At 64.1% G+C, this 57,428-nt stretch carries 52 protein-coding genes and 2 pseudogenes (1 of these 54 running past the window's edge); 15 read left to right on the plus strand and 39 right to left on the minus strand.

What is annotated here, in order from left to right; translation table 11 throughout:
• The 21 genes from JHD73_RS00795 to JHD73_RS00895 all read right to left on the minus strand — a co-directional run.
• On the minus strand, positions 1-575 hold a 575-nt coding region (locus tag JHD73_RS00795), incomplete at its 3' end, for a CoA-transferase (protein ID WP_306663008.1).
• Positions 576-626: 51 nt separating this feature from the next.
• On the minus strand, positions 627-1,895 hold the full coding sequence (clsB, locus tag JHD73_RS00800) for a cardiolipin synthase ClsB (RefSeq protein WP_199026706.1): 1,269 nt from the start codon (positions 1,893-1,895) through the stop codon (positions 627-629).
• Positions 1,892-2,638 (minus strand): endonuclease/exonuclease/phosphatase family protein, encoded by a 747-nt coding sequence (locus JHD73_RS00805; RefSeq protein ID WP_199026707.1) that lies wholly within the window; start codon positions 2,636-2,638, stop codon positions 1,892-1,894. Before JHD73_RS00805 ends, clsB begins: the two co-directional genes overlap by 4 nt.
• A 1-nt stretch (position 2,639) precedes the next feature.
• Positions 2,640-3,125, minus strand: coding sequence for a dihydroneopterin triphosphate diphosphatase (gene nudB / locus JHD73_RS00810; protein ID WP_199026708.1), 486 nt, complete (start codon positions 3,123-3,125; stop codon positions 2,640-2,642).
• A gap of 123 nt (positions 3,126-3,248) precedes the next feature.
• Entirely contained in the window at positions 3,249-4,127 is an 879-nt protein-coding gene (locus JHD73_RS00815; RefSeq protein ID WP_199026709.1) for a hypothetical protein, read from the minus strand.
• A 148-nt stretch (positions 4,128-4,275) separates the two neighbouring features.
• Positions 4,276-6,102: an aspartate--tRNA ligase gene (gene aspS, locus JHD73_RS00820; protein ID WP_199026710.1), complete on the minus strand. Its 1,827-nt coding sequence runs from the start codon at positions 6,100-6,102 to the stop codon at positions 4,276-4,278.
• Positions 6,103-6,202: 100 nt separating this feature from the next.
• On the minus strand, positions 6,203-6,940 hold the full coding sequence (locus tag JHD73_RS00825) for a DUF502 domain-containing protein (protein WP_199026711.1): 738 nt from the start codon (positions 6,938-6,940) through the stop codon (positions 6,203-6,205).
• A 31-nt stretch (positions 6,941-6,971) separates the two neighbouring features.
• Positions 6,972-7,313 carry an FmdB family zinc ribbon protein gene (locus JHD73_RS00830; protein ID WP_199026712.1) on the minus strand — a complete coding sequence of 114 codons (342 nt, stop codon included), beginning with the start codon at positions 7,311-7,313 and terminating at the stop codon, positions 6,972-6,974.
• 271 nt (positions 7,314-7,584) lie between these two features.
• On the minus strand, positions 7,585-9,024 hold the full coding sequence (locus JHD73_RS00835; protein ID WP_199026713.1) for a sodium:solute symporter family protein: 1,440 nt from the start codon (positions 9,022-9,024) through the stop codon (positions 7,585-7,587).
• A 221-nt stretch (positions 9,025-9,245) separates the two neighbouring features.
• Positions 9,246-9,875, minus strand: coding sequence for a methyltransferase domain-containing protein (locus JHD73_RS00840; RefSeq protein ID WP_199026831.1), 630 nt, complete (start codon positions 9,873-9,875; stop codon positions 9,246-9,248).
• Between the two features lie 23 nt (positions 9,876-9,898).
• On the minus strand, positions 9,899-11,476 hold the full coding sequence (gene ubiB / locus JHD73_RS00845; RefSeq protein ID WP_048933986.1) for a ubiquinone biosynthesis regulatory protein kinase UbiB: 1,578 nt from the start codon (positions 11,474-11,476) through the stop codon (positions 9,899-9,901).
• Complete coding sequence (locus JHD73_RS00850) at positions 11,473-12,129, minus strand: SCP2 domain-containing protein (RefSeq protein WP_199026714.1); 657 nt, start codon at positions 12,127-12,129, stop codon at positions 11,473-11,475. The genes ubiB and JHD73_RS00850 overlap by 4 nt, the downstream gene beginning before the upstream one ends.
• 135 nt (positions 12,130-12,264) lie before the next feature.
• Complete coding sequence (locus JHD73_RS00855; RefSeq protein ID WP_199026715.1) at positions 12,265-13,311, minus strand: Tim44 domain-containing protein; 1,047 nt, start codon at positions 13,309-13,311, stop codon at positions 12,265-12,267.
• A 130-nt stretch (positions 13,312-13,441) separates the two neighbouring features.
• A complete protein-coding gene (gene ubiE, locus JHD73_RS00860; RefSeq protein ID WP_039599093.1) occupies positions 13,442-14,173 on the minus strand; it encodes a bifunctional demethylmenaquinone methyltransferase/2-methoxy-6-polyprenyl-1,4-benzoquinol methylase UbiE in 732 nt (243 codons plus the stop codon).
• A gap of 63 nt (positions 14,174-14,236) precedes the next feature.
• On the minus strand, positions 14,237-14,653 hold the full coding sequence (locus JHD73_RS00865) for a gamma-butyrobetaine hydroxylase-like domain-containing protein (RefSeq protein ID WP_199026716.1): 417 nt from the start codon (positions 14,651-14,653) through the stop codon (positions 14,237-14,239).
• Positions 14,654-14,677: 24 nt separating this feature from the next.
• Positions 14,678-16,522: an ABC transporter ATP-binding protein/permease gene (locus JHD73_RS00870; RefSeq protein ID WP_199026717.1), complete on the minus strand. Its 1,845-nt coding sequence runs from the start codon at positions 16,520-16,522 to the stop codon at positions 14,678-14,680.
• Positions 16,523-16,624: 102 nt separating this feature from the next.
• Positions 16,625-17,077, minus strand: coding sequence for an HIT family protein (locus JHD73_RS00875; protein ID WP_199026718.1), 453 nt, complete (start codon positions 17,075-17,077; stop codon positions 16,625-16,627).
• The gene (locus JHD73_RS00880) at positions 17,074-21,102 is read right to left on the minus strand and encodes an FAD/FMN-binding oxidoreductase (RefSeq protein ID WP_199026719.1); all 4,029 of its coding nucleotides are present in this window, start codon (positions 21,100-21,102) and stop codon (positions 17,074-17,076) included. The genes JHD73_RS00875 and JHD73_RS00880 overlap by 4 nt, the downstream gene beginning before the upstream one ends.
• 200 nt (positions 21,103-21,302) lie before the next feature.
• Positions 21,303-21,884: a YqaA family protein gene (locus tag JHD73_RS00885; RefSeq protein ID WP_199026720.1), complete on the minus strand. Its 582-nt coding sequence runs from the start codon at positions 21,882-21,884 to the stop codon at positions 21,303-21,305.
• Positions 21,885-21,915: 31 nt separating this feature from the next.
• The gene (locus tag JHD73_RS00890) at positions 21,916-23,163 is read right to left on the minus strand and encodes a nucleoside recognition domain-containing protein (RefSeq protein WP_199026721.1); all 1,248 of its coding nucleotides are present in this window, start codon (positions 23,161-23,163) and stop codon (positions 21,916-21,918) included.
• A gap of 31 nt (positions 23,164-23,194) precedes the next feature.
• Positions 23,195-24,127, minus strand: a complete 933-nt coding sequence (locus JHD73_RS00895) for an ion channel (protein WP_199026722.1) — start codon at positions 24,125-24,127, stop codon at positions 23,195-23,197.
• Positions 24,128-24,269: 142 nt separating this feature from the next.
• Here JHD73_RS00895 and ilvA point away from each other — a divergent pair, with 142 nt between their 5' ends.
• From ilvA to JHD73_RS00910, 3 genes are all read left to right on the plus strand, one after another.
• The gene (gene ilvA / locus JHD73_RS00900; protein ID WP_199026723.1) at positions 24,270-25,790 is read left to right on the plus strand and encodes a threonine ammonia-lyase, biosynthetic; all 1,521 of its coding nucleotides are present in this window, start codon (positions 24,270-24,272) and stop codon (positions 25,788-25,790) included.
• A gap of 20 nt (positions 25,791-25,810) precedes the next feature.
• Positions 25,811-26,647: an NADPH-dependent 7-cyano-7-deazaguanine reductase QueF gene (queF, locus tag JHD73_RS00905; protein ID WP_199026724.1), complete on the plus strand. Its 837-nt coding sequence runs from the start codon at positions 25,811-25,813 to the stop codon at positions 26,645-26,647.
• Positions 26,648-26,877: 230 nt separating this feature from the next.
• Positions 26,878-28,215 carry an acetate kinase gene (locus JHD73_RS00910; RefSeq protein WP_199026725.1) on the plus strand — a complete coding sequence of 446 codons (1,338 nt, stop codon included), beginning with the start codon at positions 26,878-26,880 and terminating at the stop codon, positions 28,213-28,215.
• A 27-nt stretch (positions 28,216-28,242) separates the two neighbouring features.
• Here the strand turns inward: JHD73_RS00910 and JHD73_RS00915 are convergent, their stop codons facing one another.
• The 5 genes from JHD73_RS00915 to JHD73_RS00935 form a co-directional block, all read right to left on the minus strand.
• A complete protein-coding gene (locus JHD73_RS00915; protein ID WP_199026726.1) occupies positions 28,243-28,800 on the minus strand; it encodes a hypothetical protein in 558 nt (185 codons plus the stop codon).
• 39 nt (positions 28,801-28,839) lie between these two features.
• The gene (locus JHD73_RS00920) at positions 28,840-29,490 is read right to left on the minus strand and encodes a C39 family peptidase (RefSeq protein ID WP_233176729.1); all 651 of its coding nucleotides are present in this window, start codon (positions 29,488-29,490) and stop codon (positions 28,840-28,842) included.
• An 82-nt stretch (positions 29,491-29,572) separates the two neighbouring features.
• A complete protein-coding gene (locus JHD73_RS00925; RefSeq protein WP_199026727.1) occupies positions 29,573-30,004 on the minus strand; it encodes a hypothetical protein in 432 nt (143 codons plus the stop codon).
• 125 nt (positions 30,005-30,129) lie between these two features.
• Positions 30,130-31,431 (minus strand): hypothetical protein, encoded by a 1,302-nt coding sequence (locus JHD73_RS00930; RefSeq protein ID WP_199026728.1) that lies wholly within the window; start codon positions 31,429-31,431, stop codon positions 30,130-30,132.
• 707 nt (positions 31,432-32,138) lie between these two features.
• Entirely contained in the window at positions 32,139-33,866 is a 1,728-nt protein-coding gene (locus tag JHD73_RS00935) for an AMP-binding protein (protein WP_199026729.1), read from the minus strand.
• Positions 33,867-34,088: 222 nt separating this feature from the next.
• On the opposite strand from JHD73_RS00935, the gene JHD73_RS00940 reads away from it, so the two are divergent.
• Positions 34,089-34,598, plus strand: coding sequence for a gluconokinase (locus JHD73_RS00940; protein WP_199026730.1), 510 nt, complete (start codon positions 34,089-34,091; stop codon positions 34,596-34,598).
• A gap of 12 nt (positions 34,599-34,610) precedes the next feature.
• Here JHD73_RS00940 and JHD73_RS00945 read toward each other — a convergent pair whose 3' ends face one another.
• The 3 genes from JHD73_RS00945 to JHD73_RS00955 all read right to left on the minus strand — a co-directional run bounded on the left by JHD73_RS00945 (position 34,611) and on the right by JHD73_RS00955 (position 37,256).
• Entirely contained in the window at positions 34,611-35,423 is an 813-nt protein-coding gene (locus JHD73_RS00945; protein WP_199026731.1) for a hypothetical protein, read from the minus strand.
• Positions 35,424-35,500: 77 nt separating this feature from the next.
• Positions 35,501-36,463 (minus strand): alpha/beta hydrolase, encoded by a 963-nt coding sequence (locus JHD73_RS00950; RefSeq protein WP_199026732.1) that lies wholly within the window; start codon positions 36,461-36,463, stop codon positions 35,501-35,503.
• Positions 36,464-36,563: 100 nt separating this feature from the next.
• Complete coding sequence (locus JHD73_RS00955) at positions 36,564-37,256, minus strand: TetR/AcrR family transcriptional regulator (RefSeq protein ID WP_199026733.1); 693 nt, start codon at positions 37,254-37,256, stop codon at positions 36,564-36,566.
• A 33-nt stretch (positions 37,257-37,289) separates the two neighbouring features.
• Between JHD73_RS00955 and JHD73_RS00960 the strand changes: the two genes are divergently transcribed.
• The 4 genes from JHD73_RS00960 (at position 37,290) to JHD73_RS00975 (ending at position 40,267) form a co-directional block, all read left to right on the plus strand.
• Complete coding sequence (locus JHD73_RS00960) at positions 37,290-38,399, plus strand: DUF2855 family protein (protein ID WP_199026734.1); 1,110 nt, start codon at positions 37,290-37,292, stop codon at positions 38,397-38,399.
• Between the two features lie 161 nt (positions 38,400-38,560).
• Positions 38,561-38,995 carry a YeeE/YedE family protein gene (locus tag JHD73_RS00965; protein WP_199026735.1) on the plus strand — a complete coding sequence of 145 codons (435 nt, stop codon included), beginning with the start codon at positions 38,561-38,563 and terminating at the stop codon, positions 38,993-38,995.
• Position 38,996: 1 nt separating this feature from the next.
• On the plus strand, positions 38,997-39,410 hold the full coding sequence (locus JHD73_RS00970; RefSeq protein WP_199026736.1) for a DUF6691 family protein: 414 nt from the start codon (positions 38,997-38,999) through the stop codon (positions 39,408-39,410).
• A gap of 47 nt (positions 39,411-39,457) precedes the next feature.
• Positions 39,458-40,267 (plus strand): c-type cytochrome, encoded by an 810-nt coding sequence (locus JHD73_RS00975; RefSeq protein WP_199026737.1) that lies wholly within the window; start codon positions 39,458-39,460, stop codon positions 40,265-40,267.
• A 110-nt stretch (positions 40,268-40,377) separates the two neighbouring features.
• Here JHD73_RS00975 and JHD73_RS00980 read toward each other — a convergent pair whose 3' ends face one another.
• Complete coding sequence (locus JHD73_RS00980) at positions 40,378-41,211, minus strand: hypothetical protein (protein WP_199026738.1); 834 nt, start codon at positions 41,209-41,211, stop codon at positions 40,378-40,380.
• Positions 41,212-41,356: 145 nt separating this feature from the next.
• Positions 41,357-41,938 carry a tetratricopeptide repeat protein gene (locus JHD73_RS00985; protein ID WP_199026739.1) on the minus strand — a complete coding sequence of 194 codons (582 nt, stop codon included), beginning with the start codon at positions 41,936-41,938 and terminating at the stop codon, positions 41,357-41,359.
• 290 nt (positions 41,939-42,228) lie between these two features.
• Here JHD73_RS00985 and JHD73_RS00990 point away from each other — a divergent pair, with 290 nt between their 5' ends.
• Positions 42,229-42,810: a TetR/AcrR family transcriptional regulator gene (locus JHD73_RS00990; protein ID WP_199026740.1), complete on the plus strand. Its 582-nt coding sequence runs from the start codon at positions 42,229-42,231 to the stop codon at positions 42,808-42,810.
• A 13-nt stretch (positions 42,811-42,823) separates the two neighbouring features.
• Here JHD73_RS00990 and JHD73_RS00995 read toward each other — a convergent pair.
• A pseudogene (locus JHD73_RS00995) lies at positions 42,824-43,559 on the minus strand (glycosyltransferase family 2 protein).
• A gap of 9 nt (positions 43,560-43,568) precedes the next feature.
• Between JHD73_RS00995 and JHD73_RS01000 the strand changes: the two are divergent.
• Positions 43,569-43,781 (plus strand): annotated as a pseudogene (locus JHD73_RS01000) (hydroxymyristoyl-ACP dehydratase); the annotation flags it as partial.
• 23 nt (positions 43,782-43,804) lie between these two features.
• Complete coding sequence (locus JHD73_RS01005) at positions 43,805-44,074, plus strand: hypothetical protein (RefSeq protein WP_199026741.1); 270 nt, start codon at positions 43,805-43,807, stop codon at positions 44,072-44,074.
• A 75-nt stretch (positions 44,075-44,149) separates the two neighbouring features.
• Here JHD73_RS01005 and JHD73_RS01010 read toward each other — a convergent pair whose 3' ends face one another.
• The 3 genes from JHD73_RS01010 to JHD73_RS01020 form a co-directional block, all read right to left on the minus strand.
• Positions 44,150-45,067: an OmpA family protein gene (locus JHD73_RS01010; RefSeq protein WP_199026742.1), complete on the minus strand. Its 918-nt coding sequence runs from the start codon at positions 45,065-45,067 to the stop codon at positions 44,150-44,152.
• A 203-nt stretch (positions 45,068-45,270) separates the two neighbouring features.
• Positions 45,271-45,837 carry a single-stranded DNA-binding protein gene (locus JHD73_RS01015; protein ID WP_199026743.1) on the minus strand — a complete coding sequence of 189 codons (567 nt, stop codon included), beginning with the start codon at positions 45,835-45,837 and terminating at the stop codon, positions 45,271-45,273.
• Between the two features lie 46 nt (positions 45,838-45,883).
• On the minus strand, positions 45,884-47,047 hold the full coding sequence (locus JHD73_RS01020) for an MFS transporter (protein ID WP_199026837.1): 1,164 nt from the start codon (positions 47,045-47,047) through the stop codon (positions 45,884-45,886).
• A gap of 224 nt (positions 47,048-47,271) precedes the next feature.
• Between JHD73_RS01020 and uvrA the strand changes: the two genes are divergently transcribed.
• The gene (gene uvrA / locus JHD73_RS01025) at positions 47,272-50,136 is read left to right on the plus strand and encodes an excinuclease ABC subunit UvrA (RefSeq protein WP_199026744.1); all 2,865 of its coding nucleotides are present in this window, start codon (positions 47,272-47,274) and stop codon (positions 50,134-50,136) included.
• A 67-nt stretch (positions 50,137-50,203) separates the two neighbouring features.
• Here the strand turns inward: uvrA and JHD73_RS01030 are convergent, their stop codons facing one another.
• The 3 genes from JHD73_RS01030 to JHD73_RS01040 form a co-directional block, all read right to left on the minus strand.
• Positions 50,204-51,877 (minus strand): Na/Pi cotransporter family protein, encoded by a 1,674-nt coding sequence (locus JHD73_RS01030; protein WP_199026745.1) that lies wholly within the window; start codon positions 51,875-51,877, stop codon positions 50,204-50,206.
• A gap of 15 nt (positions 51,878-51,892) precedes the next feature.
• The gene (locus tag JHD73_RS01035; protein WP_199026747.1) at positions 51,893-52,513 is read right to left on the minus strand and encodes a LysE family translocator; all 621 of its coding nucleotides are present in this window, start codon (positions 52,511-52,513) and stop codon (positions 51,893-51,895) included.
• Positions 52,514-52,639: 126 nt separating this feature from the next.
• A complete protein-coding gene (locus JHD73_RS01040; RefSeq protein ID WP_199026749.1) occupies positions 52,640-53,248 on the minus strand; it encodes an adenine phosphoribosyltransferase in 609 nt (202 codons plus the stop codon).
• Positions 53,249-53,358: 110 nt separating this feature from the next.
• Between JHD73_RS01040 and JHD73_RS01045 the strand changes: the two genes are divergently transcribed.
• On the plus strand, positions 53,359-53,937 hold the full coding sequence (locus JHD73_RS01045; RefSeq protein ID WP_199026751.1) for a DJ-1/PfpI family protein: 579 nt from the start codon (positions 53,359-53,361) through the stop codon (positions 53,935-53,937).
• 54 nt (positions 53,938-53,991) lie between these two features.
• Positions 53,992-54,396, plus strand: coding sequence for a ribbon-helix-helix domain-containing protein (locus tag JHD73_RS01050; protein ID WP_199026753.1), 405 nt, complete (start codon positions 53,992-53,994; stop codon positions 54,394-54,396).
• A 10-nt stretch (positions 54,397-54,406) separates the two neighbouring features.
• Here JHD73_RS01050 and JHD73_RS01055 read toward each other — a convergent pair whose 3' ends face one another.
• Positions 54,407-56,386 (minus strand): monovalent cation:proton antiporter family protein, encoded by a 1,980-nt coding sequence (locus JHD73_RS01055; RefSeq protein ID WP_199026755.1) that lies wholly within the window; start codon positions 56,384-56,386, stop codon positions 54,407-54,409.
• 321 nt (positions 56,387-56,707) lie between these two features.
• Between JHD73_RS01055 and JHD73_RS01060 the strand changes: the two genes are divergently transcribed.
• Positions 56,708-57,428 carry the 5' portion of an SIS domain-containing protein gene (locus JHD73_RS01060; protein WP_199026757.1) on the plus strand. It continues 263 nt past the right edge of the window, so 721 of the gene's 984 nt are visible here — the first part of the coding sequence; it begins with the start codon at positions 56,708-56,710; the stop codon falls past the right edge of the window.

Consider the following 57,428-nt stretch of genomic DNA (forward strand, 5'->3'; position numbering starts at 1 on the left):
TCAGCGGCCGTGCCGCGCAGGAACACACAGTGCAACGGGAAGCTCGGATAGAAGAGGTAGTCTTCGCCGCGAAAGCGTTCGAACTCGACCCACGATGCGGTGCCCGCCGCCCGCGCCGCCTTGGCACGCGCATTGATGGCGGCACCGTGATAGCGCACATCGAGTTCGGTACGTGGATCGACGAAGGTATGCAGGCCGATCTTGGTGAGCACGCCCGGCTTGCCACCCGCGATGGCGCGATACAGATGCGTGAGCACCCCCTGCGGCAGGTTGAACGCATCGCACTGTTCGGCCAGCGCCAGGTCTGCCAAACGCGTTGCTGAGCGCCAGTGCCCACCCACCACGCAGCGCGTCATACCAGGATTGCCGAAGTGGTTGACGCCGCGCGTGGCGCGATCGCCCTGGCCTGCCGAGTAGACCAGCGTGAGATCGCGCGGCTCGCCGGTCGCCAGAAAGCGGCGCTCCAGTGCGTGCGTGACGGCCTCCGCGTGACCCGCGCCGACAAACCCGGCGCACGCCACCGTCCATCCGGGCTGCACCAACCGAGCGGCTTCGTCTGCTGTGATGACCTGCATGTCTCCTCCGTCCTTGTTTTGTTTTCGATGCGCGTCTAAACCAACATGCCGCTAATACTGTGCGGCCTGTCCGCTGATGACCACCCCCAGACGCACGACCCGGTATGCGCACCAGTCTGCCAGGCGCCACCACCAGCGGCGCGCGGCATGGGTGTCTGCGAGCACGGGGCGGGCGTGATGTGCGATGGCTTCTTCCAATGCCGTACGTAATTCGCCGGCGACTTCGGCATCCCATGCGACAACGTTGGCCTCGCGTGCGAGCAGCAGGCTGAATGGGTCGATGTTGCTGGAGCCGACCGTGGCCCAGCGCTCGTCCACCACCGCCACTTTTGCGTGCAGGAAGCTGGCCGTGTATTCGTGAATCTCCACGCCGTCACGCAGCAGCATGTGGTACAGCGAGCGCGTGGCGAAATGCTGCAACGGATACTCAACACGCCCCTGCAGCAGCATGCGCACGCGCACGCCGCGCCGCCGGCATGCCGCCAGCGCACGCATGAAGCGCACGCCCGGCAGGAAATACGCATTGGCGATGATCACTTCGTGCCGTGCCGTACCGAGCGCCCGTAGATACTCGCGTTCGATCGCGCGCCGATTGCGCACGTTATCGCGCAGCACCAGCGAGGCAAGCACGCTACCCGGGGCACGCTCACTCTGTGCCCCTGACTCACCGCGATGACGCGGACGGGGCGTATCGGTCATCACCGGAAAATCGGCCGCCACGCCAGTCACACCCACCTCGCGCACGCCGGAGCGCACCCCCATCTGCCACCAGAGTCGATCGACCGTCAGCACGATCTGCGCAACCAGCGGCCCGCGCACGCATACCGCAAAGTCGTAGCGCGCGCCGAGCGTGGCGTCGTTCAGCGGCGCGTGGTTCAGGTCGTCGATGATGTTGATGCCGCCGACGAAGGCGATCTCATCGTCAACGATGGCGATCTTGCGGTGCAGGCGGCGCAGGTAGCGCCGCTGCAACGCGAAGCCACGCACGGGGCGGTACACGCGCCAGACTACGCCTGCCGCGTCGAGCATCGTGGCGATGTCGGCGGGCAATGCGCCGGTGCCGAAACCATCGACCGTCAGGTGAACCTCCACGCCACGCTGTGCAGCGCGCGCAAGTGCTTGGGTCACGCTGCGTGCGACGTCGTCGTTGGTGTAGATGTAGGTTTCGAGCGCGACACGATGTTGCGCACCATCAATGGCCGCAATCAGTGCGGGGAAGAACGCTGCGCCGCCGCACAGCAGGTCGACGTCGTTGCCTGGCAGGGGCTTGCCCCGCCGCCACTCAGAACGCAGCGGACCCGCATCGCGCACGACCCTCATGGGCGCGCCAGTTCCGCCATCAGGGGCACGTGGTCGGAGCGCTGCGCCCACTCGCGGCCCGTCAGCGCATGCGCGCGTTCAATGTCGAACCCGCGCACGTAGATGCGATCGAGCCGCAACCACGGCATATGGCTTGGGAAGGTGCGCACGGGGCGCGCATCGGCTGCCTTGTCGGCCACTTCTGTCGCACCCAACGACTGGCAGATGATGCGGTCGAGGCGGTTGTTCCAGTCGTTGAAATCACCGGCCACCACGAGCGGTGCGTCTTTCGGTACCACGGCGCGCACGCGGTCGATCAGTGCTTCAGCCTGCCGCTGCCGGCTGCGCGCAAACAGGCCGAAATGTGCGCACAAGAGGTGCACCTCACCGAAGCCGAGATCGGTCACCGCATGCAGCAGGCCGCGCTGCTCAAAACGGTGATCGGAAATATCCAGATTCTCCGACAACAGAATCGGAAACCGCGAGAGGATGGCGTTACCGTGGTGTCCGTGGTCGTACACGGCGTTGCGGCCATAGACCGAGTGCGGATAGACGTCGGTCGCCAAGTAGCGCAGTTGCGTATAGCTCGGGTCGAATAACTCGGAAGCGACCAGCCGGTCATTGCGGTCCTGCACTTCCTGCAGGAAGACGATGTCGGCGTCCATGGTGTGCAAGCCTTGCCGCACATCATGCACGCGCACGCGACGCGCAATCCCCGTTACGCCCTTATGGATGTTGTAGGTGGCGACGCGCAAGCGGAGCATGTCAGGCCTGGTCCTTTGCGATGGCGCCCTGGCGGGCCGTGTAGGCCGCCAGACGCTCGGGCAGTTGCAGGATGGCCTCGCCGTTGCTGCGTGAGAAGCAGCGCGCAGCGGCTTCTTCATAGGGCAGCCACTCAGCCTGGAGATGCTCGCGTGGCGATAACCGCACCGGCACCTTGCCGCTCACCAGCAGGCCGAACCAGTGCTCGGTGTTGCGTGTGACGCCCGGTGCGTAGCGGTGGCGCCAGCGCGGGTAGATCTCGTATTCGATCTGGTGCCCCCAATCGATCAGGTGATGCCGGCCCGTATCGATGCCGGTTTCTTCCTGCACCTCGCGGCGGGCGGTTTCGGCCAGGGGCTCATCAAGGGCGTCGCAACTGCCGGTGACGGATTGCCAGAAGCCAGGGTGATCCGCCCGCTCCATCACCAGCACATGCAGATCAGGCGTGTGGATGACGACGAGAACGGAAACGGGAATCTTATGCGGCATGACGGTTTGGCAGCGGGTAACGGCGGGCGACATAAGCGCACCGCAATTCGATAGCTTACCGCAGCCGGATGCCGCTGATTGTGATGATCGCCATTGCCAGGCAGCGCTGCGATGCCGCAGCCATCAAGCCGCGCGCAATGGGCCCTGGCCGGTACGCATGCGTGCAAGCCACAGCACGGTCTCATCGGTGGCGCTGCCGTGGCCGCCCTCGTGGCCAAGTTCGCGGCGCGCGACCGCCAGCAGTGGGTCGAGCATCGCGGCGTAGTCCGCGGCGGCCAGGTCCGATCGGGCCCACAGCGCCTCGGTTCGCTCACCCAGTTGCTGGCGCAACGCACTGACTTGCGCCGTCAGCTCGCGCTCGCGCGTGCCCAGCGCGTTGAACTTCTGGATCAGGAACCGCTGTACCTCGGTCTGCTCGGACTGCGCGTTCGCCTGCTCGAAGCGCACCACAATGGCGGACGTCTCACGCTCAATGCGCTGCAGCTCTTCGCGGCCTTCACGCTCGGCAGCCTCAAGGGTCTGCAGGGCACGGCGGGCGGCCTGCAGCGCGTGGGCATGCTCGGCAAAACAGCGCTCAGCGGCAAGGTGCTTCTCTGCCAACGAACGTGGCGTGTCGTACAGCAGCGGATGGACCGGCGCCTCCGGTGCGGCCAACGGCAAGGCGGCATCCGGCACACGCAGATTGGCCACACCGCGCAGCCAATGCATGCGATCTGCAGCCAGGCGCCCCAGATCGCGCAACGCGTCGTCCAGGCGTGCGGTTGGAACCGAGGTTGCCGCGGCGGTTGGATGCGCACTCTGCGCCGCAGCGGCGATCTCCGGCACGCAAGCCGCTACGGTTGTTGCCACGGCCTCGGTCATGGCGATGGCCGCACGGCGGGTGGCACGGCGGATTTCGATCCACGCCACGGTCATGATGACCAGCGCGGCGATCAGCCAGGTCAGCAGGAATTCTGCGTGCGCCACCACCCAGGTGCGCACAAAATCGACAGGATCATTCAAGGTGGTCCTCCTTCGCCGTCACCCAACGTGACAATTCCAAGGGACCGTGGGTAGCAAGTGACGTTCCCGCACGAAGCCAGTGCCCAAAAACAAACCGCGCCGCCCTTGCGGGTCGGCGCGGTGTGCGTCGCAGCGCGAACGACGAGAATCAGGCCGTCGTTGCAGCGTTCGGTGCTGCCACCTTTGCCTCGGCAGCGCGCAGACGAATGTGCAATTCGCGCAATTGTTTCTCGTCCACCGGGCTCGGGGCCTGCGTGAGCAGATCCTGCGCACGCTGCGTCTTCGGGAAGGCGATCACGTCACGGATCGAATCCGCACCGGCCATCATCGTGACAACGCGGTCCAGACCGAATGCGATGCCGCCGTGCGGGGGCGCGCCGTACTGCAGGGCGTCCAGCAGGAAGCCGAACTTGGCACGCGCTTCTTCCTCGCCAATCTTCAGGGCACGGAACACCTTGCTCTGCACGTCCTCACGATAGATACGCACCGAGCCGCCACCGATTTCCCAGCCGTTGAGCACCATGTCGTAAGCCTTGGCGATGCACTTGCCCGGATCGGTTTCCAGGTATTCCAGGTGCTCGTCCTTCGGGCTCGTGAACGGGTGGTGCATGGCCACCCAGCGGGCATCTTCCTCGTCGTACTCGAACATCGGGAAGTCCACCACCCACAGCGGCTTCCAGGCATCTTCAAACAGGCCAGTGCTCTTGGCAAAGTCGGAGTGGCCGATCTTCAGACGCAGCGCGCCCATGGCGTCGTTGACGACCTTGGCACGGTCCGCACCGAAGAACAGGATGTCGCCATCCTGCGCACCGCTGCGCTTGAGGATTTCAGCGATGGCCGCGTCGTGCAGGTTCTTCACGATCGGCGATTGCAGGCCGTCGCGGCCCTTGGCCACTTCGTTGACCTTGATCCAGGCCAGGCCCTTGGCACCGTAGATCTCGACGAACTTGCCATAGGCATCGATATCGCCACGCGACAGGGCGGCGCCGCCCGGCACACGCAGGGCCACCACGCGGCCGCCTTCAGCGTTGGCTGCAGCCGAGAACACCTTGAAGTCGACATCCTTCATCGCGTCGGTCAGCTCGGTGAACTCCAGCTTGACGCGCAGGTCCGGCTTGTCCGAACCGAAGCGGGCCATCGCCTCGCGGAACTCCATCACCGGGAACTTGGCATCCAGCTCGACCGACATGGTGTTCTTGAACACCGTGCGGATCATCTCTTCAAACAGATCGCGGATTTCCTGCTCGGTCAGGAACGACGTTTCGCAGTCGATCTGGGTGAACTCGGGCTGGCGGTCAGCGCGCAGGTCTTCGTCGCGGAAGCACTTGGTGATCTGGTAGTAGCGGTCGAAGCCCGACACCATCAGCATCTGCTTGAAGAGCTGCGGCGATTGCGGCAGCGCAAAGAACTGGCCAGCGTTCACACGCGAGGGCACGAGGTAGTCGCGCGCGCCTTCGGGCGTGCTCTTGGTCAGCATCGGCGTTTCGATGTCGATGAAGCCCTTGTCGTCGAGGTACTTGCGCACCTCCATCGCCACCTTGTAGCGCAGGCGCAGGTTGTACTGCATCTGCGGGCGGCGCAGATCCAGCACGCGATGCGTCAGGCGCGTGGTTTCCGACAGGTTGTCGTCGTCCAGCTGGAACGGCGGCGTGACGGAGGCGTTGAGCACGGTCAGCTCGTGGCACAGCACTTCAATCTTGCCGCTGGCGAGGTTGGCGTTGGTGGTGCCTTCCGGGCGAGCGCGCACGATGCCCTTCACTTGCAGGCAGAACTCGTTGCGCACACCTTCTGCCACCTTGAACATCTCCGGGCGGTCTGGGTCGCACACGACTTGCACCAGGCCTTCACGGTCGCGCAGGTCGATGAAGATCACGCCACCATGGTCACGACGGCGATGCGCCCAGCCCGACAGGGTGACGCTCTGGCCGAGCAGTTGTTCGGTGACCTGACCGCAGTATTGAGTACGCATTTGCATGTTGTGATTTTCCGCGAAGCGCGCTGCCAACAGGGCAACGCGCGAGAAAGTTGATCGAGGAGCCGGAGGGATGGGCTCGCGCTACCGGCCGAATGCGTTACTAAGGAGCTGATACGGCGCCGCCGGTTTCGGGCAGCGCGCTCGGATTCGAGGGGTCGCGCGGCGAGTTTGCCGGCGACCGGTCCTCCGTATGTGGCGAGGCATCAGGCGGGTCCATGCGGCGCGGCAGCGTCTCAGGCGCCACCACCCCCATCGACACGATGTACTTGAGCGCTGCATCCACCGTCATGTCCAGCTCGATGGTGTCGGCCTTGGGCATCATCAGGAAGAAACCCGACGTTGGGTTGGGCGTGGTCGGCACGTACACGCTGACGTACTCGCCCTGCAGGTGGTTCTCGACGTCACCGCCGGGGCGACCGGTCAGGAAGGCAATCGTCCACGAACCCTCGCGTGGGTACTGCACCAGCAGCGCCTTGCGGAAGGCATTGCCGTTGGACGACAGCAGCGTGTCCGATACCTGCTTGACGCTCGAATAGATCGGGCCAACCACGGGAATGCGGCCCAGCAGCGCTTCCCACCACGTCACCAGCTTCTGGCCAATGAAGTTGTGCGCCAGCACGCCCACGATCAGGATGAACAACAGCGTCAGGATCGCGCCCAGACCCGGGATCTTCACGCCGAGCAGGCGATCGGGCTGCCAGGCCGACGGCAGCAGCGCCAGACTCTGGTCCATCGTGCCGATGATGAGCGACAGCACCCACAGCGTGATCGCAAGCGGGACGAGCACCAGAAGACCGGTCAGGAACCACGTCTTGAGCGCGCTGGTTTTCTGTTTCATGGGGCGGCGGACCGAGAAATCAACGATGCGATCAGTGGCACGCGCACGACGTGCCGCAACCACCCGAAGCCGCCGGAGCAGCGCTGGATGCGGTGGAGGAGGCGCTGTCGGACGAAGCGGCCGGCGCGGCAGCGGATGCCGCTGCGGCATCCGGCTTGGCCGCCGTGCTGGCAGCCGACGTACCGCCCGAGCCGCCACGGAAGTCCGTCACATACCAGCCCGAGCCCTTGAGCTGGAAGCCGGCAGCAGTGAGCTGCTTCTTGAACGCCGGCGCGCCGCACTCCGGGCAATCCGTCAGCGGCGCGTCGCTCATCTTCTGCAGCACATCCTTGGCGTGGCCGCAGGCGTCGCATCGATAAGCATAGATCGGCATGGTGTCCTCACCCTGGAACAAACGAAATTCGAGAAAACGATTGAAATGCCCGTCGCCAACCGCGATTCCGGCACAGAAAGCGTGTGCGGGCTTGCGAAAGATCGGGGCAACTGCGCCGGTTGCAAGTCCATCTGACAAGCACGGGCGCGCAAAGCCTTGAATTATAAACCCTTTCAGTGGGATTCCTGACCGCGGTTGCGGTACAGGCGATGGCGGCGCGCCACAATGTGGCACACCGTGCATTTCATCGCTCCTGCCCAACAGCGCTTAATCAGGCTTGCGTAGCAGCCTTGGTGGTTGGCGCACGATTCTCGATCCACTGCGGCCCGAGCGAGCCAAGGATCATCGCGCCCAAGCTGGCCAGCAGGCCAACCAATTGTGGCGGAAGCGCCGCATCCGGCAAGAACACTTCACACCATATCCACGCGGCCAGACCTAGGATGATGGCCAGCAGCCCCCCCTGCTTGGTCGCGCGCTTCCAGAACAGGCCGAAAGCCAGCGGCACGAAGGCGGCCACCAGCGTCACCTTATAGGCACTCTCGACCATGTGGAAGATCGACAGGTGCGAGTTCAGCGCAAACAGCGTCACCAGCACCGTAAAGGTCAGCACCACCGCCTGCATCACACGCAGGAAACGCTTGTCGTCCATGTTTGGCAGCAGCGGGCGCAGCACGTTTTCAGCAAAGGTCACGGACGGTGCCAGCAACGTCGCACTGGCGCAACTCTTGATGGCCGACAGCAGCGCACCGAAGAACATCACCTGCGCAAAAACCGGTGCGTGCTGCAGCACCAGGTTGGGCAAGATCATCTGCGAATCGGTATCGATGTATTTAGCGACCATCTCCGGATCGATCAAGGTGGCGGAGTAGGCCAGGAACATCGGCACGAACGCGAACATGAAGTACAGCACGCCGCCCAGCACCGAAGCCGACCCGGCGATGCGCTCGGTGCGCGAAGACGTCACACGCTGGAAGACGTCCTGCTGAGGAATCGAGCCCAGCATCATGGTGATCCAGGCGGTCACAAAGCCGATGATCTCGATCGGGTTGAACGCCGGCCAGAACGAGAACTTGCCCGAAGCCGCCGCATGCGCCACCACCGTGCCCACGCCGCCGGCCTGCCCCGAGACTTCCCAGCCGATGTACAGCATGCCGATCACAATGATGATCATCTGGATGAAGTCGGTCACGGCCACCGACCACATGCCGCCAAACAGCGTGTAGACCAGCACGCTGCCCGCACCGATCATCATCCCCATGTCCTGCGAGACCGCGCCGTCCGACACGGTATAGAACACCAGGCCCAACGCCTTGATCTGCGCCGCCACCCAGCCCAGGTACGACACGACGATGCACAGGGTGGTCAGCGTTTCGGCCAGGCGGCCAAAGCGGTTGCGGTAGAAGTCACCAATGGTGAGCAGGTTCATCCGGTACAGCGGCTTGGCGAAGAACAAGCCCACCAGGATCAGGCACAGGGACGAACCGAACGGATCGGCCACCACGCCATGCAGGCCGCCCTTGAGAAATTCTGCGGGAATGCCCAGCACCGCCTCGGAGCCGAACCAGGTGGCAAACACCGTGGCGGTCACGACATAGAACGGCAGGCTGCGGCCGGCCACCGCAAAATCGGCCGCATCGCGAACACGCAGCGCAGCCCAAAGGCCGATCCCGACCGAAATCACCCAGTAAATAATGACGAACCAGATCAGCATGGCAGCGCGGAAGAATTGCAGGAAATCCCGTTGGCGGCCAAGCCGGGCGCCGGGCGAAGTGGCGGGATTATAGCGATGGGACTGTGCGACGGGGCATCGGTGCGACCACGAATACCACCCCGTTTGCCACTTTTTTGTGCGGCGCCCCGCAACGGGCGTCCGTAGGCTTTTTGTTGACTGCCGCCATTGTTGCTTCGCACCAACACTGGCCGCAGTCAGGATCAACCGGCCCGACGCCGCCAGATCTGCCAGCGCTCGCGGCCGGCAAACACCGGGATCGAATCGGCCTCGGCGATCGGCATATCGCTGATACGCTCGAACGTCGGCAATAGCAGCGTATCCAGCTCAGCCTGGGTCGTCTCGAACGGCGGGCCCTTGGGCAGAGCATCCCGGCCCTCCACCACGGCAAAGAAACCTGCCAGCAGTCCGCCCGGCGGCAACAGCTTCGCAACCTGCGTGGCGTAATCCGGCCACAGCCGACGCGGCATCGCGCACAGAAATGCGCGCTCGTAGATCCATTGCACCGGCCGGTGCGGCTCAAAACGGAAAAAATCCGCCAGTTCCACCACATCGGCATACGGGCCCAGCACGGCCTTGGCTGATGCCACCGCGCTCGGCGCAAAATCGATGGCCGTGACGGGCCAGCCGCGCTCGGCCAGCCAACCGGCCTCATATGCATTGCCGCAACCCGGGATAAGCGTAGAAAGTGGCGCGGGCTGCGCTTCAAAGAATTGCTGGAAAGCGGCCGGCACACCGTGTGCATCCCAGGGCGTGTGATCGCGGCTGAAGCGCTCATCCCAGAAAGCAGGATCAGCGGCGTCACGGGATTGGAAGACGGGCAGCTCGGCCATGGCAGCAACGGACAATCAGGGAATCAATGACGGGCCAGCCATGCCAGCACATGGGTGGCGATGATGCCGACGGCGAACCCACCGATGAACAGCAGCGCGGCCGAAAGCAGCCGATTGGTGCGCCGCTGCTCGGCAAGCAACGCGGTTAGCGCTTCGGTTTGGGCGTTGCCATTGTTGCTCGCGTGGCGATCCAGGATCTGGTGCACCAGGCGCGGCAGGTCCGGCAGCTTGTTGGCCCATTGCGGCGCCTCAACCTTCAGGCGCTCGACAAAGCCGCGCCAGCCGATCTGCTCGTGCATCCAGCGTTCGAGGAACGGCTTGGCCGTCTTCCACAGATCCAGATCCGGATCGAGCTGGCGGCCGAGACCTTCCACGTTCAGCAGCGTCTTCTGCAAGAGCACCAGTTGCGGCTGCACTTCTACGTTGAAGCGGCGCGAGGTCTGGAAAAGACGCATCAGCACCAGGCCGAGCGAGATCTCACCCAGCGGCCGGTCGAAGTACGGCTCACAACAGGCGCGGATGGCACCCTCGAGTTCCTCCACGCGCGTTTCTTCAGGTGCCCAGCCGGACTCGATGTGGAGCACCGCCACCCGGTGGTAGTCACGCTGGAAGAACGCCAGGAAGTTCTGCGCGAGATAGTTCTTGTCGAACTCCGACAGCGCCCCGACGATGCCGAAATCCAGTGCGATGTAGCGACCCAGCGTCTCGGGCGCCACGCTCACGAGGATGTTGCCGGGGTGCATGTCGGCGTGGAAGAAACCATCGCGGAAGACCTGCGTGAAGAAGATCTCCACCCCGTCGCGCGCCAGCTTGTGCATGTCAACGCCGGCGGCACGCAGTTCTTCAGTATGCGAGATACGCATGCCGTGCATGCGTTCCATGACAAACACGTCGGAGGTGCACCAGTCCCAGAACACCTCAGGCACCAGCAGCAGATCGGACTTGGCGAAGTTGCGGCGCAGCTGGCTGGCATTGGCCGCCTCGCGCATCAGGTCAAGCTCGTCGTGCAAGTACTTGTCGAACTCGGCGACCACCTCGCGGGGTTTCAGGCGCTTGGCGTCAGCCCAGAGTTTTTCCATCCACGTGGCCAGGTCACGCATGAGCGCAAGGTCACTGTCGATCACGGGCAGCATGCCCGGGCGCAGCACCTTGACCGCTACCTCGCGACCGTCGTCTGGGCCACCGCGCAGCGTGGCAAAGTGCACCTGCGCAATCGATGCGCTCGCCACCGGGTGATGATCAAAGCGATGGAACAGTGCGGACAGCGGCTTGCCCAACGACTTCTCGACAATCGTTGCGGCGACCTTCGGATCAAACGGCGGCACGCGATCCTGCAGCTTGGCGAGTTCGTCCGCCACGTCAGGCGGCAGCAGATCACGCCGCGTCGACAACACCTGACCGAACTTCACGAAGATCGGCCCGAGCTGCTCGAGCGCCAGGCGCAAGCGTTCGCCGCGCGGGCGCTTGGGCTTGCGGCCCAGCGTCAGCAGCCACACCAGCGCGCGGATGCGCCGGCTCTTGAACCCCGACAGCGCGAGCTGATCCAGCCCGTAGTACAGGATGACGAAAACGATCTTGCCCAGCCGGAAGAAGCGCGTCATGCCGATTCACCCGGACGTGCCATCGAGATTGCCGGGCGCGGGAGCCTCTCAAGCCGCTCCAGGCGTTTGGTCAGCCGCGCCTCCGCATCGCGCAGCGCGGCCACATCGGCAGCGAATTGCGCGAGGCGCGCATGGCGCACCAGCGTAGGTTGTTCATCGGTCAGGTACGACGCTACCGCCTCTGCCAGCGAGCGGCTGACGCGCGTCGCCTCGGTGCGCGCGGCCTGCGCCCCGCTCACCATGCGCTGCGCGATCACATCGCCAAACACGCGCGAGAGGTCTTCCGCCGCGTCCCAGCGCAGGTTGCGCAGTAGCGTCGACAAGACGTTCGCAAACTCAGCCTCGCCCTCGATACGCACGTGCTTGAGCACGGCGGCCTGCCCGCCCGTCGCGTAGTCGCTGGCAGCCGCGGCGAGCGGCACGACTACGGTCACGGCGGGCTCCAAACCGGCCTCTGGCACCGTCACAAGGCCCGCCGCATCCACCTGCAGCGTCACCGAGACGGGGGCCAGATCAAAGCGCGCGACACGGCCCGCGAACGGCCGCAGCGTCTCCTGCGCCCAGGGTTCCTGGCGTAGCAGATGGTTGAGCGCGAGCAGCAATGGCTGCATCAGCATGGAGGGAAACGAAGACGAAGTGGCTGTCGAAGACATGCGGCAAAGGTGCGCAAAAGCGGCCAGAAGCGGGCTAGCCGGCGGGCAACAAAAAGGGCCCGAACCGGATGGTCGGACCCTATTTTACGGGGAATGTTGAAACGGCCGTTTTGCGCCGCTTCAACTGTTACCGCATCACTGCAATTGCTGGATACCAGCCAGCACCCAGCCACCGCTGCCTTGCGTCGGCTTGGACAGGTTCCACACCTCGGCAAACGGCTGGGCCGGTGCGCTGGCTTCCTCGCGGATCATGCCCGAGAAGCGCACGCTCGCCAGGTACTCGCTGGCCTGCGTTTCGATACCGAGCATCTCCGCCTCGACCGACACCACATCCGTCTTGTTAGGCGTCGCGCCACGATCGGCCAGGTCCATCTTGATCTCGGCGAACATCTCCGGCGTGGTGAATTCGCGGATGTCGTTCAGGTTGCCGGCATCCCATGCGGCCTGCAGGCGGATGAAGTAGACCTTGGCGTTGCGCAGGAAGGCTTGCGTATCGAAATCGGCGGGCACGCCCCACGGCTGTTGCGGTGCAGCTGCAGCAGGCTGCGCGTTGACCGCAGACGCAGCGGCTGGGCCACCCAGGCTCCACGATTGCGCGGCCGTCGGCGCGCCCGCGCCCAAGCCCGACGTACTGGTGCTGCCGGTGTTGAACGACGAAGCTGCCGGTGCGGAAGCCTGCGGCGCCGGCGCGGCGGGTTGCGGCACATACGGCTCGCGATCACCACCAAACGACGGGCCACCCGTTGCGTAGGCCGGGCCCTGCGGACGGCTGCCGCGCACCTTGCGGATGATCCACATCACCACGAAGGCGACCAGTGCGATCAGGATCAGATTCGACAGCAGCGAGGCAAGGCCTGCGCCCAGACCGAACTTGGACAGCAGGTAGCCGATGCCCAGACCGGCGGCCAAACCACCCAACATACCGCCCCAATTACGACCAGGCTTTGCGGCCGGTGCGCCCGGGGCTGGTGCTGCCGGCGACGGCTGCGCGGCTGGAGCGGCCTGCTGCGCCGGCGATGGCGTGGTCGGCGGCGTTTGCTGACGTTGCGTCACGGCAGACGACTGCTTGCCGACGCTGCGGCTGCTGCCCATGCGCTTGGCGTTGGCGTCCATCGCCGTACCCAGTGCGATCGTCGCGACCATCGCGCCGACCATCAATTTTCCACCCCAATGCAAACTCATCGCTGTCTTCTCTCCAATGGCAGTGACGCCATTAGATGAAGACGTCAACGCCGAAATTCAATGTGAAGGATCGTGGCATATCGTCGCAGTGCGCTGCATCGCCCATCTGGTGGACCGGATGAACCGCCAGTCAGAGGCGACGACCAACGTGCAGGGCCACGACACCCGCCGTCAGGTTGAAGTATTCGACCGAGTCCAACCCAGCCTGTTCCATCATCTGCTTGAGCGTTTCCTGATCGGGATGCATACGGATGGACTCGGCCAGGTAGCGGTAACTCTCAGGATCACCGGCCACCTTGCTGCCCAACCACGGCAGTACCTTGAACGAGTACACGTCATAGGCCTTCTCCAGCGGCTGCCACACCTTGGAGAACTCAAGCACCATCACCTTGCCGCCCGGTTTGACGACACGGCGCATCTCGGCGAGCGCTCGATCCTTGTGCGTCATGTTGCGCAAGCCGAATGCCACTGTCACTACATCGAAGTAAGCATCTGGAAAGGGAATGTGCTCGGCGTCGCACAGGCAGTTGGGCGTGAGCACGCCGGCATCAAGCAGGCGGTCGCGGCCGACGCGCAACATCGACTCGTTGATGTCGGTCAGCCACACCTCGCCGGTGGGGCCGGCCTGGCGCGCGAAGGCCTTGGCCAGATCACCCGTGCCGCCCGCGATGTCGAGCACCTTGTAGCCCGGACGCACGGCTGCCTGGGCGATAGTGAACATCTTCCACACGCGGTGCAGGCCACCGGACATCAGGTCATTCATCACGTCGTACTTGCTGGCGACGGAATGGAACACGCCGGCGACCTTGCCGGCCTTCTCGCGCTCGTCGACCTTCTCGAATCCGAAGTGGGTTTGGCTCATGACAGAAAGAAATGCGAATTGGGTTGCGCTCGGGCGCTTATGCGCCGCGATGTGAATCTGGAATCAGTGGCTGTGGCCGCAGGCGTGGCCGGCATTGGCGGCCATCGGCGCATCACGGTCAAGGCCGGCGGCGACCAAGCGATCGAGGTAGGCCTGCCACAGCGCGTCGTGCTCGACGCCCAGGCGGTACAGGTAAGCCCAATCGAAGATGCCAGAATCGTGGCCATCGGAGAACAGCGGACGGATCGCATAATTGCCCACCGGCTCTACGCCAGTGATGCCGACCTCGCGCTTGCCGGTCTGCAGCACTTCCTGCCCCGGCCCATGCCCCTGCACTTCAGCCGACGGCGACAGCACACGCAGGTATTCGAACGGCAGGCGGAACTGTTTGCCATCGGCAAAGGCGATCTCCAGCACGCGCGATTGCGTGTGCACGGTAATACCGGTCGGGTGCGGGGTGTCGGCGGAAAGTCCTGCCATGAAAAACGTCTCGTTGATTGTGTTTCAGGAAGCGGCCAACGCCATGTGCGCAGGCTCTTCCACCACCCGATAGCTTACCGCAGTCGACGGGTCGCCCTCGGGGATGTAGCGCAGGCGGCGATGGTGGAATCGTGCCACGGTGCTGCGGTGCGCCACGCTGACGATCGTCACATCGGGCATCGATTCGAGCATCAGGCTGTACATGAATGCCTCGGTATCCTCATCGAGTGCGCTGGTGGCCTCGTCGAGGAAGAGGTAATCGGGGCGCTGCAGCAAGGCGCGTGCGAAAGCCAAGCGCTGCTGCTCCCCAGGCGACAGGCGCAGGCTCCAGTTGCTGACCTCGTCCAGCAAATCCATGAGTGCCGGCAGGCGGCACGCGACCAGCACCTGCGAGAGGCGCTCGGCGGTGTATTCGGTGGCGAGCTTGGGGTACGACAGCGCATCCGCCAGCGTGCCGGATGGCAAGTAGCTGCGCTGCGGGAGGAATAGCACGCTGGCATCTTCCGGAATCTTGATCTGACCATTGCCGTACGGCCAGATGCCAGCCACGGCGCGCACCAGTGTGCTCTTGCCGCAACCCGACGGGCCGTTGACGAGCACACGCTCACCGCGCGCGAGTGTCATGTCGAAGGGTTCGACCAGCAGATCTTCAGGTTTGCGGTTCGGCAAGTTCAGCGCGAGATCGCGTGCCTCGATGGCGGGCACGGCAGCGGTTTCGACTTCGATGTCCTGGATACCGGCGCGGTGTTCTTCTTCACGCTCGGCGGCACGCATGGCACGCTGGAATTCGATCAGACGATTGGTGGACGCCTTCCAGCTCACCAGCGTGCTGTAGTTGTCGACGAACCACGACATCGCGCCCTGCACCTGCCCGAACGCGGTGGCCACCTGCATCATGCCGCCCAGCGTGAGCGTGCCGCCAAAGTAGCGCGGCGCAGAAACCAGGAACGGAAAGATAATGGCGAACTGCCCGTAGCCCGAGCTGGCGAAGTTCAGGCGCCGGGTGTAGTCCATCAACTGGTTCCAGTTGGCGCGGATGCGCTCGAAGCGGCCGCGCAGGATGGCTTTTTCGCTGGGCTCGCCGCGATACAGGGCGATGCTCTCGCTGTTTTCGCGCACGCGCACGAGCAGGAAACGGAAGTAAGCCTCGTAACGCTCCTGCTGGAAAGACAGCCCGATCAAGGGACGGCCGACGAAGTGGATGATGACCGAGCCCAGCACGGAGTACAGCAGCGCAAACCACACCATGTAGCCGGGGATGATGAAGTCGTGACCGCTCAATGTGAACGCGAGCGGCCCTGACACTGCCCACAGGATGCCGAAAAACGACACCAGCGTGACCGCTGAGTTGAAGAAGCCGAACCCGAGGTTGACCGTGGCGTCGGTGAAGTTGCGCAGGTCGTCAGAGATCCGCTGGTCGGGGTTGTCCGCCGTGTGTGTCTGTTCGAGCCGGTAGAAGGCCTGCTTACCGAGCCAGCCGTCGAGGAAACTGCCGGTGATCCACGTCCGCCAGCGGATACGCAGCAGCATCGTGTAGTACTGGCGCAGCACCGAGGCGATGATGATGCAGGCCGCAATCCACGAAAAACGCCCCAGTTGATGCCAGAACTCCGCTTGGTTTTTCTGCTCCAGCGCGTTGTAGAAGAACTTGTACCACTCGGTGTACAACACGGTCATATAGACCGTGAACAGGCTCAGCGCAATGACCAACGCCAGCAGCCCCCACGCCTTGTAGCGGTCTTCAGAAAACCAGTAGGGCTTGATGAGCTGCCAGGTCTCGGACAGGTTCAACCGGCCGTGATGGACATTCAGCTCGGCGATCGAATCCTTGTGGGAGTCGGGTGTGGCGGCGGTGCGCGGTGTCGTCATGGCGATGTCGATGGCTGTAGCGCGACGGAAAATGAATCTGACGCCCTGCGCACCATGAGGGTTCCGCGCTGGGCGTGGCGATGCGTTACGGGTGGCGGCCGCTCAGACGTCGGCCAGCGCGGATTGCAGCGCGTACGACAGCGCCGGCAGCCTGGAAGTCACCTCGGCCATACGCGCAGCATCCGCCTCGCGCTGGGGCGGGCCCCAGACGGCCTCGGGAAAATGCGTGTCCCACCGATAGCGCGGAATGACATGCCAATGCAGGTGCGGGACCAAGTTGCCGAAGCTGGCGAGGTTGATCTTGTCCGGCGCCAGCTCGGCGCGCAGCACCCGCTCCACGCGTGTGACGACTTCCATCAGCCAGTGGCGATCCGCGTCGGACAAGTCCGTCTGCTCGGCGACGTGGTCGTTCCAGATCACGCGGCAGAAACCCGGAAAGCGCGCGTGCTCGACCAGCACCACGCGCGCCCGGGCGTTGCGCCAGACGGGCTCGCCGCCGTCGGTCTCGCACAGCGCGCAGCCGGGCACCCGATCGGCGGTCGTGCCCGTCGTCACACCAGCACCCGCTCGATGCCGCCGGCGTTGGCCCGGGCCACGTAGTCCTGCAGCCAGCTCTCGCCAAGCACATGGCGCGCCATCTCGACCACGATGTAGTCGGCCTGCACCGAGACATCTTCGGTGTAGCGCGACAGACCCTGCAGGCAAGCCGGGCAGCTCGTGAGGATCTTCACGTCGCCGTCGAACGCCTGTTGACCACCCTGCCCGTCGGCGCGCAGCTTGTCGGCGCCCTTCTTCATCTCCTCTTCCTTGCGGAAGCGGACCTGCGTGGAGATGTCCGGGCGCGAGATTGCCAGCGTGCCCGACTCGCCGCAGCAACGGTCGTTCTTCTCGATCGCGCGGGTTTGGCCGTCGGCCCCAAGGTTTCCACCCATAAGCTGGTTGACCAGCTTGGTCGGGTCCATGGTCTTGATCGGGGTGTGGCAGGGGTCGTGGTACATGTAGCGCGTACCCTGCACACCCTCGATCTTCACGCCCTTCTCGAGCAGGAACTCGTGAATGTCGATGATGCGGCAGCCCGGGAATATCTTGTCGAATTCATAGTCGGCGAGCTGGTCGTAGCACGTGCCGCAGCTCACCACTACCGTCTTGATATCGAGGTAGTTGAGCGTGTTGGCCACGCGGTGGAACAGCACGCGGTTATCGGTGACGATCTTCTCGGCCTTGTCGTACTGGCCCGAGCCCCGCTGGGGATACCCGCAGCACAGATAGCCCGGCGGCAGCACGGTCTGCACACCGGCGTGCCAGAGCATCGCCTGCGTGGCCAAGCCCACCTGCGAGAACAACCGCTCCGAGCCGCAGCCCGGGAAGTAGAACACGGCCTCGCTATCGGGCGTGGTGTTCTGCGGGTTGCGGATGATCGGGACGATCTCGTTGTCCTCGATGTCCAGCAGCGCGCGCGCTGTCTTCTTGGGCAGATTGCCCGGCATCTTCTTGTTGATGAAGTGGATCACCTGCTCGCGCACCGGCGGTTTGCCCACCGTGGCGGGGGGATGCGCGGTCTGCTTCTTGGCAAACTTCTTCAAGATATCGTGACCCAGGCGCTGCGCCTTGTAGCCCCAGTCGAACATCACCTTGCGTGTGAAGTTGATCGTCTCGGGGTTGGTCGCGTTCAGGTAGAACATGGCCGCGGCGGTGCCGGGGTTGAATTTCTTCTGCCCCATCTTGCGCAGCAGGTTGCGCATGTTCATCGACACGTCGCCAAAGTCGATCTTGACCGGGCACGGCGTCACGCACTTGTGGCAGACCGTGCAGTGGTCACCCACATCGGCAAACTCCTCCCAGTGCTTGACCGACACGCCGCGGCGCGTCTGCTCTTCGTACAGGAAGGCCTCGATCAGCAGCGAGGTGGCGAGGATCTTGTTGCGCGGGCTGTACAGCAGGTTGGCGCGCGGCACGTGCGTGGCGCACACGGGCTTGCACTTGCCGCAGCGCAGGCAGTCCTTGATCGACTCCGAGATGGCGCCGATGTCGCTCTGCTGCATGATGATCGACTCATGCCCCATCAGGCCGAACGACGGCGTGTAGGCATTGCGCAGATCAGCGGCCAGTGCTTGCGGGTCGTTGATGTCGCGCAGCAGCTTGCCCTTGTTGAAGCGGCCGTTCGGATCGACACGGCGCTTGTAGGCGGCAAAGTCGGCGATCTCGTCGTCAGTCAGGAATTCCAGCTTGGTGATGCCGATGCCGTGCTCGCCCGAGATCACGCCGTCGAGCGAGCGTGCCAGCGTCATGATGCGGGCCACCGCCTTGTGGGCGTCCTGCAGCATGTCGTAGTCATCCGAGTTGACCGGCAGGTTGGTGTGCACGTTGCCGTCACCGGCGTGCATGTGCAGCGCCACGAAAACGCGGCCGCGCAGCACCTTCTTGTGGATCGCCTGAGCCTCGTCGAGGATCGGCTTGAACTCGCCGCCGTTGAAGATCTTGCGCAGCTCGGCGCGGATCTCCGCCTTCCACGACACGCGGATCGTGCGGTCCTGCAGCAGGTGGAACAGATTGGCGTCCGGCTGATTCACCAGGCGCTCGTCGATGGTCTGCGCGAGATAACCCAGGCCCAGGCCGATCAGGCTGGCGCGTGCCGTATTCACCGGCGTGTCGAGATGATCCAGCAGGTACTGCCAGCGGGCGCGCGTGCTGCGCACCAGTTGCTGTGCTTGCTGCACACGGTCTTCCAGCAGCTCGGCGCTGGGGATCTCGTTGGCGTCGTCGGTGCGGCCCAGCGGCAGATCGTTGCGCGCGAAGAAGTCTTGCAGCGCGTCGGCCAGCTTGAGCTTGTTCTTGATCGACAGCTCGATGTTGATGCGCTCGATACCGTCGGTGTACTCGCCCATGCGGTTGAGCGGAATCACCACGTCTTCGTTGATCTTGAAGGCGTTGGTGTGCTTGGCAATGGCCGCGGTGCGCGAGCGGTCGAGCCAGAACTTCTTGCGTGCCTCGGGGCTCACGGCCACAAAGCCTTCGCCGCTCTTGCCGTTGGCCAGGCGAATCACTTCCGAGGTGGCACGCGCCACGGCGTCATCGTCGTCGCCAACGATGTCACCAATCAGCACCATCTTCGGGAAGGCGTTGCGCTTGCTCTTGGTGGCGTAACCGACCGCGCGCAGGTAGCGCTCGTCCAGGTGCTCCAGGCCGGCGAGGATCGCGCCGCCGGGCTTCTTGGTCTCGGCGTCGAGGTAATCCTTGATTTCGACGATGCTCGGGATCGCGTCACGCGCCTGGCCGAAGAACTCCAGGCACACGGTACGCGTGGCCTTGGGCATGCGGTGCAGGATCCAGCGCGCGCTGGTGATGATGCCGTCGCAGCCTTCCTTCTGCACGCCGGGCAGCCCAGCCAGGAACTTGTCGGTAACGTCTTTGCCCAGGCCTTCCTTGCGGAACTTGCGGCCTTCAATGGTGAGCGTCTCGCTACGCAGCAACTTGCTGCCAACCGGGGCGTTGCCGTCGAACCACTTCAGCTCGAACGTGACGAGCGGCGCGTCGTGGATCTTGCCGAGGTTGTGATTGAGACGCTGGACTTCGAGCCAGTTGCCGTCCGGATCGACCATGCGCCACCAGGCGAGGTTGTCCAGCGCGGTGCCCCACAGCACAGCCTTCTTGCCGCCTGCGTTCATGGCGACGTTGCCGCCGATGCACGAGGCGTCGATCGAGGTCGGGTCCACGGCGAAGACGAGACCAGCCTTTTCAGCGGCTTCCGCCACGCGGCGCGTGACCACACCGGCGCCCGAGTAGATGGTCGCCACAGGGTGGTCGACGCCCGGCAAGTCGGTCTGTTCAACCGCGTCCAGACGTTCAAGCTTCTCGGTGTTGATGACGGCCGAGAACGGCGTGAGCGGCACGGCGCCACCGGTGTAGCCGGTGCCGCCTCCGCGCGGGATGATGGTCAGCCCCAGTTCGAAGCAGCCCTTGACGATGCCGGCGATCTCTTCTTCCGTATCGGGCGTGAGCACCACGAACGGGTATTCGACCCGCCAGTCGGTGGCGTCCGTCACGTGCGAGACGCGCGACAGGCCGTCGAACTTGATGTTGTCCTTGGCGGTGACACGGCCGAGCACCTTCTGGGCGCGGCGGCGCAGGTCATATACCTGGGCAAACTCTTCCTGGAATGCCTTCACGGCGCGGCGGGCGTGCACGACCAGCTGCTCGACCTTGCTGGCGCGCTCGTCGCCCACCGGGTCATGGTGGGAATCGTGGTCGGCCACGCGGCGCTTCTCGATCTCCGCCAAGCGGTGATTGAGCGCATCGATCAGCATCTGGCGGCGCTTGGGCGTCTCGAGCAGATCATCCTGCAGGTACGGGTTGCGCCGCACCACCCAGATGTCGCCCAGCACTTCGTACAGCATGCGTGCCGATCGGCCGGTGCGGCGCTCGGCGCGCAGCTCGTCCAGGATCTGCCACGCAGACTCGCCCAGCAGGCGGATGACGATTTCCCGATCCGAGAACGAGGTGTAGTTGTAGGGAATCTCGCGCAGCCGGGGCGCAGCGTCCTGCGCCGCGAGTTTGGCGTCGATCAGAAGTGGGGCATTCATGGCGTGCCGCTGGGAGGAGGGGCGCGACAAGGAGGGCTCAAGCCGCGCGGTCTTTAAAGGGCGATTGTACTGCAAGGTTCAGCGTTGATGCGCCGCAGCAACGTATCCCATGCCGGGAGCATGGCCGCGAAAACTGCCGCGTTTTCAATAGCTTGCGAACGACGTTCCGCGCAATAAGTGATGAATAAACCACGCAAACGTCACATCAGCAGGTTCTTGATCCAGCCCAGGATGCCGTGCCAGAAATCGTCGGGCAGCATCAACAGCGCGCCCGTCATGACGAGATAGCGCAGAAACTTGCCGATGGCCATATACATGATGCTTGGCCAGAACCGTAGGCGCAGCCAGCCAGCCAGCGTGCAGAGCGGGTCCCCAATGCCCGGCAGCCACGACGCCAGCAGCGACACCGGCCCAAGACGGCGCATCCAACGGAAATACTTTTTGTCGAGCGGCGGCGCGCGGTGGCGTTTGGGGTGCGGCACATGCTGGGCGTGCTCGGCATCATGCTGGCGGCGGCGGCGTGCCAGGTGGTAGCGCACCAGCGCCAGCTTGGCCGCGTAGCCCATCCACCAGTCGACCGCGCCGCCCAGCGTGTTGCCGATGGTGGCCACGATGATGGCCGGCCAGAACATCTCCGGGTTGAGCTTGATGTAAGCGAAGACCGCCGGCTCGGAGCCCAGCGGCAAGAGCGTCGCCGAAACGAAGCTGATGATGAAGATAGCGGGCAGCCCTACGGTGGGCAGCGCCAGCGTCGTGAACAGCCAGTCGATGAATGCGTCCATGCGGTCGATTGTACTGGCCGGGGTAACCCGCTCAGCCGAAGAACAGATAGGCGATGAACACGGCGCCGATCAGTCCGATCAAATCGGCCCACAGCCCGCAGGCCAGCGCATACCGCGTGTCTTTGATGCCAACGCTGCCGAAATAGACAGCCAGCACGTAAAACGTGGTCTCGGTCGAGCCTTGGATGATGGCGGCCAGCTTGCCCTGGAAGGAGTCGACGCCGTAGGTGGTCATCACGTCCACCATCAGGCCGCGCGCGCCCGCGCCAGACAACGTCTTCATCAGCCCCACGGGGAGCGCCGGTACGAAGCGGGTGTCGATGCCGAGGTGCGAGAACAATGCGGAAAGCCCCTGCATCAGCACATCCATGCAGCCCGCTGCGCGAAACACGGCAATCCCAACCAGCACCGCCACCAGGTACGGCACGATGCCGATGGCGACCTGGAAGCCATCCTTGGCACCGTCGACAAAGGTCTCGTAGACGTTGATGCGGCGGATCGCCCCACACGCCAGGAATGCCACCACGATGGTGAGAATGGAGCCCGCGCCGATCAGTCCGATCCACGCTGCCATCTGCTGCGGTGGAAACTGGTGCAGCCACGCAAACAGCAGCCCCATCGCCACGACAAAGCCGCCGAAATAGGCCAGCAGCGCCGGCTTGAACAGGTTGATGCGCTGATAGACCGCCACCGCCCCGATGCCCGCGCAGAAGCCGATGAAGGTGGACAGCAGGGTCGGCAGGAAGATGTCTGCCGCGTTGAACCCGACCAGCCCCTGCTTGACCGCCATCGCCTGCCGGATGGCAATGACAGATGTCGGCACCAGCGTGACGCCCGCCGTATTGAGCACCACGAACATCAACTGCGCATCGCTGGCGCGCTGCGGCTGCGGGTTGATCTGCTGCAACTCGCGCATGGCCTGCAGGCCGAGCGGCGTGGCGGCGTTGTCCAGGCCCAGCACGTTGGCCGACACGTTCATCATCATCGCGCCGTTGGCCGGGTGGCCGGCGGGCACGGACGGGAACAGATGCCGCATCAGCGGGTTCACCAGCCGCGCGAACACATCCACCACCCCGGCACGTTCTCCCACGCGCATGATGCCGAGCCACAGCGCCATCATGCCGGTCAGGCCGAGTGCGATCTCGAAGCCGGTGCGTGCGGCATCAAACATGGCGGTCAGCATGCGGGAGAAGACTTCCATGTCGCCCTGCACCACCTGCACGCAGGCCGTGACAAAAGCAACGAGAAAGAAAGCCAGCCAGACGAGGTTCAGGGCCACGGACGTTGCGCGTTGAGATTCGACAAGCTGCTCATTGTGCCTGGGCCGGCGCCTCGGTTGGCGCATCCACCGGCACGATCTTGTGGAAGTTGTCGTAGTTCACATGCGTGACGCCGTTCTCGTCGTCGCGCATCAGATCGACGTAACGGTAGCCCCAGCGGATCTCGTCGTGACGCCAGGCGTTGCGCGCCTGCAAGGTTTGCGCGGCGGTTTCGTCCGAGCCCGCGATGGTGAGCATCAGCAGCGCATCGCCGGCAGCGAGGGACTCGGGGGTGGCGTTGTACAGCGGGCTCGTCTCGTCGATCACGTGCATCAAGACCCAACCGAGCAGGAAGATCGGGTGCTCACTACGCTCCAGGTGCAGATCGCGGATGCGGTAGATCGAGTAGCCCTCGGGCGAGCGCTCATCTTGCAGCAAACGCAGCTTGGCAGTGGCCTCGGCGATGACGTTCTGGCGCGCATTGGCTGCCCGCACCATCAAGGTCATCTTGCCGTTGAGCGGCCGCACCACAGCGTTCTGCGCGAACATGATCTTGGCACGCGGGCGCGAAAACCGCGCAAACACCAAGCCCGTTGCCATGGCGATGCCTGACATGCCGATAAAAATCTCCAGCGTGGCGATGACATGCGCGTACAGCGTCTGCGGGTGCATGTCGCCATAACCCACGGTGGCGAGCGTTTCGACGCTGAAGAAGAACGCCCCCGCAAAGCCGGCCGGCGACTGATTGGCGATGGCCGCATCGCCCAGCGAATACAACCCCGCAAACACGGCGTTGAGGGTCAGGAAGAGTCCCGCCAGGATGCCAAAGAAGGTCGGCCAGTTGACTTCCAGCGCGTGGTGATAGATGTCGCGCCAGCCCAGCGATGGCATGCCGTACGCGATGACCTGCTGGGTGCCGGACCAGACTTTGCGGCCCCGGCGCGGGTGCCTTGGGGCTTGGGACGAAGACCACGGGCTGTTCATTTGGGAGCCTCACGCCGAAGATGGGCCGCACTCCCAGGCGCGGCCGGGGCAGTGTACCGACCGGCCCGCCGGTCCTGCAAGGCAGGCTAGGCAACGCATGATAGGCTTACGGGCTCTCCTCACGTCCAACCCGGTCCGCACCATGGCCATCGATTACCTCAAAAAGATCCTGACCGCGAAGGTCTATGACGTCGCGCTGGAAACCGAGCTGAAGTTCGCGCCCAACCTGTCGACGCGCACCGGCAACCGCGTCTACCTCAAGCGCGAAGACGACCAGCCGGTGTTCTCGTTCAAGCTGCGCGGCGCCTACAACAAGATGGCTTCGCTCACACCGGCCGAGCGTAAGCGTGGGGTGATTACGGCATCGGCCGGCAACCACGCGCAGGGTGTGGCGTTCAGTGCGGCCCGGATGGAGTGCAAGGCCGTCATCTGCATGCCGGTCACGACACCGCAACTGAAGATTGACGGCGTGCGCTCGCGCGGCGGCGAGTGGGTCGAAGTCGTGCTGCATGGCGAAAGCTATTCCGACGCCTACAACCACGCCGCCAAGCTGCAGGAAAAGCACGGCTACACCTTCGTACACCCGTTTGACGACCCCGAGGTGATCGCCGGCCAGGGCACCATCGCCATGGAGATCCTGCGGCAGCATCCGCAACCCCTCCATGCGATCTTCTGCTCGATCGGCGGCGGCGGCCTGATCTCCGGCGTGGCCGCCTATGTCAAGGCCGTGCGGCCGGACATCAAAGTGATTGGCGTGCAGAGCGTGGATTCCGATGCGATGGCGCGTTCGGTGGCTGCAGGCAAGCGCGTGGAACTGAAGGACGTGGGTCTGTTTGCCGATGGCACCGCCGTCAAGCTGGTGGGCAAGGAAACCTTCCGCATCACGCGCGAGCTGGTCGACGAGATCATCACCGTGGATACGGATGCCATCTGCGCGGCGCTCAAGGACGTGTTCCAGGACACGCGCAGCCTGCTGGAGCCCTCCGGCGCGCTGGCGCTGGCGGGTCTGAAGCAATACGCCGAGACGCACAAGCTGAAGAACGAATCGCTGGTGGCCGTGGCCAGCGGCGCCAACATGAACTTCGACCGCCTGCGCTTCGTGGCCGAACGCGCCGAGGTGGGCGAGGCACGCGAAGCCGTATTTGCCGTGACGATTCCGGAAGAGCGCGGCAGCTTCAAGCGCTTCTGCGAACTGGTCGGCTGGTCGCGCAATGTGACCGAGTTCAACTACCGCATTGCCAGCAAGGACGCCGCGCACATCTTCGTGGGCGTGCAGATTGCGTCGCGCTCGGAGAGCGACAAGATTGCCGAGAACTTCCGCAAGCACGGCTTCCCGACGCTGGACCTGTCCAACGACGAACTCGCCAAGCAGCATATCCGCTACATGGTGGGTGGGCGCTCGCCGCTGGCCGAGAACGAACACCTCTACCGCTTCGAGTTTCCGGAGCGGCCGGGCGCGTTGATGAAGTTCCTCTCGAGCATGAGCCCGAACTGGAACATCAGCCTGTTCCACTACCGTAATCAGGGCGCCGATTCGAGCAACATCCTCGTCGGCATCCAGGTGCCGAAGAACGAGAAACGCGAGTTCAAGACATTCCTGGGCACACTGGGCTATACCTATTGGGACGAAAGCGAGAACCCGGTCTACAGCCTGTTCCTCTGATCGCCCGCGGAGCCTTTGTCATGAGCAACCAACCTGAACACTCGCCGCTGGGCAAGACATCTGCCTACAAGACGGAGTACGACCCCAGCCTGCTGTTTCCCATCCCGCGCCAGGGCAAGCGCGACGAGATCGGTCTGCCTGCCGGAACCGCCCTGCCGTTCTTTGGCGTGGACCTGTGGAACCTGTATGAACTGTCGTGGCTGAACCTGCGCGGTAAGCCGCAGGTGGCCATCGGCACCGTGATCGTGCCGGCAGATTCGCCCAACATCATTGAATCGAAGTCGTTCAAGCTGTACCTGAACTCGTTCAACCAGACCAAGGTGGCTTCGCATGAGGCGCTGCAGCAGTTGATCCACCATGATTTGTCGGAAGCCTGTGGTGCGCCGGTGCAGGTGCGCATCCTGCCGCAGGAAGAGTTTGCACGGCAGAAGATGCACGAGCTTGACGGCCTGCTGCTCGATCGCCTGGACATCGAAACCGATGTCTACCAGCCCACGCCCGAACTGCTGCATGCGGACGAGGAAGAGAGCCCGGTAGAGGAAACGCTGGTCTCGCACCTGCTCAAGTCCAACTGCCTGGTAACGGGCCAGCCAGATTGGGGCAGCGTGCAGATCCGCTACGTGGGTGCGCCGATCAATCAGGAGGCGCTGCTCAAGTACCTGATCTCGTTCCGCGAGCACAACGAGTTTCACGAGCAGTGCGTCGAACGCATCTTCACCGACATCCAGCGCCAGTGCCGCCCAGTCAAGCTGGCGGTGTATGCGCGCTACACGCGGCGCGGCGGGCTGGACATCAACCCGTTCCGCACGAACTACAACACACCGTGGCCGGATAACTTCCGGAATGCGCGTCAGTAACAGTAAGTGCTGACCCTTGGCAAGACACGCAAGGCGCCTTCGGGCGCCTTTTTCCATGCAAGAGCGATCGGCCAAACGAACACGCTCGCCTCCTCCATTTTGGGTACGCGATGGCCCTATCGTTTCACGCCCGCTCGCCTATAGTGATACCGCAGTAAAGCTACCCGGGGGAATCGTGAAGAGCCTATCCACTTTTCGTGGAGAGGGCACTCTCGACGGGGGACATTGCCATGAAGAACGCACCATGGGGGCCGCAAGGTTGGTCGATTCATGCGGTAGCGTGCGCATGCCTGCTGTTGTGTGGCAGGACGGCCCTTGCACAGACCAGCGAGCCGGTGGATGACAAACCACCCAGCTTTGAAACCCTGCAGCGGCAACTGGCCGAGGAGCAGGAGCGGCTGATCGAACTCAAGCATTCGATCCAGCAGCAGGAAGCGCGACTGAAGAGCATGCGGCGCGCGCTCGGCATGAGCGAGCTCGACACCGTGCGCGGTGCCGGTGCGCCCGGTGCTGGCGGAGATGCCTCCTCCGGCGAAGCCGCCGCCCAGATGGCACAGAACAACGGCCAGCCCGGCAGCACACCCGTCGGCAAGCCGCCGGAACCTTCCGACCAGCCCCCACGCGTCGCTCAGATCTTCGACGAGCCCAGCGCGCTCACCCCGCCGGGCAAGTTCGTGGTCGAGCCTTCGCTGCAGATGGCGTACTCGTCGTCTGACCGGGTGGCGCTGGTGGGTTACACCATCATTCCCGCGCTGCTCATTGGCCTGATCGATGTACGGGAGGTAAAGACCACCACGCTCACCAGTACGCTGGCCGTGCGCTACGGCCTGGCCAAGCGCTGGGAGCTGGAACTGCGCATGCCTTACGTCTACAGCTCCAGCGATACGGTCAGCCGCGAGATCTTCACGGGCACCGCCGCCGACAACGCCTTCAGCTCGCACGGCCACGGCATCGGCGACGTAGAAATGACGGCGCGCTACCAGATCAGCGCAGGCGGTGTCGACAAGCCGTTCACGATCGGCTGGCTGCGCTTCAAGACGCGCACCGGCAAAGACCCGTTCGAGGTCACCACGGATTGCGTGACACGCTGCGTGAGCAACACCACAGGCACTGGCCTGCCGCTGCAGCAGCCGACCGGCTCGGGCTTCTACGCACTGCAGCCCGGCCTGACTTGGCTGTATCCGACTGACCCGGCCGTGTTCTTCGGCAGCGTGAGCTACCTGCACAACTTCGAGCGCAAAGGTGTCAGCCTGAACCTGGTGGATGGATCGCAACAGTTCTTAGGCGACGTGAAGGCGGGCGACATCATCGGCCTGAACTTCGGCATGGGGCTGGCATTGAACGAAAAGGCGTCGTTCTCGATTGGCTACGACCAGAGCATCATCGGGCCGACCACGCAGAACGGCCAGCGCGTGCCCGGCTCGGTACGCACCATCCTGGGCACGCTGCTGGTGGGCTATTCGTACCGCATCTCGCCCAAGATGACGTTGAACCTCTCGGTGGGTGCGGGCCTGACGCGCGACACGCCAGACCTGACAGTCACGCTGCGCTTGCCGATCCAGTTCTGACGCTGACGTTCTGACGCGGCTTCGGCTTCAGTGCAAGCCTGTCACCACGTTGGCCAGCGCACTCTGCAGCGCGTTGCCGAGGCTGAGCTGACGGAACTGCGGCAGGCTGTTGACTGCCGCATTGATGGTCGTGATTGCTTGCAGGGTCTGGTTGTTCAGGCTGTTCTGGATAACCGTGGCGGCCGCTGCCGCACCCGCAGCAATGTCGGGCGGCGCAACGTTGTTCGGCCCGTTCTGCACAACATTGACGGTGTTGACCACGTTGGCGAGCTGCTGCGCCTGGGCCGCTGTCATGCGTGTGACATCCGGAATATTGACCGTCATGCTCGCGACTAGATCGCCGTTGATGTAGACGGCGCGATCGATGCCAAACGAGATTTGCAGGTTGGTCGATGGAATATCAAATCCGCCGCGCATGTCGTCGAGCTGGTCTTCCGATACGGCCTTCCACGCGTGGACCGGGTTGTTCACGCGCGGGCCATCCACGGTATCCGTATCACCGTCCATGCCCGCCGCCAGCGCATGACCGGACCCAGCCAGCACAAGCGTGCTCGCTGCCCACAGCACCCCGCCAAACCATCTCATGGTGCCCTCCTACCGCATGTCATCCAAGAGACGCCGCGCTCAGAAGTCAGACGGCCCAAACTTGGGGATCACGATGTTCCCCAGGCCCGTGCGGTCCACCCCTTCCTGCAACGGCGCGCGCGGTGCAACGTGCCAGTCCGATCCCGCGTTGAACGTCGCGCGCTCTTCACGGTTATGGATGACGAACAGCAAATGGTTGTCCCACATGTGCTCGAAACTCGCACGTGGGATCGCACGTGTGCCCATGGCCGGATCGCCCACCAGCACGCGCCCCTCCTGTATGCCCTTGACCACCACGAAGTGGTGATAGCCGTTCTCGCTCAACAGCACGATGGCCGGCAAGTGAGCGTTGTTCAATGCATCCAGCGGCTGCTCGAAACCATCGGCCTGAAAGCCTTGCGACTCCAGATAGCGTTTGATGTCGAGCAGCGAAAAGCCTTCTCGCCGGATCTTCTCCTGATTGCCATTCACGTACATGGCCTGGAACACCGTCTGCTCACTCACCGGATAGCCGTACTGGTAAGTCAGCAGCGTCGCCACGGCGGCCGAGCCGCAACTGAAGTCGAAGCGCTGATGAATCGTGCGCTGGAAACGCGCCTCCTTCATGCTCGTGACCGGCACGTTGTAGGTTGCGCCGCCCGTGCCGAGCATGTCGATCGAACCCGCGAATGTCGGCACAGCAGTCGACATTGCCGCCAGCCCGCACGCGCACAAGATCGGCACCGCGCCCCACATCCGTCGCATCGCTCCACCCCGCATCGCCGTCATTGCATCACTGCCTGAACTGCACGTTGACGATGGTGGAGTTCTGGATCAGCACGTTCGCTCCGGTGTTCTGGATGACCGTGGGGATCCCGGCAGCGTTGGCGAACGAGCCACCGCCCACGATGTTCGAACCCGTCGCCACGTTGACTGCGGTGTCGTTGCTCACCGTGCCGGACAGCCGTGCATCGTTGACGGTCTGGTACAGGTCCTGCGTCCCACCGCGATAGCCTTCAAGCTTGTCTGCATCGATCGCGTGACCAAACCCAGGCACCGACGCGGGCGCGGCGACCGGGGGACGCACCGCTTCCACGTTGGCTGTCTGAAGATCGTTCGCGACCGGCGCATCCTCCGCTGCCGTCACCGCCGTTGCCGGCAACACCACCAGGCCGCACGCCAGGAGCCATGCCGCCCATCCTGCTGCTGTTCTGTCGGATCGCATCGAATATCTCCCAGATGCCCCAACCGCGGTTCCGACGGGGGCCGGACCTGGTTGCCCGGTCCGGCCCTGTCAGCCGTCGCTACCAACGTAGCGGCGGTACTTCCCCGCTCAAGCCTGATGCCGGTTCAGTGGCCGACATTCAGGTTGGCCTGCACATTGACGCTTTGTTGGATGAGAGAAGCAAAGCCGCTGTTTTGGTTTGCGATCATCACCCCGGCAGCCGACTGGCCGACGCTGGTCATGGCATTGGACATGTTGAACGTGCCCGCATCCACCGCCACCGTACCGCCAGCACCACCTGTACCGCCGACTGCGCCATTGCCAACGCCACCGTTGCCAGTGCCACCGGCACCGCCTGCTGCACCCACCGCGCCCATTGCGCCCGCAGCACCGTTGCCGGCCATGGACGTAGCTGAGCCATTGGTTGCGCTGCCGTTGGTTGCGCCGCCACCTGCACCGCCGTTGCCTGCAAGGTTGGTTGCCGCGCCACCTGCTGCGCCTGCGCCGCCTGTGCTGGTGCCGGTTGCTGTGCTGGTACCAGAGCCTGCACCGCCGGTGGCCGTTGACGCACCGCTGGTGCCCGTCCCGCCGGCAGCACCGGCGCCACCTGTCGCAGTGGCTGCGCCACCGGTTGCCGTACCGCCACCGTGGTGATTGCCGGCATTGCCACCGGTTGAGCCCGCGCCACCGCCACCACCACCGCTGCCACCACCAGCTGCGCTGCCAGCCCCTGCCAAGCCACCCAGGCCTGCACCAAGGCTGGCCGACAGCGTGCCGGAGGCACCGCCTGCACCGCCTGCGCCGGCATTGCCATGGGCATTACCGCCATCGCCAGCACTGCCGGCAGTTGCGCTGCCGTTGGTCGCGCTGCCGTTCGTGACGTTGCCCGAGCTGCCGCCCGAACCGCCGCCGCCGCCTGCACCGCCCGCGCCACCGTTGCCGCCGCCGCCGCCCATGCCAACGCCGCCAGTACCGCGGCCACCACGGCCGCCAGCGCCGCCGTTGGCAGAGCCGCCGTTATTGGTAGCGATGTTGCCGATGCCAGATACGCTGAGGTTGGTCACCGTGCCTTCCAGCTTGGAGATGGCAATGGCTTTGCTGGAGTTGAAGGCATCGCTGAAGGTTGCGGTTGAAGTGCTGCCATTGTTGGCAGCCGCGGTGCCGTAGCCGGAGGCAGTGGAAGCACCGCTGTTGTCGCGGTCGTTGCCTTGGCTTTGGTTGTTGTGTTGATTGGAATTGTCAGTCGCTTTGGTTTTCGTGTGGGTACTGCTGTCCGTGCTGGTTGTGGTCGTGGTGTTGGTGATGGTGGACGTGTTGGTCTGGGTCTGAGTCCCCGGGCCTGACGCCGAATTCCCGATATCAGCCAGTGCAACGCCTGAGACCCCCAATCCCATGGCGATCGCGGTGGCCAGTAAGGTCTTCTTCATAACGCACTCCATAAAGTTGAGAGGGGCGGTTGGAAGCGCAGCCGATGGGGCCCCTGCGCTCTGCCTGTGGGAAAAAAAAACATCACCCACCCCGGGGGGCGCTGATCGCATATTCAGTGCCATCTGCTCGCGCGACTGCTCACCGCATCGCCGGAGAATTGAAAACACTGTGAAATCAATGGCTGGCGCACGCAGCGCGTGGCCGATCAAATGGAATCGTGCCAAGGCATACTCTTTTTGGAGTAGCTGTTCGTCCGATCTGGTTGCAGTGCTGAAACAGCAAAATTGCAACCGCGGCGCCAGCGCTGTTCTGCCATTGGGCCAAGACCAAGAACTGGCCCGCAGATTGCGCTCACGCGGGTGTTCGAGTGCGCCCGCTTTCAGGGTGTTTCAACATGGATACATCGGCGCATCAAGGCTCACATTGCGCGAGCCGACGTTGATCAGGAGCGTGCATCCCGTCACGCACGTTGCAACGGAATTGACACGTGATCGCGAAGAGGTGCAGCAATGCGCCAGGCATGCGCGGCGCTTTCCTGCGAGTGCCCCCTATCGGCAAGACGCATGCGGCGTCGGCGTTTCGCTTTTCACGTTCCACCTCGGGCGGACACGCGCAAAAGAATGCGCACGGCAAACATCGTCATGGCAACGACATGCCGTGCGCAACCGGTTCGCATTTCAGCGGAGAAACCGCGCGCAGCGTCTGTTCATGCCGTTTGTGCGACGGTCAGCTTGAGCTCGTCGATCATGCGGTCACGCATGACGAACTTCTGCACCTTGCCAGTGACCGTCATCGGCATCTCGGTGACAAAGCGGATGTAGCGCGGGACCTTGTAGTGCGCGATCTGGCCTTTGCAGAATTCGCGAATCTCATCTTCCGTGGCCTGCTGGCCCGGTTTGAGCACAATCCACGCGCACACCTCTTCACCGTACTTCTGGTCGGGCACGCCAAACACGTTGACGGCCTGCACCTTCGGGTGGCGGAAGAGGAACTCTTCGATCTCGCGCGGGTACACATTCTCGCCACCGCGAATGAGCATGTCCTTCACGCGGCCGACGATGTTGCAGTAGCCCTCGGCATCAAAGGTGGCCAGATCGCCCGTGCGCATCCAGCCGTCGTGGATGGAGTCGGCGGTCTTGGCTTCGTCATCCCAGTAGCCAAGCATGACCGAATAGCCCTTGGTCCAGAGCTCGCCCTTCTCGCCCACCGGTACGGTGTCGCCCACACCATCCACCAGCTTGACCTGCAGATGCGGCTGAATGCGGCCAACGGTGGTCACGCGCTTGTCGAGCGGGTCCGTCACGGCGCTCTGGAACGACACGGGGCTCGTCTCCGTCATGCCATACGCGATGGTGACTTCGCGCAGGTTCAGCTCTGACACCACGCGCTTCATCACCTCGATCGGGCACGGCGATCCGGCCATGATGCCGCCACGCAGGCTCGATACGTCAAAGGTCTTGAAGTCCGGATGATCGAGCTGCGCAATGAACATGGTCGGCACGCCGTGCAGTTGCGTGCAGCGTTCTTCCGCCACGGCGCGCAGCGTGGCGAGCGGGTCAAAAGCCTCCCCCGGGAACACCATGCACGCGCTGGTGGCGGTACACGTGAGCACCGACATGACCATGCCGAAGCAGTGGTACAGCGGCACGGGAATGCACAGTCGGTCGCCGGCCTGCAGGTTCATCGCCATGGCAACAAAGCGCGCGTTGTTGACCACGTTCATGTGCGTGAGCGTGGCGCCCTTGGGCGCACCCGTGGTGCCGCTGGTGAACTGGATGTTGATCGCGTCGTCGGGCGACAGCGTGGCGGTAATCGCATCCAACGCATCAACGGATACGCCGCCTTTGTCATCTACGCCACGCGCAATCACGTCGGCAAAGTTGATCATGCCGGGCGTCACAGCCTCGCCCATCCGGATGACCCAGCGCAGCGCGGGCAGCTTGGCGGCGTTCAATGCCCCGGGCTGTGCGCTCGCCAGCTCGGGGGCGAGCGTTTGCAGCATCTCCAGGTAGCGCGAGGTCTTGAACGCCTCGGCCGCCACGATGGCCTTGCAGCCGACTTTGTTGAGCGCGTATTCCAGCTCCGAGAGCCGGTACGCCGGATTGATGTTGACGAGGATGAGCCCCAGGCGTGCCGTCGCAAACTGCGTGAGCACCCATTCATAGCGGTTGGGCGACCAGATGCCGATGCGGTCGCCCCGCTCCAGCCCCAGCGCATGCAGGCCAGCGGCCAGCGCATCGACCTGCGCGGCAAAATCGCGCCACGTCCAGCGCACACCCTGCTCGCGAAACACCACCGCCTCCGCGTCGGGGTAACGCTTCACCGTCGCTTCCAGCAACGCGGGCACTGTCACGTGCGCAAGCGGCACTTCCGTATCCCCCACCACGTACGACATGCCGTTGTGTGGACGCGGGTCGAAACCTTCACCAGCCATGGACGTCTCCTCCAGTCAACGTTGGTCCTTTTGGGACCTTGTTTTGAATGATTCTTCCTACTGCGTTTGCCCGCAATTTGACGCAGCTTGACGCATTTGGCAATCCGTTCTCTGACGAACAATGACGCGGAACAATTGCTGCACCGCAGCAGCAAAAATCTGCGGCCGGTATCGTCAACGCGCTAACATGCCGGACTGACGTTTTTGCCAGTGGGAAGCGTGATGATTGTTGTAGTGATGGGTGTTTCGGGTTGCGGCAAATCGACGGTGGGCCAGAAGATTGCCGAGCGTCTGGGCTGCGCCTTCCGAGATGGCGATGAGTTCCACAGCGAAGCCAACCGCGCCAAGATGCACGCCGGCATCCCGCTCAACGACGACGATCGCAAGCCCTGGCTCGAATCCATCCGCACCTACATGGACGAGACGACGAACGGCGGCGGATCGCTGGTCGTTGCTTGCTCCGCACTCAAGCAGCGCTACCGCGACGTGCTGCGCGGCAAGACCGGCAACACCGAGTTCGTCTACCTGAAGGGCGACTTCGATCTGCTGCAAGGCCGCCTGGCTGCCCGCAAAGACCACTTCTTCAACCCAAATCTGCTGCGCAGCCAGTTTGACGCGCTGGAAGAGCCGACTGACGCCATCGTCGTCAACATTGCCCTGCCGCCCGAGAGCATCGTCGATGAGGCTGTCACGCAACTGCAGACACGCGCAACACATCGCCCCGCGGCCTGACCCTCGGGCGCGCTAGCTGCGCACAAGCTGCTGTAGCACGGCTTGCACTGCGCCGTTGCAGACTCGGCTCATGCGGTCCTGCTCTTGCGGCGTATCGATCTGTTCGTGCGCCTGCAAGCCCAGTTGGATGAGCGACTGCGCGCGCGGCAGCCAGTGACGCGTCAACTGTGTCTCCAACTCGGCTGCAATGCGATCCGGATCGCCAAAGTACAGCCGCCCGCCGTATTCGCGCTGGATCTCCTTGCGGATCACCTCTGCTGCACGCGGCAGCACGGCGCGGTTGACGGCCACGTGGCGCAGCTCGTGCTCGCGGATGGCGTTGTAGGCGCAGCTGCCGGGCGCGAACTCACGCGCCACCGTCACGCGAAAATCACTGAGGATCAACTCCACATCCACCGAGGGCCGCAGGCACGTGGTGGGCGGTTGGGTCGGCAGCGCGATGTAGTGCGTGGTGACGTCAAACTGCGCACCGAGCGTGGCGTAGGTTTTGCCCAGTACACGGGCGGCACGGTCGTAAGGCGGTGCCTCGGCAGTGAGCTGGCTGACGGAACGGTCATTGGTGAACGTCAACGGTGTTTCATTCGCGTGCACCGTCACGCTCATCGGCCCGAGCTTTTCGTCGCAGATCTTCAGCCAGTAGCTCTTGGGGGCCGATGCGCTGACCGGCGTGGCAGTCCCGACCATCTGTCCGCTGCCAGCTGCCGCGGCAACGGTCTCAATGGGCGCAAACCGGACATCGGCCAACCGCGCACGGTAATGCCGCGTCCACACACCCGCGCCGGCAACGCATGCCAGCGCCAACCCCAAAACCAACACCCGACGCATGCTGGGCTCCCCGTCTGCGCTTGCCTGACTGGGGCGCGAGCATTCATGCGGGGCGACCGGTCAGTTCATTGGCAACATCATGCCGGCGTCAGTTCCACCGGTTCTTGGTTCTCATGTTGGGCGGCGACCAGTTGTCTGATCTGCTCACCCGATCGTTTGAGCGCAATGCGCGCCTCTGGAAGGAAAGGATAGAAGATCGGCCACACGTGCGGAAGCCGGCGGCCCATTTCCACCGAAACGGATACCCCGGCCGCCTGCGCGCGCTCAGCCATTCGGAGGGTGTCATCGCGCAGCACCTCGCTTGTGCTCACGTAGCAATGCAGTGGCGGCAGACCCGCAAAGTCGGCGTACAGCGGCGACACCAGCGGGTGATCCACCGGCATGCCCGAATCGCCCAGGTAGATCGTGGCGCCATAGGCCATCCACGCCCCGCGGAACATCACGTCGGAGTCATCGTTGTCGATCAGGCTCTGGCCGGTGGCGGCCAGGTCCGTCCACGGCGAGTAGAGAATCGCGCCGGCCGGCAGAGGGTCCCCCGCATCGCGCAGCGCCACCAGCAGCGCCAGCGCCAAGCCGCCCCCCGCCGAATCGCCCGCCACCACGATCTGCGCTGGCAGCACACCTTGCGCCAGCAACGTGCGATAGCTGGCCAGCGCGTCTTCAATGGCTGCGGGAAACGGATGCTCGGGCGCCAGGCGGTACTCCGGCACGTGCACGCGTGAGCGCGCATGCGTGGCCAGGCCGATCGTGATGGGGCGATGCGTACGGGGGCTGCAGAAGAAGTAGCCGCCGCCGTGCAGATAGAGCACCACGGGTGGTGGGTCGTCCAGCATGTCGAGGTCGGCAGGTTCGATCCACTCGCCGGTCAGGCCGCTCCTGGCAGGCACGATGCGCCAATCCGGCGGCAACTCCACCGGCGACGGCATCTTCCGCTTCTCCGCGCCGATGCGCGTGGCAACAGGGTCAAAGGGCTCCCGCTCGGTCGGCCGCTTGATCTGCCGGCGCACTTTCCATGAGACGACCCAGTTCTGCCAACTCATCGCGCGGCCCTCAACAGCAAAATTCCAGCCTAGCGAGGATGCGTTGCCCAGACAATCGGTTCGCACCCTTGTTTGTACACAGTGTCGGCACTATGCGACATCAAGCAACGTCTTGCGTGGCAGCCAAGGCAACGAGGCAGAGCCGCTCCATCTCGCCGATCCACACGTCGGGTGCGGGTGGCGCATCGGGCAACAGCACGCGGTAACGCCGGGCGCCCCAGATGGCCAGCAGCAATGTCTGCAGCAAGGCGTCCCCGGGCCGGGTCGGCAGGTCGGCACAGGCATCCAGTGCGTGACGCCAGGCGGCGCGCAGTTCATCGAAGAAGCGCCGGTGGTGCTTGGGCTCGGCGATGCGGTCTTCGCGCATCAACATGGCGTGGTCGAAGTACGGCGGATCGAGCGCCTGATCACCGCAGGTCAGGCGCACGAGATGGCGCACGCGGTCGCGCCAAGGCAAATCGGCACGGTCGATCACCTCGCGCTCAATGCGCCCGAGCAGCACCTCGATGGTGTGCCGCACGTAGCCGGAGAGTAGCGCCTCCTTGTTCGGGAAGTACTCGTACAGCGTGCCGACCGAGCAGCCGGCCTCCAGCGCAACAGCGCGCGTAGTGGCAGCCTGTGCCCCGTCGCGCTGCCAAATCCGAACAAACGCGTCATAGATGGCTTGTACGGTGAACTTTGCGCGGCGCTGCGACGGCCGCTTCAGCGGCTTGGCGGGGCCTGCCGGTGCAGTGTTTTCCGCCGGCGCATTTCCGAACCCGGCGCCGGATTGCCGGCGATAGAGTGAAGCCATCAGCCCATCGATCCCAAAAATGAAGGAGACACCATGAACGCCCCCAAGAACGCCCCTTACGAGCGGCTCTTCACGCACAAGCATGCCCTAAACGAAAGCCGGCTGGAACGCGCCGATATGGCCCCCGTGGCCGCCCCCGGCGAGGTCATCTTGCGCCTGGACCGCTTCGCGCTCACCACCAACAACATTACCTACGCGGCCTTTGGCGATGCCATGCAGTACTGGTCGTTCTTCCCCACCGGGCAGGACGGCTGGGGCCACATGCCGGTGTGGGGTTTTGCCGATGTGGTGAGCTCCACGGTGGAGGGCATTGACGTGGGCGAGCGCTTCTACGGCTATTTCCCGATCGCCACGCACCTGCGCATGCAGCCAGAACGGGTAACGCCGCGTGGCTTCTACGATGGCGCAGCGCACCGCCAAGCGCTGGTCTCCGCCTACAACCAGTACACGCGCGTGACGCAGGATGCTGCCTACGACGCGACGCTGGAGAACTACCAGATCCTGTATCGGCCACTGTTCATCACGTCGTTCATGCTGGCGGATTTTCTCTCGGACAACGCCTTCTTCGGCGCACGGCGGCTGGTGTTCTCCAGCGCCTCCAGCAAAACGGCGTATGGCACCGCGTTCTGCCTGCAGGACACGCCGGGGCTCACGCTCACCGCACTCACCTCCGCCGGCAATCGCGCCTTCGTCGACGGCCTGGGGTGCTACCACGACAGCGTCACCTACGATGCACTCGGTACGCTCGCTACCGATGTCCCCACGCTCTATGTCGACTTCTCCGGTGATGCGGCGCTACGCCGGCGCGTGCACGAGCACCTTGGCAACGCGCTGGTGTACGACTGCTTTGCGGGCTCCGCGCAGAACACGGATTTCATCCAATCCGAAGATCTGCCCGGCCCAGCACCGCAGTTCTATTTCGCGCCGGTGCAGATCCGCAAGCGCAACGCCGACTGGGGCCCCGCCGTCGTCACCGAGAAGTTCAACGCCGCACAGCGACGCTTCATCGACCACGTACGCGAACCCGCGCACGGCTGGCTCACCCTGATCGAAGAGCACGGCATGACCGCAGCACAAGCACGCATCGCCGCGCTGCACGCCGGGCGTACACACCCGCGTGAAGGCTATGTGATCCGACTGTGATGCGTGCGCTGGCTGCACGGAGGCCAGCGCCTCGCTCACGCGCTTGAAGACGTGGCATTCCGCGCGGGATGCTTTCGTATCCCTGGTGGGGAACCAACAAACAATCTACAAATTTATATATTATTTGAGACTGAATTGATTTCGCCCCCACCTCTGTTCCCATGTCGATTGACTTTGCGCATTTCACGCCGGGCGCAGCCATGATTGGCGGCCTGATCATCGGGCTGGCCGCTGCCGTGCTGGTGTTGGGCAACGGACGCATTGCCGGCATCAGCGGCATCATTGGCGGGCTGCTGCAGCGCCCGCATGGCGACATGGATTGGCGTATCGCCTTTCTTGCCGGGTTGATGGGGGCGCCGGTCATTGCGGCGCTGCTCGGTCAACCGGTGGTGCCCGACATCTCTGCCGGCTGGGGCGAGGTCATCGCCGCTGGCTTCCTGGTCGGCATCGGTACGCGCTACGCGGGCGGCTGCACGAGCGGCCACGGTGTCTGCGGGTTGTCGCGCGGCTCCGTGCGCTCACTGGTGGCAACGCTCACCTTCATGGCAGCGGGCAGCGTCACCGTGTTCGTGATGCGGCACGTGGTGGGCGGCTGACATGCCGATCGTGATGGCGTTGATCGCGGGCCTGCTGTTTGGTGCGGGGCTCATCGTATCGGGCATGGCCAATCCGGCCAAGGTACTCGGTTTTCTGGACTTGTTCGGCCAGTGGGACCCTTCGCTGGCCTTTGTGATGGCCGGGGCGATTGCGGTGGGGGTGATCGCCTTCTTCATCGCGCGGCGGCGCGGGCGCTCGCTGCTTGGCACGTCGATCCAATGGCCGTCGGCCACGTGCATCACCACGCGGCTTGTGCTCGGCAGCGCGGTCTTCGGTGTCGGCTGGGGCCTCGCAGGGTTCTGCCCGGGGCCAGCACTGGTGGCGCTGGGCGCGGGTGTGCCCAAGGCCATCGGCTTTGTCGTTGCCATGCTGGCGGGCATGGCCGTTTTCAGCGCAATCGAGCGCAAGCGCTAGCCGCGCACACCTCTACAACAACACACAACCAACCCACAGGGGGCAACATGACGCTTGGCAAACTCGGCGCCGCATTGGCGCTGGCCGTCAGCACATCCGCATTCGCACAAACCACACCGAGCACGCTGCCGGTGCCCGACGAAGCCACCATCCCGGCCGGCCCCGTGGGCGACGCCATCAAGCGCGGCAAGCTGATCCTCACCGACACCAAGCGCCAGTTGCCCCATAACGTCGGCAACGGCCTGAACTGCACGAGCTGCCACCTGAACGGCGGCACCACGCCATACGCCGCGCCGTGGGTGGGGCTGACTGCCGCGTTTCCTGAATACCGCTCGCGCAGCGGCGCCGTCATTTCGTTGCAGCAGCGCGTGAATGATTGCTTCCAGCGCTCGATGAACGGCAAGCCGATCGCCTTTGACGGCGAGGACATGAATGCCATCCTCTCGTACATGAAATGGCTCTCGAGCGGCGTGCCCGTGGGCACCAACGTGAACGGTCGCGGCTTCGAGAAGATCGACACTACGCTCGTGCCGAATCGCGAGAACGGCAAGGCGATCTATGCGCAGCGTTGCGCTGCCTGCCACGGCGCCGAGGGCCAGGGCATGCCGAACCCGCAAGGCGGCTACTTCATGCCGCCGCTGTGGGGCAAGGACTCGTTCAACATCGGTGCGGGCATGGCGCGCCTGTACACCGCTGCGCCCTTCGTGAAGCACAACATGCCGCTGGGCCAGGGCGGCACGCTCACAGCACAGGAAGCCGTGGACGTGGCTGGATTCTTTACCCAACAGCCACGCCCCGACTTTGCCGACCGCGCAAAAGATTGGCCCAAAGGCGATCGGCCCAAAGACGCACGCTGACGCAACGGCACCCAGCCAAGAAAAAAGCCTGCGACGTTACCGCCGCAGGCTTTTTCTTTGACACATCAGGACGGTTAGACGTCTCTTCTGTGTGAATCCCCGCTCAACACTCAGTTGACCTTGAGCTGACCGCCACGGCCCAGGCCACCCTTCACGTCTTGAGCCTTGTAGCTGCGCAGCGCAACGACCATCTTGTTCCAGGCATCAATAAAGGCGACCACCGTGGCCTTGCCTTCCGGCGTGCTGGAGAAGCCTGCCAGACCGCCGCCCACGCCACCGCCAAAGCCGGCCAGCACAGCGCCGTAGTTGGTGGCCGTCGAGCTGCCTTCGGCTGCGGCAATCTGCACGGCCGAGCGCACGTCAAACAGCGTCAGCGTCACCACCGATGCCTTCGACTTCACGCTGCCGGCCAGCGCAGCAATCGCGCTGTTGCCCAGCAGGCCGCCCACGGCGCCAGCCACACCGCCGATCGGCGAGTCGTTGATGATGATCTGCGGCTCCATGTAGTAGTCAGCCGCCACGCGCTGGCCCTTCTGTTGCTTGGAGCCAGCACGGTATTCGCCGGAGTTGCGCTGCAGATCGGTGATGCGCGACAGGCGTGCATCGGTCTTCTGGTTGCCGATCGACGTGATCACGAAACAGTTGGACTGCTGAACAGCCAGACGCAGCAGCGGATCGATCGTGGTGATCTTGGTGGCGCTGCCGAACTGGCCGTACCAGTCGGCGTTGCGGCCGTCATCCATGGCGATCGTGCCCAGGGGCGAGGCGCAACGCTCGAGCGTCGGATCTGCGCCTGCACTGGAGCCGCCGGCTGCAGCACCGCTCACGCCGGCGTTCTGTCCGCCCGGGGTCACCATGCCACCGCCGGCACATGCGGCGAGGGATGCAGCGATGACGGCCACACCTGCAAACTTGGCAGTGCGGCTGAAGAGATTGGTTTTCATATTGTTTTGTGGCTCGAATTGAGTCGATTCACGGCTTACGCGTCCTTCGACTCGATAAGCCCCCCTTGGCAAGGCGCACGACGAGTTTTCCCCCTCCCCAAAGCGCCTTGAAAACGCGATAACGCTTTCGCTATCTGATTACCGGTCAGTACCAGTACCAGGTCGTTTGACGCCAAACGCCCAGATACGGGTAACCCGAGTACCAGTAGTTGTAATAGGTGGTGCGCCACTGCGTGCGCCACTTGTAGTCGTCCTGCTCCGACTGTTTCGCCTTGCGCGCTTCGTCGAGCAGTTTCTTGGATTCCTTGTCGCCGCGGCTCACCGCAATCGAGAGCCATTTTTCGGCTTCAGCCGGGTCGGAGCCCATCTCTTCGAGGCCAAACAGATAGAACGCGCCCAGCGCCTTCTGCGCCTGCAGGTTGCCGTGCTCTGCAGCCTCGCGCATCCACACCAGCGCCTGGTAGCTGTCCTGGCGCACGCCGTCACCACGGAAATAGCGCAGACCCAGGTCATAGGCGGCCTTGGGTTCTCGTTTGGCGACTTCCTTGAGGGCCGCGATACGCGGGTTTTCGTCCGGGATATTCGCCTGATCAAAGGCCACTTGAGCCTTGGGCCGATCGGCACACCCACGATCGTCGCAAATCCGCACCACATCGCTGGGCGGTTGAGGCTGGGCACAGGCGGCCAGCCACACGACTGCCCCCAGCATCAGCAAACGATTACGCATTCGTCGACCCCTACTTTTTTATTGTTGCTATCGATTGAGAGGCTTTGTCAGCCTCGGATGGTATGCCCCAGCCGATCGCGCAAAGCCTTCTTTTTCCCGCCCCACCTACGAATTGCGGGCACATGATATAGATCGGTCTACTTTAGCGTCAACTATGTGCAGTTGTGTTACCAAAGCATAAAGCTGGCAAGGCAACAACAGTCTGGGCATGGCTTGGCTGTGGCCGAAATCCACAGGATGCGGCAAGAGGCCGATGCTAAGATGCAAGCCGGCAATCAAGAGAGGTCGCGATGCGCGCAAGCAAGCGCCAGCAAGTGGTGGACAAGGCCAGTGAGCTGTTTTCCCGGCACGGTTTCTACCCGGTCGGCGTCGATTGGATCATCAGCGAGTCCGGCGTTGCGCGCATGACGCTTTATCGGCACTTTTCCGGCAAGGAAGACCTGATCAAGGAAGTGCTGGAGCAGCGCTACACCTTCATCATGAACAGCATGGCCGAGCAGCTTTCGACCATGTCTGACGTCACGGCCCGCCTGAAGGGCATCTTCGACTGGTATGAAGCGTGGTTCCGCAGCCCGGATTTTGCCGGCTGCCTGTTCGAGCGCGCGCTGGCCGAGTTTGGCGCGACCTGCCCCAAAGTGACCGATGTGGCGGTGCGCTACCGCGACGACCTGCTCAACATGATCGAAACGCTCCTCGCGGAGATCGTCCCCGTCGATGCGGCGCGGCAGCTCGCAGGCATTTATGTGATGCTGCTCTCCGGCGCCACAGCCGATGCGCGCGCCGTGGGCGATCCGACTGCCGCCACCCGGGCGTGGCTTGCAGCGCAAGTCCTGCTGAACCAGGCCAGAACCAGCGCACGCGCCATCGCATAAGCCGGCGTCGTCTCTACCAGCCCCGCTGCAAGCGCCGGGCGATCTGCCAGGGCAGACGCAGCAGCCCACCAGCCGTCAGACGCAAGTGCATCCCCACCAGCAGGATGTTGTCGCGCAGATATTGGAAGTGCGACACACCACCTTCGCTCCCCCGGAAGTAACGCACCGGCGCATCCACCCGAATAGGCCGCACACCGGCCCAGCACAAGCGCACAGCCGCTTCGGGGTCGAAGTCGAAGCCGCGCATCCAGGTGTGCCGGCGCATGATGGCGACCAGCGGCGCGATCGGATACACGCGGAATCCGAACAACGTATCGCCAATGCCCGCCCATAGCGTTTCAAGGTCTGCGCACACGTTCGACAGACGCCGCCCCTGCACGCGCAATTGCGGCGCGCTGGCATCAAACACCGGTTGCCCGAGGATCATGGCATCCGGCGCCGCCTGCGAGGCGGCCATGAAGGCGGGGATCAGGTCCACCGGGTGCTGGCCGTCGGAGTCCATCGTCAGCACGTAGGTGAAGCCGCGTGCGGCGGCAGCTTCAAGCCCGGCCTGAATGGCCGCACCCTTGCCCCGGTTGCGCGGCCATTGCCTGCAGGCGCTCGACGCTGCCATCGGTGCTGCCATCAACCACGACCCACACGGGGCTCCATTGCGCGCGGGCGTTGCGCACGGTCTCGTCAAGCTTGACGCCTGGGTTGTAGCTCGGGATCAGGACGAGGTGCGTGGAAGATGCGCCAGTCATCGTCATGGCGTCATGCGTGTGCGTCCACGTGCGGGCTTTCTTGCCAGCGTGCGCGGTGTTGAAGCACACGTCGCGCGGCTCGATACGTTCGACGCACCGCTCGACATTGAAGTCGAGCGCATCAGCGGCGACGGCAACAACGTGCTTTACCGCTTTACCGTGCGCTGCGCCGAGCGCACGCTGCTCACTGGCCGCGCCGCCGTTGTGCTCGACGCGTCCGCCGTATGAATCTGTTTGAGAGGAATCCCGCCGTGAAAGGTCGCCTGTTCCCGCTGTTGCCGCTTGCCGCGCTATGGTTGGCGCTGCTCAGCCCCATGGCCCATGCCGATCTGTCCGAGGTGAAGGAAAACATCAAGCAGGACACGAAGGAAGCTGCCAGAAAGACCGGACACGCCGCCAAGGAAGCCGGCCATGCCACGGCCAATGCCGCACGTGCGGTTGGGCATGGCGTGAAGAACGCCGCGCATGCCACCAAATGCGGTGTGAAGCACGTGTTCAAGAAGCCTTGCGATAGCGATTGACGCTGCCAGTAAAAAACCCGGCATCCGTGATGGACTGCCGGGTTTATATCGACGCCTACCGCGTGATAACGCGATCTACTTTGCGGCCACCGCAAAGGTAATGCGGCGGTTACGCTGACGCCCCTCTGCGCTCGCGTTGTCCGCCACCGGCACGCTGGACCCTGCCCCCGCCGCGTGCAAGCGTTCCTGCGGCACACCTTGGCCCGTGAGGTACGCACGTACCGACTCGGCACGTTCGAGCGACAGCTTCTGGTTGGCGTCCTCATTGCCCTGATTGTCGGTGTGGCCGGTGATCACGATTGTGCGGTCGTCATCCTTCAACAACCCGGCGATATCGTTCAGGCGGCTCTTGGCCTCTTCCGGCAGCGTCGAAGAGCCGGAAGCAAACTCGATGCGCTCATCAAGCAGGTTGTCCGATGCAGCAGCCGCGCCGACTGTGCTTGCATTGGCATCGGTGGTCAATGCCACGTCCGACTTCAACTGGCTGGCGATCCAACCCGGTGCGACGGCGCCAGTAGCAGCGCGCACCGCCTCGCTCGGCGCCACACCGGTCAGTTTCATGCCCTCCGCGCTGGTCTGCAGATCAAAGCTGCCCAGTTGCTTCAGGCGAGCCAGCACGTCAACCGGGCGGGACTGCCACCACACGGCTGGCGCACCCGCAGCAACGGTCAGCTGATCGACCACGTTGTCCTTGCCCCACAGCACGCGTGCGGGCTTGAGCAGGCGCTCCTTCGTCGCCTCGTCGGGCACGGCACCGCTAAGGGTGATCTTTTGCGCGTTACCGGCAAGCCCGATGGCACCTGGCGCTGTGGTGTGCTCGCCCGCCGACGAACCTGTAGACAACGCTGCCGTTGCAGCACCACCGCCCGCCGACGCAGCGTCCTGGCCGCTGATGAATCGCACCGCATAGATGATCACGCCGATCAGCAAAACACCGACCACAGCGGCAACGACGGCAAGGGAAACGCGTTCTGACTGGTCTTCCGTGGACATGCGAAACACTCCCAAGTGGCGCCGCGCAGCCCAGAATGGGCCGGAGCGGATGACGAACCAGCAATCTGACAGATCAGGGATGACTTGTCGACCGCATCACCGTGTTCAACTGTCTGTTGGCAGTGCGGGAAACCCAAATAACAAAAAGCCCGTGGACACAAGGCACACGGGCTTCAACCAACAAAAATTACACGAAGTAGGTTCTAGAACGGAATATCGTCGTCCATATCCTCAAAACCATTCGACGGCGCTTGCTGACGACGTGCACCGCCGCCCTGGCCACCACCTTGGCCGCCTTGGCCACCGCCTTCACCGCCGCGCGAATAGCCACCGCCGCCTTGCTGGCTGCGGCCACCACCGTAGCCGCCACCACCGCCGCCGCCTTCGCCGCCGCGTGAGTAACCGCCTCCACCGCCGCCCTGCCCGCCACCGCCTTCACCGCGGCCGCCGAGCATCTGCATTTGGTCTGCAACGATTTCGGTGCTGTATTGCTTCTGGCCGTCCTTCTCCCACTGACGGGTCTTGAGGCGGCCCTCGATGTAGACCGACGAACCCTTCTTCAGGTATTCACCGGCAATTTCGGCCAGGCGGCCGAAGAAGGCGATGCGGTGCCACTCGGTGGCTTCCTTCATTTCGCCGCTGGCCTTGTCCTTGTAGCGGTCGGTGGTCGCCACGCGAATGTTGGTGACGGCGTCGCCGCTGGGCATGTAACGCGTTTCTGGATCGGCGCCGAGATTGCCGACGATGATGACTTTGTTGACGGACGCCATGATGAGTTTCCGAAGGTAATTGAAGTGATGCCGCCGTAGGCCCGGGTTAGTGTCGGCGCAAAGCCGGCATCTGCATGGGGCTGGCAATTATAAGCCACGCAAGCGCGAGGCCAGCGCATGTCAGGAAAACAGCATGCTGCCCCGCGTGCAGCAAAATCCAGCCGCCGCCGGCACCGCCCGCAAACAGCCCCAATGCCTGCGTCGTGTTGTACACGCCCATGGCCGCGCCCTTGCGCACACCCGGTGCGTACTTCGACACCAGCGAAGGCTGCGATGCCTCCAGCACGTTGAAGCCAAGGAAGTACACCAGCAGCGCGATCGACAGCGCGGTCAGCGTCGGATGCACCTCGCCCAGCGCCAGTTGCGCCACCATGACGAGCGCCACGGCAGACAGCAGCACGATCTTCATCTTGCCGCGCTTTTCCGCAGCAATGATGGCCGGCACCATCAGCACGAACGACACACCCATCACCGGCAGGTAGATCTTCCAGTGCGAGTCGACTGGCAGGCCAGCGGCTTCCAGCATGTGCGGCAGCACGACGAACAACGCCGTCTGGGTGGCATGCAGGGCGAACACACCAAAGTTCAGGCGCAGCAGTTCAGGGTTGTGCAGCACCTCGCGGAACGGCGCTTTGACGTGCTCGGGCGGACGCGGCGCATTGGGCACCACCCACAGCACCACGCCGATAGCGATGACGGCCAGCACGCCAATCGCCAGGAACATGCCCGGCATGCCCACCCAGCGGAAGATGATGGGCGCACTCACGATGGCCACGGCAAACGACACGCCGATGCTGCCGCCGATCATGGCCATGGCCTTGGTGCGGTGCTCTTCGCGCGTGAGGTCGGCCACGAAGGCGATCACCGCAGAAGAAATCGCCCCCGCGCCCTGAATGGCTCGCCCAACGGCAATGCCCGCCACGCTGTGCGAGAACGCCGCCACCAAGCTGCCCACCGCAAAGATCACCAGCCCCGTCACGATGACAGGCTTACGACCGAAGCGGTCCGACAGCCAGCCGTAGGGGATATAGAGCATCGCCTGCGTAAGGCCATAGACGCCAATGGCGAAGGCGACGAGTTGGGTGTTGTTGCCGTCGGGTAGCGTCTTCGCGAACACAGCGAAGACCGGCATGATCATGAACAAACCCAGCATGCGCAGCGCAAAGATGCCGGCCAGCGAGGCCGCCGCGCGCAGCTCAAGGCCGGTCATGCGGCCGGAAGCGGAAGTCATGGATGGGGAGTCGGAAACAGGGTGCAGAAACCGCCGCAAAAAAGCGGCGGCAAGGACACTTGAACGATCTTTCGGACTGCCCCATCTGGGGCCGGGTACCCGCAAAACCGAAGTTCGGTATATTAGCAGGCTTACCCTTTTCCACCCCCTCCGCTGACTGCTGCACCCAATCTGGGCGGGTGGTCCTCAGCGCCAAGCCGCACATGGACGAAATCAAGATTCGTGGGGCCCGTACCCACAACCTGAAGAACATCAACCTTGATCTGCCGCGCAACCAGTTGGTGGTCATCACCGGGCTGTCGGGCTCTGGCAAGTCGTCGCTCGCGTTCGACACGCTGTATGCGGAGGGGCAGCGGCGCTATGTGGAGTCGCTCTCAGCGTATGCCCGGCAGTTCCTGCAGCTCATGGAGAAACCCGACGTTGACCTGATCGAAGGTCTATCGCCAGCCATCTCCATCGAACAGAAAGCAACGAGCCACAACCCGCGTTCGACGGTGGGCACCGTCACCGAGATTCACGACTACCTGCGCCTGCTGTATGCGCGCGCCGGCACGCCCTACTGCCCCGACCACGGCCAACCGCTGGAAGCACAGAGCGTGTCGCAGATGGTCGACGCCGTGCTGGCGCTGCCGGCCGACACCAAGCTGATGATCCTGGCGCCCGTGGTCGCCAACCGCAAAGGCGAGCACGTCGATCTGTTTGAAGCGATGCAGGCGCAGGGTTTCGTGCGCTTTCGCATCCGCTCGGGCGGCGGCACGGCGCATGAGGCCGAAGCGAAAGTCTACGAAGTCGACAACCTGCCCAAGCTGAAGAAGAACGACAAGCACAGCATCGAAGTCGTGGTCGACCGCGTGAAGGTCAACCCGGAGCTCAAGCAGCGCCTGGCCGAATCGTTCGAGACCGCGCTGCGCCTGGCCGACGGCCGCGCCATCGCGCTGGAAATGGACACAGGCAAGGAGCACGGTTTCAGCTCCAAGTTCGCCTGCCCGATCTGCTCGTACTCCTTGCAGGAGCTGGAGCCGCGGCTGTTCTCGTTCAACAACCCGATGGGGGCGTGCCCGCATTGCGACGGTCTGGGCCAGATCACCTTCTTCGATCCGAAGCGCGTGGTGGCCTTCCCGAACCTGTCGCTGGCCTCGGGCGCCATCAAGGGTTGGGACCGCCGCAACCAGTTCTACTTCCAGATGCTGCAGAGCCTGGCAGTGTTCTACGACGTCGACATCGACGTGGCGTTTGAAGACCTGCCGCCCGAGATACAGCAGATCGTGCTGCACGGCTCGGGCAAGCAGCAGATTCCGTTCACGTACATCAACGAGCGCGGCAAGACCACCGTGCGCGAGCATGCGTTCGAGGGGATCATCCCCAACCTGGAGCGCCGCTATAAAGAGACCGACTCCATCGCCGTGCGTGAAGAGCTGGCCAAGTACCAGAACAATCAGCCCTGCCCTGAGTGCCAGGGCACGCGCCTGCGCCGCGAGGCCCGCTTCGTCAAGATTGGCGAGGCCGACCAGGCACGCGGCATCTACGAGATCAACGGCTGGCCGCTGCGCGATGCGCTCACGTATTTCCTGACGCTGAACATGCACGGCGCCAAGCGCGAGATCGCCGACAAGATCGTCCAGGAGATCACAGCGCGGCTGAACTTCCTGAACAATGTCGGGCTCGATTACCTGTCGCTGGAGCGCAGCGCCGATACGCTTTCGGGCGGCGAGGCGCAGCGCATTCGGTTGGCTTCGCAAATCGGTTCAGGCCTGACCGGCGTGATGTACGTGCTAGACGAGCCATCGATCGGCCTGCACCAGCGCGACAACGATCGCCTGATCGGCACGCTCAAGCACCTGCGTGATCTCGGCAACTCAGTGCTGGTGGTCGAGCACGATGAAGACATGATCCGCGCGTCGGACTACGTGGTCGACATCGGCCCGGGCGCCGGCGTGCATGGCGGCCAGATCATCGCCGAGGGCACGCCCAAGCAGGTCGAGCAATCGCCCGCGTCGCTCACGGGCGAATACCTCTCTGGCAAGCGCCGCATCGAGGTGCCCAAGCAGCGCACCGCACCCGATGAGGAACGCTGGCTGCGCATCATCAACGCTTCGGGCAACAACCTGAAGAACGTATCGGCGGACATCCCCATCGGGCTGCTGACGTGCATTACGGGCGTATCGGGCTCGGGCAAGTCCACGCTGATCAACGACACGCTGTATCACGCGGTGGCGCGCCATCTGTATGGTTCGACGCCGGAGCCTGCGGCGCACGACCGCATCGACGGGCTGGAGCATTTCGACAAGGTCATCAACGTCGATCAGTCGCCGATCGGCCGTACACCGCGTTCGAACCCTGCCACGTACACGGGCCTGTTCACGCCCATCCGCGAACTGTTTGCGGGCGTGCCGTCGGCCAAGGAGCGCGGGTATGACCCAGGCCGCTTCTCGTTCAACGTCAAGGGCGGCCGCTGCGAGGCCTGCCAGGGCGATGGCGTGCTCAAGGTCGAGATGCACTTCCTGCCCGACGTGTACGTACCCTGCGACGTGTGCCACGGCAGGCGCTACAACCGCGAAACGCTCGAAGTGCTCTACAAGGGCAAGAACATCACCGAAGTACTGGAGATGACGGTCGAGCAGGCGCACGAGTTCTTCGCGCCGGTGCCGGTGGTGCGCCGCAAGCTGCAGACGCTGCTCGATGTGGGACTGGGCTACATCCGCCTGGGGCAATCGGCGACGACGCTGTCGGGTGGTGAGGCGCAACGTGTGAAGCTGTCCTTGGAGCTGTCCAAGCGCGACACCGGCCGCACGCTCTACATCCTGGATGAGCCGACCACCGGCCTGCACTTCCACGATATCGAGCTGCTGCTCAAGGTCATCTACAAGCTGCGCGACCACGGCAACACGATCGTGATCATTGAGCACAACCTCGACGTGATCAAAACGGCCGACTGGTTGCTCGACCTTGGGCCGGAAGGTGGCGCGGGTGGCGGGCAGATCATCGCCAAAGGCACGCCGGAAGATGTGGCGAAGAGCAAGGCCAGCTTTACCGGCAAGTACCTCGCACCGCTACTCAAACGCAAGTAAGGCGCGCAGGTAAGCCCAAGAAAAAAGCGCAGCTTCGGCTGCGCTTTGTCTTTGGCGAGGCGATCGGCTAATGCCCGGCGGCCGCTTCCGGTTCGACTTCCTCAGCATCCTTCATGCGGCTGCGGTTCAGGGCCCCCGCGGCATCCAGCACCGGATACGCAGCCGCACAGAACAGCGAATTCAGACGCTTGAAGTCACTGATGATGTCCAGATGCAGCGAGCTGGTCTCGATGCTCTCGGCGGTCTGCTCCGACACGCGCGCCAGGTGGCTGCGCGCATAGCGCTTCTCCAGATCGCGGAAGTGCACCTTCTGCAGCATCAGCCGCTGGGCACTGGGCAAGTCGCCGATCAGGAATACCGACATCGACAGCTTCAGGTTGGCGACCAGTTGCGTATGCATGTCTTCCAGCTCCAGCAAGCCGGCCTCGGAGAAGGTCAGCTTGTGCGCGATCTTCTTCTCGCGCACATCCTGCAGCAGGCGGTCGATGATGTCACCGGCATGCTCCAGGTTGATGGTGACCGAGATGATGTCGGCCCATCGCTTGCCATCGCGCTCGTCCAGCGCCTCGTGGCTGAGCTGTGTGAGGTAGAACTTGACGCCTGTGTAGAGTGCGTCAACCTCGTTGTCGACGGCGCGTGTAGCCTGCAGCAGGCGCACGTCGTCAGTCTTGAGCACGCGCAGTGTGTTCTCCAGCATCTGCTCCACACGGTCGCCGATGCGCAGCACCTCGCGCGAGGCGTTGCCCAGCGCCAGCGTGGGCGTGGCCAGCGCAGACGGGTCGAGATAGCGCGGTGCGACCAGCTCATCCAGATGCCGCCCACCCGGCAGGACGCGCGTGCACAGGCGAGCCATCTGGTCGGTGAAGCCAATCAGCAGCGCAGCCAACGCCACGTTAAACAGCACATGAAACGCCACCACCACGTGCTGCAACGCCACGCCCGCATGCGGCGCCAACGCTGCCAGATGCCCCAGGAACGGCAGCACCAACGCAGCACCCAACACGCGCGAGAGCAGGTTGCCCAGCGTGGCCCGGCGTGCTGCCTGGCTGGATGCAGGCGTGGTCGCCAATGCGGCGATGGCGCTGCCGATGTTGGCGCCCAGCACAATCGCAAAGGCCACCTTGACCGACACCGCCGCAGAGGTCGCCAGCGTGGCACAGAACAGCACCACCGCCAGGCTCGAGTAGCACAGCAGCGTGAGCACCGCGCCGATCAGCATGTTCAGGCCCGTATCGGCCGAGATGGAGCTGAGCAGCACGCGCAGCGCGTTGGCTTCGACCATCGGGCTGGCCGCCACCGCAATCAGCTCCAGTGCCAGCATGATCAGCCCCAGGCCGATCAGCACGCGCCCGAAGTGCCCGACCGGGCTGCCCTTGCGCGACAGATGCAGGATCACGCCAAAGAAGATCAGCAGCGGTGACAGCCACGACAGGTTGAGCGCAAACACCTGCGCCATCAGCGCCGTGCCCACGTTGGCACCCAGCAGGATCGCCAGTGCCGAAGACACGCCCATCAGCCCCTGCGCAACGAACGCTCCAACAATGGTGGCCGTTGCGTTACTGCTCTGCACCAGGCACGTCACCCCAATGCCCGCCAGCAGCGCAGAGAACCGGTTCGACACGCTGCGCGACAGCAACCGGCGCAAGTCCGCGCCATACAAGCGCAGCATGCCGACCTTGACGGTCTGCGTGCCCCAGACCAGCAGGGCCACGCCCGAGAGCAGCTTGAGCAGTGTGTACATCGGTTCCTGTTGCGCTTACTTGGTCAGCGCAACGCGCAGGCCCAGGCCGATGAAGATGCAACCGCTCACGCGATCCAGCCACAGCGATGCACGCGGCGTGCGGCGCATCCAGCCGCCCAGTGCAGCCGCGCACCAGCCATACAGACTGAACACAACGACGGTCTGCGCCATGAACACGCCGCCCAGCAACAGCATCTGCAGCGCGGCATGCCCGGCCTGCGCATCAACAAACTGCGGCAGGAACACCACAAAGAACAGCGTCACCTTCGGGTTGAGCAGGTTGGCGAACACGCTCTGGCGGAACACCTGCCACAGATCCGGCGCTACCTGCAGGCCACCCTTGTTCAGGCCGACACTGCCTTTGCTGCGCAGCGCCTGCACGCCCAACCAGATCAGGTAGGCCGCGCCCAGCCAGCGGATCGCCTGAAACGCCAGGGGCGAAGACTGCAGCACCGCCGCCAGCCCGAGCGCCGCCAGCGTTGTGTGGAACAGGCAGCCCGAAGCAAACCCGGCCGCCGCCGCCAGCCCAGCCTTGCGCCCCTGGCTTGCGCCACGTGCGATCACTTGCAGGTTGTCCGGCCCCGGCATCACCGTGATGGCAATGGAGGTCAGCAGAAACAGCAGCACATGGGGCATCGGCGCCTCCTGGCAATGGAAGAAAAAACGGAAGCGACCATGCTACCGCGCACGGTCACAAAGTGTCATATTTTTGTCACATGAGCGTATGCCGTGGATGCATCGCTTCAGGGCCGTCCGGGTACGTCAATGGCCGTCGAAATGACAGACCGTGAACAGCGGCAGACCGCCCTCGATCAGCAGGCGCGAGCCGCCCAGTTCAGGCAGGTCGACAATCGCCGCGCCCTCCACCACCGTAGCGCCCAGGCGCTCCAGCAAGCGCTTGCCCGCCATCATGGTGCCGCCGGTGGCGATCAGGTCATCGATCAGCAAGACGCGATCGCCGGGCTTGCACGCGTCGGCGTGGATCTCCACCGTGGCGCTGCCGTATTCGAGCGAGTATTCCTCGGCCACCGTGGTGAACGGCAGCTTGCCCTTCTTGCGGATCGGCACAAAGCCCAGGTTCAGCTCGTACGCCACGATGGAACCCAGGATGAACCCGCGCGCATCGATGCCCGCCACCAGATTCAACCCCTGCCCCATGTAGCGATGGATGAACACGTCCACCAGCACGCGCAAACTCTTCGGGTCCTGCAGCAGCGGCGTGATATCGCGAAACATCACCCCCGGCTGCGGCCAGTCCGGCACGGTGCGGATGCGCTCGCGCAGATAGCGCGTCACGTCGCCCAGCTCGGTGGACGCAGGCACGGACGACGGCGTCAGCAAAGCCGCCTGATGGTGAGGAACGTTGGTCATGACTGGAATGGGAAAAGACGATCAGCAATCGGCGTGTAGTAGCCGGCTACCACCCACGGCAGGCGGCGCGTCACCACAATGGGCAGACCGCAACCATACAGGAGACAACCGTGGCGAAAAAGATTCTGATGCTGGTGGGCGACTATGTCGAAGACTACGAAGTGATGGTGCCCTTCCAGGCCCTGCAGATGGTCGGCCACACGGTGCATGCGGTCTGCCCCGACAAGCGCGCCGGCGACTCCGTTGCGACCGCGGTGCACGACTTCGAGGGGGCGCAGACGTACTCCGAAAAGCCCGGCCACCGTTTCACCCTCAACACCACCTTTGCCGAGGTTGACCCGGCGGCGTATGACGCACTCGTCGTGCCCGGCGGCCGTGCGCCCGAATACCTGCGCCTGAACACCCGTGTGCTCGACATCGTGCGCCACTTCGCCCGCGCCGATAAACCCATCGCGGCCATCTGCCACGGGGCGCAGTTGCTGTCGGCGGCAGGCGTGCTGGAGGGCAAGGCGTGTTCGGCATATCCGGCGTGTGGTCCGGAAGTCACCGCAGCGGGCGGCACATTCCAGGATATCCCCGTCGATCAGGCCCACACCGACGGCAAGCTGGTAACCGCCCCCGCCTGGCCGGCGCATCCCGCGTGGCTGGCACAGTTTCTTGAAGTCCTGGGGACACGGGTTCTACACTGATCGGGCTGCCCGCCGGTTGCTCATCCGTGGGCGCCTTATTCGGGAGACCCGGCAATGTGCGAAATCTTCATCCGCGCCAATCCCCACTCGTACGACACCCTGGCCCGCTCGCTGCGCCTGCACGGCGTGGCGACCAGCGTGCGCCTGGAGTGCCTGTTCTGGGAGGTGCTGGAAGAAATTGGCCAGCGCGATGGCCTGACGGTCAGCCAGCTCATCAGCAAGCTGTATGACGAATTGCTGGAGCACCGGGGCGAAGTCGCCAACTTCGCCTCGTTCCTGCGCGTCTGCTGCCTGCGGTATCTGATGCTGCAGCAGGGTGGGCGCATTCCGGCCGATACGCGCGTGTCAATCCGTTCGCTGGATGCCGCTGCCGTGCTGGCGGGCCTGCCACCAAGCCTGGCTGACACCCCGCCGCCACGCCGCTCACGCGGGCCGCTGCTGGAGGCGCTCGCGAAGTAGCGCGCCAGATTCAACGCGGCGAGAGCCGCTCCTCCGCCATCTGCAGCCCCTCGGGGGTGCCACGCAACACGACGATATCGCCAAGCTCCAGCACCGTATCCGGGTCCGGATCAAGCGCGCGGATACCCTGGCGCCGGATCGCCGTCACCGACGTCTTGAAGGTCTCCAGCCCCATCGTGCCGAGCTTGCGGCCGATGGCGGGTGAGCCCTTGGCCAGCGGCACCGAATGCAGGCGCACGGCGTCGCGCTCGAGCATGTCTTCTTCATCGTCCTGGCCGTGGAAGTAGCCGCGCAGCAGGCTGTAGCGCGCGTCGCGCATTTCCTGTGCCCGACGCACCACGCGGCGCAGCGGCACGCCCAGCAGCACCAGCGCGTGCGACGCCAGCATCAGGCTCCCTTCGATGATCTCGGGCACAACCTCGGTGGCGCCGGCCTGCTGCAAGCGGTCGAGGTCGGCATCGTCAATCGTGCGCACGATCACGGGCAGGGTTGGCTCCAATGCCTGCACGTGGTGCAGTACCTTCAGCGCCGAGGCCGTATCCGCATAGGTGATGGCCACCGCCGCCGCGCGGTGAATACCCGCGGCCACCAGCGACTCACGCCGTGCCGCGTCGCCATAGACCACATGTTCGCCGGCCGCTGCGGCATCCCGCACGCGATCCGGGTCCAGGTCGAGCGCCATGTAGCCGATCCCTTCCTGCTCCACCATGTGTGCCAGGTTCTGGCCACTGCGCCCGTAGCCGCAAATGATGACGTGGCGCTCGGTGGCAATGCTCTGCGCAGCGATCTTGGTCATCGCCAGCGATTGCAGCAACCAATCCGTACGCGAGAACCGCATGGCGATCACATCGCTGTACTGGATCAGGAACGGCGCAATCAGCATCGACAGCAGCATCGCCGCCAGAATGGCCTGGCCGAGCACCGGGTCGATCAGGTGCATGCCGTCGATCTGGTTGAGCAGCACGAAGCCGAACTCGCCGGCCTGCGCCAGCCCCAGCGCCGTGCGGATCGCCGCACCACCGCCCGAGCCAAAGCCACGCGCAAGGAAAGCAATCAGTATGAACTTGAACAGCACCGGCCCGGTCACCAGCGCCAGCACCAGCGCCCAGTGCTCGACCACCACGCGCGGGTCCAGCAGCATGCCCACCGTCACAAAGAACAAGCCCAGCAGCACGTCGCGGAACGGCTTGATGTCTTCTTCCACCTGCAGCTTGTACGGCGTTTCCGACACCAGCATGCCGGCCAGAAACGCACCCAGCGCCATCGACAACCCCAGCCGCTCGGTCAGCGCTGCCATGCCCAGCGTCACCAGCAGCAGGTTCAGCATGAACAGTTCCTGCGATCGGCGCGCCGCCACCAGGTGGAACCAGCGCGACAGCAGCTTCTGCCCCAGGAACAGGATCAGCACCAGCGCAACGGTGATCTTCACCGCCGCAATGGACAGCGCCAACACCAGATCGGTGGGGTTCTTGCCCAGCGACGGCACCACGATCAGCAGCAGCACCACGGCCAGATCCTGGAACAGCAGCACGCTGATGATGTTGCGGCCGTGCTCGGTTTCAAGCTGCAGCCGCTCGGCCAGCATCTTCGAGACGATGGCCGTGGACGACATTGCCAGTGCGCCGCCCAGCGCCAAGCCCGCCTGCCACGACAGCGGGTACCAGCGCGATAGCAGCATGGTGATCGGCACCGTCAGCAGCATGGTCAGCGCCACCTGCGACGCGCCCAGCCCAAACACCTGACGCCGCATCGAGCGCAGCTTGGCGAGGTTGAACTCCAGCCCGATCGAGAACATCAGAAACACCACGCCAAACTCGGCGAGGTAGCGCGTCTGCGCAGAATCGGACTCCAGCCCCGTCGCCTTCGGTCCGATCAGCACGCCCACCACCAGGTAGGCCAGCATTGGCGGCAACTGCAGCATGCGGAACAGCACCACGCCGATCACGGCGGCGGCCAACAACACGAGGGTGAGTTCCAGCGGCGAATGCATGCAGCGCGAAAAAACAGGCGAAAGGGGTTGGACAGGGTGGACGATACCCGCGCATCAGGACGGTGCACACGGCAAACATGTCGCAGGCAGCACGCAGCGCGCTGCAAGACCGATGCCAGGGTATAGACGAAGAACGCGATACGCGGGACGCCGTAGAGCAAAAAATGACGGCGTGGCGACGGGAAGAAAAGTGGTTTGAAAGCTGAATGCCGCGGCGCAGCAAACCGGAGCGCCCGCACGCTCCGCAACTCCCCGCAAGCCCAGGCCCAAAGCGCGGCAAGCGGCCGAGACCAGTGTCAATCGTTGTTATACTTCGCCGCCATGATAGCGAATTTCAACCCAGATCGAGCGCTTGCGCTGGCGCAGCAAACCTTCGACATCGAAGCGCAAGCCGTACTCGGTCTCAAATCCCAAGTGTCCGCCGACTTTGCCCGCGCGGTCGAGATGGTGCTCGGCTGCACGGGGCGCGTGGTCGTCTCGGGCATGGGCAAGTCCGGTCACATTGCGCGCAAGATCGCAGCCACGCTGGCCTCGACCGGCACGCCCGCCTTTTTCGTGCACCCGGCAGAAGCCAGCCATGGCGACCTCGGCATGGTCACGCGTGACGACGTCTTCATCGGCTTTTCCAACTCCGGCGAGGTATCGGAGCTGAACGCCATCCTGCCGCTCATCAAGCGGTTGGGCGCCAAGCTGATCGCCGTCACGGGCAACCCGGAATCCTCCCTCGGCAAGCATGCCGATGTGGTGCTCAATTCGCACGTCGACGTCGAGGCCTGCCCGCTGAACCTGGCGCCGACGGCCAGCACCACCGCCCAGATCGCGCTGGGTGATGCGCTGGCCGTGGCCGTGCTCGATGCACGCGGCTTTGGCGCGGAAGACTTCGCCCGCTCGCACCCGGGCGGCTCGCTCGGCCGCAAGCTGCTCACACACGTGCGTGACGTCATGCGCGCCGGCGATGCCGTGCCGCGCGTGCTGGAAGACACGCCGCTGTCGCAGGCGCTGATGGAAATCACCCGCAAGGGCATGGCGATGACCGCCGTGG

Origin of the sequence: Ralstonia sp. ASV6 (genome assembly GCF_016429285.1) — a bacterium.
GTDB classification, from domain to species: domain Bacteria; phylum Pseudomonadota; class Gammaproteobacteria; order Burkholderiales; family Burkholderiaceae; genus Ralstonia; species Ralstonia flaminis.

Bases quoted from the DNA above. Each gene is read 5' to 3' on its own strand.
- JHD73_RS00885 (WP_199026720.1), bottom strand. From the start codon at position 21,884: ATGGACGCATTCATCGACTGGCTGTTCACGACGCTGGCGCTGCCCACC.
- JHD73_RS00870 (WP_199026717.1), bottom strand. From the start codon at position 16,522: ATGACGACACCGCGCACCGCCGCCACACCCGACTCCCACAAGGATTCG.
- JHD73_RS00895 (WP_199026722.1), bottom strand. From the start codon at position 24,127: ATGAACAGCCCGTGGTCTTCGTCCCAAGCCCCAAGGCACCCGCGCCGG.
- JHD73_RS01035 (WP_199026747.1), bottom strand. From the start codon at position 52,513: ATGCCCCATGTGCTGCTGTTTCTGCTGACCTCCATTGCCATCACGGTG.
- aspS (WP_199026710.1), bottom strand. From the start codon at position 6,102: ATGCAAATGCGTACTCAATACTGCGGTCAGGTCACCGAACAACTGCTC.
- JHD73_RS00835 (WP_199026713.1), bottom strand. From the start codon at position 9,024: ATGCTGATCTGGTTCGTCATTATTTACTGGGTGATTTCGGTCGGGATC.
- JHD73_RS00830 (WP_199026712.1), bottom strand. From the start codon at position 7,313: ATGCCGATCTATGCTTATCGATGCGACGCCTGCGGCCACGCCAAGGAT.
- JHD73_RS01015 (WP_199026743.1), bottom strand. From the start codon at position 45,837: ATGGCGTCCGTCAACAAAGTCATCATCGTCGGCAATCTCGGCGCCGAT.
- clsB (WP_199026706.1), bottom strand. From the start codon at position 1,895: ATGAGGGTCGTGCGCGATGCGGGTCCGCTGCGTTCTGAGTGGCGGCGG.
- JHD73_RS00965 (WP_199026735.1), top strand. From the start codon at position 38,561: ATGTCGATTGACTTTGCGCATTTCACGCCGGGCGCAGCCATGATTGGC.
- JHD73_RS00960 (WP_199026734.1), top strand. From the start codon at position 37,290: ATGAACGCCCCCAAGAACGCCCCTTACGAGCGGCTCTTCACGCACAAG.
- queF (WP_199026724.1), top strand. From the start codon at position 25,811: ATGAGCAACCAACCTGAACACTCGCCGCTGGGCAAGACATCTGCCTAC.
- ubiB (WP_048933986.1), bottom strand. From the start codon at position 11,476: ATGACGCGCTTCTTCCGGCTGGGCAAGATCGTTTTCGTCATCCTGTAC.
- JHD73_RS01010 (WP_199026742.1), bottom strand. From the start codon at position 45,067: ATGTCCACGGAAGACCAGTCAGAACGCGTTTCCCTTGCCGTCGTTGCC.
- JHD73_RS01020 (WP_199026837.1), bottom strand. From the start codon at position 47,047: ATGACCGGCCTTGAGCTGCGCGCGGCGGCCTCGCTGGCCGGCATCTTT.
- JHD73_RS00945 (WP_199026731.1), bottom strand. From the start codon at position 35,423: ATGCGTCGGGTGTTGGTTTTGGGGTTGGCGCTGGCATGCGTTGCCGGC.
- JHD73_RS00910 (WP_199026725.1), top strand. From the start codon at position 26,878: ATGAAGAACGCACCATGGGGGCCGCAAGGTTGGTCGATTCATGCGGTA.
- JHD73_RS00805 (WP_199026707.1), bottom strand. From the start codon at position 2,638: ATGCTCCGCTTGCGCGTCGCCACCTACAACATCCATAAGGGCGTAACG.
- JHD73_RS01030 (WP_199026745.1), bottom strand. From the start codon at position 51,877: ATGTACACACTGCTCAAGCTGCTCTCGGGCGTGGCCCTGCTGGTCTGG.
- nudB (WP_199026708.1), bottom strand. From the start codon at position 3,125: ATGCCGCATAAGATTCCCGTTTCCGTTCTCGTCGTCATCCACACGCCT.
- JHD73_RS00930 (WP_199026728.1), bottom strand. From the start codon at position 31,431: ATGAAGAAGACCTTACTGGCCACCGCGATCGCCATGGGATTGGGGGTC.
- JHD73_RS01040 (WP_199026749.1), bottom strand. From the start codon at position 53,248: ATGACCAACGTTCCTCACCATCAGGCGGCTTTGCTGACGCCGTCGTCC.
- JHD73_RS00825 (WP_199026711.1), bottom strand. From the start codon at position 6,940: ATGAAACAGAAAACCAGCGCGCTCAAGACGTGGTTCCTGACCGGTCTT.
- JHD73_RS00950 (WP_199026732.1), bottom strand. From the start codon at position 36,463: ATGAGTTGGCAGAACTGGGTCGTCTCATGGAAAGTGCGCCGGCAGATC.
- JHD73_RS00975 (WP_199026737.1), top strand. From the start codon at position 39,458: ATGACGCTTGGCAAACTCGGCGCCGCATTGGCGCTGGCCGTCAGCACA.
- JHD73_RS00880 (WP_199026719.1), bottom strand. From the start codon at position 21,102: ATGAATGCCCCACTTCTGATCGACGCCAAACTCGCGGCGCAGGACGCT.
- JHD73_RS00935 (WP_199026729.1), bottom strand. From the start codon at position 33,866: ATGGCTGGTGAAGGTTTCGACCCGCGTCCACACAACGGCATGTCGTAC.
- JHD73_RS01055 (WP_199026755.1), bottom strand. From the start codon at position 56,386: ATGCATTCGCCGCTGGAACTCACCCTCGTGTTGTTGGCCGCCGCCGTG.
- JHD73_RS00925 (WP_199026727.1), bottom strand. From the start codon at position 30,004: ATGCGATCCGACAGAACAGCAGCAGGATGGGCGGCATGGCTCCTGGCG.
- JHD73_RS00940 (WP_199026730.1), top strand. From the start codon at position 34,089: ATGATTGTTGTAGTGATGGGTGTTTCGGGTTGCGGCAAATCGACGGTG.
- JHD73_RS00855 (WP_199026715.1), bottom strand. From the start codon at position 13,311: ATGAGTTTGCATTGGGGTGGAAAATTGATGGTCGGCGCGATGGTCGCG.
- JHD73_RS00970 (WP_199026736.1), top strand. From the start codon at position 38,997: ATGCCGATCGTGATGGCGTTGATCGCGGGCCTGCTGTTTGGTGCGGGG.
- ilvA (WP_199026723.1), top strand. From the start codon at position 24,270: ATGGCCATCGATTACCTCAAAAAGATCCTGACCGCGAAGGTCTATGAC.
- JHD73_RS00915 (WP_199026726.1), bottom strand. From the start codon at position 28,800: ATGAGATGGTTTGGCGGGGTGCTGTGGGCAGCGAGCACGCTTGTGCTG.
- JHD73_RS00865 (WP_199026716.1), bottom strand. From the start codon at position 14,653: ATGGCAGGACTTTCCGCCGACACCCCGCACCCGACCGGTATTACCGTG.
- JHD73_RS00955 (WP_199026733.1), bottom strand. From the start codon at position 37,256: ATGGCTTCACTCTATCGCCGGCAATCCGGCGCCGGGTTCGGAAATGCG.
- JHD73_RS00985 (WP_199026739.1), bottom strand. From the start codon at position 41,938: ATGCGTAATCGTTTGCTGATGCTGGGGGCAGTCGTGTGGCTGGCCGCC.
- uvrA (WP_199026744.1), top strand. From the start codon at position 47,272: ATGGACGAAATCAAGATTCGTGGGGCCCGTACCCACAACCTGAAGAAC.
- JHD73_RS00980 (WP_199026738.1), bottom strand. From the start codon at position 41,211: ATGAAAACCAATCTCTTCAGCCGCACTGCCAAGTTTGCAGGTGTGGCC.
- JHD73_RS01050 (WP_199026753.1), top strand. From the start codon at position 53,992: ATGTGCGAAATCTTCATCCGCGCCAATCCCCACTCGTACGACACCCTG.
- ubiE (WP_039599093.1), bottom strand. From the start codon at position 14,173: ATGAGCCAAACCCACTTCGGATTCGAGAAGGTCGACGAGCGCGAGAAG.
- JHD73_RS00850 (WP_199026714.1), bottom strand. From the start codon at position 12,129: ATGTCTTCGACAGCCACTTCGTCTTCGTTTCCCTCCATGCTGATGCAG.
- JHD73_RS00920 (WP_233176729.1), bottom strand. From the start codon at position 29,490: ATGTCGACTGCTGTGCCGACATTCGCGGGTTCGATCGACATGCTCGGC.
- JHD73_RS00990 (WP_199026740.1), top strand. From the start codon at position 42,229: ATGCGCGCAAGCAAGCGCCAGCAAGTGGTGGACAAGGCCAGTGAGCTG.
- JHD73_RS00840 (WP_199026831.1), bottom strand. From the start codon at position 9,875: ATGGCCGAGCTGCCCGTCTTCCAATCCCGTGACGCCGCTGATCCTGCT.